The sequence below is a fragment of the Mammaliicoccus sp. J-M41 genome, from assembly GCF_022385935.1.
Taxonomy (GTDB): domain Bacteria; phylum Bacillota; class Bacilli; order Staphylococcales; family Staphylococcaceae; genus Mammaliicoccus; species Mammaliicoccus sciuri_A.
The window spans coordinates 1-56,069 of sequence record NZ_JAJNIR010000014.1 but is presented as its reverse complement, the minus strand read 5'-3'; the positions used below and the strand labels follow the sequence as shown (position 1 = coordinate 56,069).

The following is a 56,069-nucleotide window of genomic DNA, read 5'->3' as shown; positions in this document are numbered from 1 at the left end:
TAACAATGAAAGATTACATGCAGGATTAAATTATCAAACACCAACCTCTTATAAACTTATGAATTCTGTCTAAGTTTTTGTTGACATACCACCATTATTCAGAATTATGGTAGTTACAGCGTTCTTATTACCACTTTTCAGAATTATGGTAGTTAGCGCGTACCCATATAACAACTAAAGGCTGAGACAATTTCTGTCTCAGCCTTCTTACTTCTCCTATTATTTCACAACGCCTGCGTCTTTAGGGTGGACGCCGTGTTTATAGTAATCTATTTCTTCTGGTTCTAATGGTTTTTTACCACGAATGATGTCTGCTGCTTTTTCCGCTAACATCAACACCGGTGCGTGGATATTACCATTTGTTGTGCGTGGCATTGCTGATGCATCGACTACTCTCAAGTTCTCCATACCGTGTACTTTCATTGTTAATGGGTCAACTACAGCCATAGGATCTGATGCTGGTCCCATTTTTGCACTACATGATGGGTGAAGTGCTGTTTCTGCATCTTTTTTAACCCACTCTAAAATTTCTTCATCTGTTTGTACTGAAGGTCCTGGAGATATTTCTCCATCGTTATATGGTGCTAAAGCTGGTTGTTTCAAGATGTTTCTTGCAACTCTAATTGCTTCTATCCATTCTTGTTCGTCTTCTTTTGTAGATAAGTAATTAAAGACAAATTTAGGTTTTTCAAATGGATCTTTAGATTTAATCTTCAAGCTACCTCTAGAGTTAGAATACATTGGTCCGATATGTACTTGGAAACCATGTTTTGTATCTGCTTTTTGTCCATCATAACGTACTGCTAATGGTAAGAAGTGGAACATTAAGTTTGGATAATCAACTTTATCATTAGATCTTACAAATCCGCCACCTTCAAAGTGGTTACTTGCTGCTGGTCCTTTTCTACCGAAGATCCATTGTAATCCGATAAAAGGCATTTTAAATTTATTTAAACTTGGTTGCTCAGATACTGGTTTAGAAGATGCATGTTGTACATATACTTCTAAGTGGTCTTCGAAGTTTTCACCTACACCTGGCAAGTGTACACGTGTCTCTATACCTAATGAATTTAAATGTTCAGAGTCACCAATTCCAGAAAGTTGAAGTAATTGTGGAGTATTGAACGCACCACCTGATAGAATAACTTCTCCTGCAGCAACTGTATGTGTCTTACCATTTTTCTTGAATGTTACACCCGTTGCTCGTCTACCTTCATAATTGATTTCTGTAACAAAAGCTCTTGTTTGAACAGTTAAATTCTTACGTTTCATAGCTGGTCTTAAATAAGCAATTGATGCTGAAACACGTCGACCATTATGAATTTGGCTATCAAATGGTCCAAACCCTTCTTGTCTAAATCCATTTACATCAGGTGTCTTATTGTATCCAGCTTGAACGCCCGCTTCAAAGAAAGCTTGGAATAATGGATTTGTTGCTGGTCCTCTTCTTAATTTAATCGGACCATTATGACCACGATATTGATCTGATTTATCTGCTCCAAAAGTTTTTTCTAATCGTTTAAAGTATGGTAAACAATTCGCAAACTTCCATGTTTCCATGCCTTCAGGTTCTCCCCAACCTTCATAGTCCATTGGGTTTCCTCGTTGATAAATCATACCATTGATTGAACTTGAACCACCAAGTACTTTACCTCTTGTATGTGCTACTTTTCTACCGCCCATATGAGGTTCGCCATCTGTTTCATATTTCCAGTCATAGAAACGATTACCCGATGGATACATTAGTGCTGCTGGCATTTGAATTAATAAATCCCATGGATAGTCACTTCTACCCGCTTCTAATACTAATACGGTCTTATCTTTATCTTCACTTAAACGATTACCTAATACAGATCCGGCACTTCCGCCTCCAATAATTATATAATCATAAGATTGCTTCATCTCAAAATCCTCCTATATACTCGTTCTTCTTTGTTGTATTTATTTACTAAACCAATTCACTGGCTCAGGTTGAATATTTGTATAAATATGTTTAGAAATTAAATATTCTTCTAATCCTTCTTTACCTAACTCTCTACCAATACCAGATTGTTTATATCCACCCCATGGTGCTTGTGCAAAATATGGATGGAAGTCATTAATCCAAACTGTACCCATTTTCAATTTATTAGCCACACGATTAGCTTTAGCGATATCTTGTGTAAATACGCCGCCTGCGAGTCCATAAATAGAATCATTCGCTAATTCAATCGCTTCTTGTTCATTAGAGAATCCTTCAATTGTTACGACAGGTCCAAATACTTCTTCTTGTACAATTCTCATAGATGTATCACAGTTTGTAATGACAGTTGGTTCAAAGAAGAAACCATCTTGTAAGTCTGCTCTGTCTGGTCGTTTACCACCAGCAGCAATTGTCGTACCTTCTTCTTTCGCAACTTCTATATATTTTTCAACTTTATCGCGATGTTCTCCAGAAATTAATGGTCCCATCTCAGTAGTTTCATCAAAACCATTACCGATTTTAATTTTATTAACACGTTCAACTAAAGCTTTTTCAAATTTATCTTTAATATCGTTATGGACGATAATTCGTGATCCAGCTGAACAAACTTGACCGGCATGGAAATAGCCACCATTTAATGCTTGATCAATCGCTAAATCAAAATCTGCGTCATCGAAAATAATATTCGGATTCTTGCCACCTAGTTCTAATGCAATATTCGTTACATTGTCTGCTGCACGTTTCATAATATGCTTACCTGTTTGAATACCACCTGTAAATGAAACGAGATCGACTTCTTTATGAGATGCTAATACTTCACCAACTTCAGAACCTTTACCTAGTACGAGGTTGATGACACCTTTAGGAAATCCAACTTGTTCCATTAATTCAAATACACGAATTGTTGTTAATGGCGTAATTTCACTTGGTTTCATAACTAACGAACAACCTGTTACAAGAGCAGGCGCTATTTTCCATGAAGCTTGAAGTAGCGGATAATTCCACGGCGTAATTTGAGTCACAACGCCTACAGGTTCTTTTACTAATTTACTTTCTGAATGAGGTATTGGGGAATCAATAATTTCACCACCATCATGTCCTGCTAAACCTGCAAAATACATAAATACATTATGAATATCATCCATATCTGCATATGATTCTTCTAATGTCTTACCAGTATCTAATGTTTCAAGTTCCGCTAGTTCTTCTTTATGTTCTTTAATTAAATCTGCAATGGCTCTAACTTTACGACTTCTATTCTCAGTCGTTTCACCTGACCATTCACCAGCTTCAAATGACTGTCTAGCTGCTAAAATTGCTTTTTCAGCATCTTCTTCTGTACCTTCAGCTACTGAAATCACAACTTCTTGATTATATGGATTCACAATGTCGCGAGTCGCTTTATTAGAAGCTTCTACCCACTCACCATTTATAAATTGACGTCTAGATAAATGCTCTATATATCCCATTCAAAATACCTCCGTTAACTTTGTTAAATTTTTATTTAACGAACTTTACAAATTTTATGTTAGCATAGAATTATGAAAGGCGTCAAATTTCCAAAGTTCATTTATGATTTGTTTTTAATAGGTATTTCAAATAGACAAGTAATGGAAAAGCAACTACAATGTAAAAGGATTCATGGTACAATTAAGGTAACTATTGGAGGTGTATGTAGTGGTACGTTCAGATAACTACAAAAAACAACTAGACCAAGCTAAAGACATCGTGATTAACGGTATTGGAGAAACGATGGATTTATATGGTATTAATAGAAGTGTCGGAAATTTATACGGGACGATGGTATTTGAAGGTAGTATGACACTAGATGAAATGCGTGAACAACTTCAAATGAGCAAACCAAGCATGAGTGCTGGTGTTAAGAAACTACAAGAATTTGATATCGTCAAACAACAATTTACAAGAGGAAGTAGAAAACAACATTTCATCGCTGAAAAAGACTTCTTTATCTTCTTTAATAACTTTTTCTCAAGAAAATGGGATCGAGAAATTTCTATTAATATGGATTCTGTTAAAGACGCAGAAATCTTGCTACAAAAAATCATAGATGCAGATGATGTCGATGAAGAAACTAAAGAAGAAGCAATCACCATTCATACACAATTAGAAGAATCAAAAGTATATTATGAATGGTTAGCAAATATCAGTAACGCTATTAAAACTGGAGAGATATATAAATATTTCCCAATACCAAGTCAAGAAGACAAATAAGTAAAAGCGCGAGGTAGCAATGCATACCCCGCGCTTTTGTTATTTTTAGTTGGTACCAGTATTTGCACTTTTGACCAGAACTGCTAATAACGGGAGTCATATTTACAAAACTCGTAAAAATTGTAAATACTGACGCTCTTATGAACACTTCTCACCAAACTTGTTCATAACCACAATACCACAATACAAAAAGCTCACAACACTAGCTAGCGTTGTGAGCTTATTCATTATAAATATTGATTTTCTTTTAAGTATGCAACGATTTTCTCTACAGATTCTTCTACACTTTCGTTTTCTGTATCGATGACTATTTCAGGGTTTGATGGTTCTTCATATGGTGCATTAATGCCAGTGAATTCTTTGATTTCACCGCTTCTTGCTTTCTTATACAGTCCTTTTGGATCTCTTGATTCACACTCGTCTAAACTACATTTAGTGAAAACTTCGATGAATTCACCGTCTTCAAGTATATCTCTAACCGTATTACGGTCTTCTTCATATGGTGAGATGAATGCTGTCATTGTGACTACACCAGCATCTACCATTAATTTACCGACTTCACCGATACGACGGATATTTTCTTTTCGGTCTTCTGGACTGAATCCAAGGTTTTGGTTTAATCCATGACGAATGTTATCTCCATCTAAACGATATGAAGTGATATTTTGTTCAAATAATGCTTTTTCTAATGCTACAGATATTGTTGATTTACCTGATCCTGATAAACCAGTAAACCAAATCACAACACTTTTATGACCGTTACGTTCTTGTCTTTGTGCTTTTGTTACTTCAGAATCATGCCATGTAATATTTGTTGACGCGCTCATTATTCCACTCCTAAAGAAATTAATTTTGTCTTAAACCTTTAATTAATACATCTGCTACTTCTGGTCTTGAGAATTCTTTTGGTAATTGTTCACCGTTACGAAGTTTCTCTCTCACCTTTGTTCCACTTAAATGAACATGATTTGATTTGTCATGGGGACATGTCTTAGCTGTTGTCATGTTGTCACAAACTGTACAGAAGAATGCATGTTCAAATTTAAAGATTTGAATGCCAATTTCATCTTCATATTGTGAAATTAATTCTTGTGCGTCATATGTACCATAGTAGTCACCTACACCTGCATGGTCACGACCGACGATAAAGTGTGTACAGCCATAATTTTTACGTACTAATGCATGTAAAATGGCTTCACGTGGGCCAGCATATCTCATTGCTGCTGGATAAATCACAAGACGTGTTCTTTCTTCAGGGTAATAATGTTTCAAGATAACTTGATAACTTTCCATTCTTATTTCAGCTGAAATATCATCAGACTTCGTTTCACCAACTAAAGGATTTAATAATAATCCATCCACTGATTCAAGTGCTATTTTTTGAATATATTCATGCGCACGATGAACTGGGTTTCTCGTTTGGAAACCTACAACTGTTTTCCATCCTAATTCTTTAAATAATTCACGTGTTTCACTTGGATCTAAATGGAAATCACTAAATTCATCATGTTTTGGTCGATCAACTAATTGAATTGGACCAGCTAAATAAACGTTGCCTTTTTCATATACACGTTTCACACCTGGGTGATCCACATCTGTTGTTCCGTACACATTTTGAGCTTCTTTAGCTTTATCATACGTATATTTCTCTTCAAGTTTTAACACACCATATAAATGATTATCTTCTCCATATAAAGCGATGTCTGAACCTATTTCATAGTTGTTTGCTTCTTCTTCAGTAACCGGTAATGTAATTGGAATACTCCATACAAGTCCGTTTTCTAGACGTAGATTTTCAACGACACTGATATAATCTTTCTCACCTAAAAATCCTGTCAGTGGACTGAAACCACCAATTGCGATTAATTCTAAATCTGATAGACTCCAAGGATTTAATGTTAATTTAGGATATGATTGTGCCGCTTCAATAAGTTCTGCTCTTTCTTGACCTGTTACTTGGCGATTAATTAATTCTCCACCATGAGCTTCGATTGTTTCTTTAGTCTTTTGAGTTGCTGATACCATCAATATTCACTCCTATTAATTAATTTGATCTACTTCTTTTGATTTTTGATTTTGAATATTAAAAGGAAATTTATTATGTTGGTAAAGTGTGAATAGTACTAAACCTAACCAAGCAAGGATAATAACACCTTTTATAATATTGACTGTTGCTTCACTGCTAATTAAAGTACCTAATAACACGCTACTATTTGTAAATATGATCAGACCGCCGACAAGTACCGCTAAAACATACACTGGTAAAGTCTTCACTAACCATGCTGAGAACGGTGCTGCTACGACGCCACCAAATGCTAACGCAACGACAAGTAAAATGTTTATTTGACTCCAACCTAAGAAGATAATAAATCCTAATGAAGTTGAAATTGTCACAAAGAACTCACTCGCTGAAACTGTTCCGATAACATATCTTGGTTCAATTTTATTTCTTGATAGTAATAATGGCGTGTTAACTGGACCCCAGCCACCACCACCAATTGCATCTAAGAATCCTGCAATTGCACCTTGTGGAACAAGTAATAAAGCTGAAAATCTTCCATCTTTCACTTGTTGGTTTTGCTGTTTTTTAAATACAAATTGATAAATAATATATATCCCCATCGACAATAAGAATAATGCGATGAATGGTTTAATAAAATCACTGTGCAAGTTACTCAATACACCTGCACCGATAAATCCAGTTATCGCGCCTGGTAAAGCAAGCTTTAGAATGATGGACTTATCAACATTTTTAAACTTTAAATGTGAAAGTCCTGATGCTGCTGTTGTTGCCACTTCTGAAAAATGAATGGTTGCAGATGCGATTGCTGGTGCCACTCCAAAAGTTAATAGTAATGATGAAGAGGTTGCACCAAATCCCATCCCAAGAGAACCGTCTATAAGTTGTGCTAAAAAACCTACTAATGCAAATATCGTTAACTTTCGCATACGCTACTCCTCTCTGGCTTTCTATTTAAGTTGTCGTTTCAACCAATTGATGAATTTATTTTGCTCAATCGTATCGAAATATTGATGAGACAAAATATTCTCTAATAATTGGTTTTTTTCTGTTTGATCTATTTCTAGTGATTTAATGATTGTGCGACATTCATATAAAAAATCTACATATTCTGTATAATCTACTGAATATTGTTGATCTAAATCTTTCAAAATATTACGCACTAACTTTGGGCTTGCACCATTTGATGTGACGCTTATCTGCAACTTACCTCTATTTAATGTCCCAGGAAATATCACATTGCCATCTTGTGCATCACCGACCATGTTGATTAGACAATGTTTAGGGGCATTATCTTTAATGACATCGGTTATTTCTGGTGAGTTCGTGGCATTTATAATAAAATCAACATGTTCTATATCAGATATTTCAAAGTCCTTTTTGTGCCATTTCAATTTCCTTTCAATTTCATACTGCTTTAAATTGTCTGTAAGTTCTGGTGAAATAACATGAATTAACGCTTCACTATTTATCAGTGCGTTCACTCTACGTTCAGCAATTTTACCGCCACCAATAACTTTGACGATTTTATCTTGTAAATCTAAATTGATTGGAATGTATGCCACAATAAATCATCCTTTAATCTGATATTTAAACTGTTTGAGTCGTTAGTGTTTCTAACACGCGATCTTTCAATGCTTCTTGTATGGATGGATGATGACCTAAATGTTCGCATACGATGATGTCGCTTTTCGTATTATGCTCCGCTGCTGTTTGCTCTATATGACGCTCCAAGACACCTGTAAACCAAAGATATGGCGCAATGAATACTTGTGAATATTCTTCATGTAATGCATCTTGTAAAGCTTCTTCAAATGATGGCTCACAGGCAGCTAAGTAACACACTTCTACATTTTTAAATGCTGTCGTTTCGTATAAGGAATGACCTATAGCTGTTATATCTATCTTCGTTTGCGGATTGTAACTGCCTCTTCCAACAACAAGTAATTTAGCATCTTCTTGAATCGCAACTTTCGTTTCTTCAATACGTTCTTTAAGAATGGCTGTTAATCTTGGTTGAACACCTAAAGGCTCTCCATAAGTAAATGTTATTTCTGGATATTGTGTCTTAATTTCATCTATCTCTTTCGGTATATCTTTAAAATAGTGACCTGCACTTAGTAACAATACGGGTATAACGGATATCTCGGTTGCACCTTTTGCTATAAGCTTTTCGACGCCTTGCTGAATATCTGGTTGTGCTAATTCTAAGAAACAAATTTCTTGTAACGGTATATCAATAGACTGTTTCACTGATTCTATAAAAGAAATTGCCTCATCTGTCGCTTCTTTAATTCTGCTACCGTGACTGACATATAACACGGCTATCATTGTATCCCTCCAGTATTATTAAATAAGTTGTGGAACGTTCTGTTCTGATGCCACTTCTTCAAACCAGCTCATGCGTTCTCTTAGTTTGACGACTTCTCCAATAACAATCATTGCAGGGTTTGTAATTTGATGTGATTTCTCTACGATGTCTTCTAAAGTCCCTGTCACTGTGACTTGTTTCTGTGAAGTTCCACAATGAATTAATGCTACTGGTGTTTGAATATCTTTACCGTGTTTCACTAATAATTTTTGAATGTCAGGCAACTTCTTTACACCCATATAAATACAAAGTGTTTCTGGTCCTAGTGCTAAGTGTTTCCAATATTCATCTTCATCAACACTGTCTTTCATAACACCTGTTATAAAGGCAACAGATGAACTATAATCTCTATGTGTCACTGGAATACCAGCATAAGCTGGTGCTGCAACACCAGCTGTAATACCTGGAACTACTTCGAACGGAATATCATAGTTCTTTAATGTTTCTGCTTCCTCGCCACCACGACCAAAGATAAATGGATCGCCACCTTTAAGTCTTGTTACGGTGTAACCTTCTAGAGAAAGTTTTACGAGCAATTCATTAATTTCATCTTGAGTCAAAGAATGTTTATTCGGACTTTTACCGCAATAAATCATTCTCGTGTCTTCAGTTGCATAATCTAATAATGCTTTATTGACGAGTCGATCATATAATATGACATTAGACTGTTTAATGGCTTTAATACCTTTAACCGTTATTAAATCTGGATCGCCCGGTCCAGCACCAACCAAGAATACTTTCCCCATTCTTACACCCCATTTTCTGATTAACTATGGAAGTCTTGCCCTGATTGCACTTCTTTAATTATGCCTTTACGGATAACAAAGTCTCCAAAGTGTTCTCCATCATTTTTTTCTTTACCGTATTGAATCAGAATTGGTTTTAAGCTTTCTAAAATCTCATCTTCACCAATATTTTCTTTAAATAATTTATTTAAACGATTTCCAGTGAATCCGCCACCAAGGTACATATTATATTTACCTGGCGCTTTACCGATAAATGCAATTTCAGCTAATGCTGGTCTTGCACATCCATTTGGACAACCTGTCATTCGAATCGTAATTTCTTCTTCATTTAAACCTGCTTCATCTAAAAGTCCTTCAATTTTATTGATCAGTGTTGGAAGGTAACGTTCTGATTCAGCCATCGCTAAACCACACGTTGGAAATGCAACACATGCCATTGAATTTCTTCTAAGTCCTGTATAATGTTCACCGTCTGTTATGCCATATTGATCTATAATTTTTTGAATTTGTTGTTTTTTACTTTTGGCAACATTGGCAATAATTAAGTTCTGGTTAGGTGTTAGACGGAAGTCACCTGTATGAATTTCAGCTATTTCTCTCAGTGCTGTCTTCAATTTGTAATCAGAAGTATCTTTGACACGTCCATTTTGAATAAATAATGTGAAGTGCCATTTTCCGCTTCCTTCAGTCCAACCGTATCGGTCACCATTATGTTTAAATTCAAATGGTTTCGCCTCTTCAATTTCCCAACCTAAACGTTTATTCAATTCTTCACGAATAAAATCAACACCAACACGATCAACAGTATATTTAAATCGTGCATTCTTTCTGTTTTCTCTATTACCATAATCACGTTGGATAGTTAAAATCTTCTCACAAACATCTACCGCTTCTTCTTTAGGGAAGTAGCCTAATAGATGTCCTACTTGAGGGTATGTCTTCGTATCACCATGTGTCATACCCATACCGCCACCGACCGTTACATTAAATCCGACTAATTGATCATCTTCAATAACTGCAATCAATCCGATATCTTGTGAATAAACATCAATATCATTTGATGGTGGTACAGCGATACCGATTTTGAATTTTCTTGGTAAGTATGTCTTACCGTACATTGGTTCTACTTCTTCTTTCGTATCGACTATTTTTTCATCGTCTAACCAAATCTCGTGATATGCACCTGTTTGAGGTGATAAGTGATCACTTATTTTTGTAGCAAGTGTATCTACTTCTTTGTGCACGCCTGATTGATATGGATTTGGATTACACATGACGTTTCTGTTAACGTCACCACATGCTGCTAATGAATCCATGACAGCATGGTTGATACTTTGCATTGAACTTTTTAAGTTTCTTTTTAAGATGCCATGGAATTGAAACGCTTGTCTTGTTGTCAGTTTGATTGTGTTGTTAGCGTATTCTGTTGAAATATCATCCATCGCAATCCATTGATCAGCAGTAGCCGTACCACCTGGAACTCTTACTCTAATCATGAAACTATATGCTGGTTCTAACTTTTGTTTACGACGCTCATCACGAATATCCCTATCATCTTGCATATAGCTACCGTGGAATTTAAGTAATTTTGTATCGTCTTCAGCTATTGCACCAGTTATTTCATCTGCTAAACCTTCTTTAATTGTTCCTCTTAAATAATTACTTCTATTCTTAATGTGTTCCATTTCATCTAATTTGTCGGATAAATTAGTTTGAGTGCTCACAATATTGCCCCCTCTTAATAAATATCTCTTTGATATCTTCTCTCTTTTTTCAATTCAGTTAAAAATGCTTCTGCTTCTTCTTCGTTATAATGTCCTTCTTTTTGAATGACATTTAAAATGGATTGATGCACATCTTTAGCCATATGTTTTTCATCTCCACATACATAGATAGCTGCACCTTCTTGAATCCATTGATAAAATTCTTTACTGTTTTCTTCAATTCTGTGTTGTACATATACTTTTTCTTCTGAATCTCTCGAGAACGCGACACTTAATTTATCAAGCACGCCATCTTTCAACCAACCTTGCCATTCTGTTTGGTATAAAAAGTCTGTCGTAAAGTGTTGTTCGCCGAAGAATAACCAAGCTTTATTAGTAAGCTCTAATTCTTCTTTTTCTTGAATATATGATCTAAATGGTGCAACACCTGTACCTGGACCAATCATAATGACTGGCGTTTCACTTGTTTTAGGGAACTTAAAGTTCGGATTCTTCTTCAAGTAAATTGGTACTGTATCACCAGGTTGTAGTCGTTCTGCAAATTGTACTGAGCAAACACCTTTTCTATCTCTATCATGAGAATGGTAACGAACTGCTCCAATCGTTAAATGTACTTCATCAGGTGCTGCTTGATGACTACTTGCGATTGAATATTCACGAGCTGGCAATTTTCTCAATATTTGATGCAAAGCATCTGGTTGTAAATCTTCAGGTGGAAAATCGTTTAATAAATCTATAAAATCACGACCTTCAACGTATCCATAAATCCATCTATCTTTTTTAACTTTTTCAGATAACACGCCATTACCAAAGATATTCGCAGCTTTTGTGACGATTGGTTTAGTTAATTTTGTAATTTCGAAATGATTAGTTAATGCATCGCGTAAAGTTAATGTATCGCCTGAATCATTAATTGGTACGATTTCTTCTGGGTCCCAAACAAGTGTTTCAATTAACTCTGATACAATTTCAGGATCATTTTTCGGGAATATGCCGATACAATCACCTGGTTCAAATGAATCATTGAAACCTTCTAAAGAAAGTTCGATATGTCTAACTTCTTTATTTGAACCTCTACCGTTCAAGTTAATGTTTTCTAAAATTTCTGCTTCGTATGGATTAGAGCGTGAATACGTTTGAGTAGCTGATAAATCTTCAGCATCTAATTTAACGGGTTCTTCTGCTGTTTGACCTGATACTTGGCCGATTGAATTTAAAATGTCTTCCATCCATTTTTCAGCAGGTTCATCAAAGTCTAAATCACAATCTACTCTTGGATGTATTCTCTCTGCACCTAACTCTTCTAATCTCTTATCAAAATCTTTACCAGTCTGACAGAAGAATTCATACGATTCGTCTCCTAGTGCTAACACTGAGAATCTCACATCATTCAACTTAGGTGCCTTACGACTATGTAAAAACTCATGGAACGTAATTGCGTTATCTGGTGGATCTCCTTCTCCATGAGTCGCTGTGATAATAAATAAATCTTCTACTTTCTTTAAATCTTTAGTCTTAAAATCTTCCATACATGCAAGATTGACATTGAATGATTTTTCTTTTAATTTACTTTCTAACGTTTCAGCTAAACCTTGAGCATTACCTGTTTCAGAACCAAACAATACTGTAATATCTCTCTTCTTAAACTTAGGTTCACCGCTCACTGCTGTAGATTGCTCAACTACAGGTGCACTTGCTTGATCACCTTGTACGACTGACGCCGATAAGTAACCACTCAACCAAATCTTTTGTTCATTTGTAAGTGTTGCAAATACTTGATTTAACTTTTCTGACTGCTCTTGATTAAAAGGGCTATTTGTTACTGATAATTCCAAAGATGTCACCTCATCCTGTCCAATTATTTAAGTTTTAAATACTATTCTTATGGGAATAGTCTGATTTATGCTAAAAAAGATTAATAAATCTCTTAATTAGATTACTTAGGTTTATTATTTACTGTATGCAAACCACATTCAGTTTTGTTGAAATTCGTCCATCTTCCTTCACGTGAATCACCTGACGAAGATACTTGAGCTGTACAAGGAATACATCCAATACTTGGATAATTAAAGTCATGAAGTTCATTGTAGGTTAAATCGTGGCGTTCGATATATGCCCATACATCGTCCCAAGTCCAATAAATTAAAGGACAAACTTTTATAGATTTAAATCTTTCATCTTTATTAATAAAATCGGTATTTTGTCTACTTGGAGATTGTTCTCTTCTTAATCCTGAGACCCAAGCAGTAGCGCCCGATAATACTTCTTCTAACGGTTTAATCTTTCTGATATAACAACATTGATTCGGGTCACTTGTCCATAGTGCCGGTTCATATTGATCTGCTTGTTGCTCTAGCGTTAAATCTGGCTTTTTAAGTTCAATATTTAATGTTGGATATCTTTCTTTCACACGGTCAATCAAATCGTAAGTTTCTTGAAAATGTAAGTCAGTATCTAAGAATACAATTTTGGCATCTGGTTTAACTTTTGATATTAAATCTATCAAAATCATACCCTCTGCCCCAAAACTACATGAATATACGATAGAATCTCCATAATGTTCATACGCCCATTTAATTATTTGATATGCACCTTTAGTTTCATCGTCAATATCAATATCTTTAAAAGGATCAGTGTCAAAACGTTCATATGTTAACACTTCGGTCATGATATATAACGTCCTCCTTATGCTTATTTCTACAAGCTTTTTAAGTTTAAAATCAATGTTTTTATTAGAAATTATTTTAAACAGATAAGTTTACTAAGAAATAATAAATTATGTTGATTAGCATACCCGATACAGCATATGATGTCAACTGTTCTTTTTAAATTTTCAGTCAATTTAATGAAGAAATTATTCATTCAAAATGATAGTTGTTGCGAACACTTCAGTGTTAGATTGTTTTAAAAAATTAAGATATAAAAATTTCCAACAAAATCATGAGATTTTGTTGGAATTTTCTTTATAAGTTATCGTCTTCTTTTTCTGCTCGTACTTGAACGATTCTTAATGATCGTCGTTCAACTGCTTTTAATTTTTCAGCTCGTTCTTCTAATTTAATTCGATCTCCGCCTAGTGTCCGGATAAATGAAACCATCATCATCACAAATATAACAGTTAGAGGCACACTCGCTAATATGGATGCCGTCTTCAAGACGTCTAAGGCTCGTTCTCCACCTACTAACATTAATGAAAATGGTAATAAGCATAATGCAAACGCCCAGAATAAACGATTTGCTTTTAATGGTTCGTCTATGACTTCTTGTTGAGTTGCTGCTGCTAATATATATGATCCTGAATCAAATGTTGTTGCTAAGTATAAGAATGCTGAGATTAAGAATAGGACAATCATTACTTTTGGAAATGGTAATTGATGCATCACTTCTATTATAGTGGCTTCAGCGCTATGTTGATTCAAGTATTGAATGACATCAAATTGTCCTGAAATTTGTAAGAACACTGCATAGTTACCAAAGATACCAAAGAATAATACACATCCTAAAGTTCCATAAATAATTGTACCTAATACGACTTCTTTTAACGTACGACCTTTGGAAATTCTGGCAATAAATAAGCCAATAAATGGTGCATATACTAACCACCAAGACCAATAGAATATCGTCCAATCTTGTGGGAAGTTTGTTTCTTTTCTATCACCAATACCTCCAAATGGTTCTAACCATGTTGCCATTCTAAAGAAATTCTTCAACATATTTCCTAATCCTGATACAGTCGTTTCCATAATAAATATCGTTGGTCCAACAATCAGTACGATTCCTAAAATTAAGAATGTTAGCCAAACGTTAATATCGCTTAATTTTTGTATACCTTTTTTCAAGCCTGTATAAGAACTAAATGCAAAGATGACCGTAATGATGAGTAAGATAATACTTCTCATAACCATATTTTCACCGTCAAGTCCTGTGAGTCGCTCTATCCCTGCAGAAATCATTGGCACACCTAGTGCTAATGATGTCGCCGCACCTCCTAACAATCCAAAAATAAATAAAATATCTACAATTTTACCGAGTAATTTATCTGTTTGACCTTTTAAAATTGGTCTACATGCTTGGCTGATTTTATAGATTGGTTTCTTCTTAACAAATACTAAATAACCAATTGGCAAAGCAGGTAACACATAAATCGCCCAAGCTATTGGCCCCCAATGAAACATGCCATACATCGTTGCATATTCGAGTGCCTCATCCGTCATACTACCTGCACCATAAGGCGGCACTTGATAATAGTATGCCCATTCGATGACACCCCAGTATAAAATGTCTGAACCGATCCCCGCACAAAACAGCATCGAAATCCAACTAAAATTATTAAATTCAGGTTTATCACTTGCTTTACCTAAAGTGACATTCCCGTATTTCCCAAACGCTATGTATAATACAAATGCAAAAACAATCAATCCAAGTAATAGATACCATGCACCTAATGAATCCGAAATAATATCATTGATACTTGTGATGACTTCTTGACTAGCTTTAGGGAATACCATCATCGGTATAACAGCGATAAGTAATACTGCAACCGTCCCATAAAATGTCCACCAGTCCATTACTTTATGTTTCTTCACTTCTGAACACTCCTCGTTGTCGATTAATGTACATCGTTAAATAATCATTTTTAATGAACACGATGATTTAAATCACAATGAAGACGATATAGAAGTTTTAATAAAAATGCAAATTACATACAATGAAAAGCATCATTACTTATGAATAAATATATATAAACCTCATTTTATAATCATTATAAATATTGCTATAACGGTTGTGTTAAGTTAAAATTTAACGAACGTAACGAATCTAACGTTCTTTTATTATGTATTTTTATACATGTTTTACGAATATAAATTTATATAAAAAAGAAGGAAATATGACATGAATTTTGCCATATCTCCTTCTATATCTCATTAAATATAAGTGGTCATTAAATAAAGTACTGGTAACATAATCGCACTGAGTACAGCTGTTAAAATCATACCAATTGTACTAAACGCACCTGCTTCAATATTAGATTCCAAAGCTTTTGCTGTACCAAACGCATGTGAAGCATTACCATACGTTAAACCTTTTGCTAAATCACTTGTAAACTTCGCTTTACTAATATAAAAATTACCTAAAATACTACCAATTAAACCTGTCGCTATAATAAACATAACTGTTATCGTATCTGTTCCACCCATTTGGTGAGACACTTCAATACCTACTGCTGCTGTCATCGATCTAGGTAAAATTGTGACAATCGTTGAACTTGGATATCCCATTAAAAAGAGAACTCCATAAATAAGAACAAAGTTAACCATGATACCAGCTAATACACTTGAAATAATAATTTTGAAGTTCGCGACAATCAACTTTCTATATTTATATAACGGATACGCTAAACTCACAACTGAACAGTCTAAAAATTGATGAATCCATGAACCGCCTACCATGTAGTCTTTGTAATTCATACCTAATACTAATAAAATAGTGACAATCATAATTGAAGCAATCAGTGCAGGGTTGAGTATAGGATGTTTGTATTTAATTTGTAGTTTCTTAGCGATGATAAAACAAGCTAATGTTAAAAGTACCATCAATAAAGATTGTATAATCATGATGCATTCTCCTTATCCGTTTTATTAATATTTAAAAACTTCTCACAAACATAACCAGATGACAGTGCTACCAAACTTGTACTCACTATGAGTAACACGACCATAATGATATAACCTGGTCCAATCTGATCTGCAATATCCATAATGCCTACGATGGAAGGCACGAAAAATAAAATCATAACATTAATTAATTTATTAGCACCGACTTCTATCCATCGTTCAGGTAAAATACCTGTTAGAAGTAATAAAAATAATAATGCTAGTCCAACAATACTACCTGCAATTGGTATATGTAATATTTCTTGAAGCCATTTACCAATTTGAGTAATCATATATATGAGAGATACTTGAAATAGTATCTTTATAAACAATTTAATCATATGCGCTCATCCTTTTAATAAGACGTTATAGACAATATTATAGGACGGTTCAAAGTATTAATAAAATACATATTATCGATTTAACATATTCCACTTCGGAATAGTTTGATTATATTTTATTGTTCAAAGCAAAAAACAGGCTAGAACATTATGTTCCAGCCTGTTTCTTGATTAGTGATTCTTTTAGAAATAATATCCATTCTTTCGTAACTCTGTTAACATAGGCACCCTTTTTCCAAATTAATCCGAGATGCCAATATATCTTTTCACCTTCAAGTTCAATCATTGTCACATCATCACTCATTTGTTCAGCAATACTTTGTGGCACAATAGACAGACCAAGTCCTCTTTCTATCATATTGCTGATAAAGGTAAGCTGTGATATTTTAGCAACTGTCTTTGGATAGAAACCCTCTTTCCTGCAGTTCTCAATAATCATATCTCTTAAATAATAGTCATCGTGAAACAAGACAAATTCTTCATCTTTCAATTCTCTGATTGAAACTTGATGTCTCTTGGCAAGTTTATGTGACTTATTCACTACTAAAAACAATTCCTCTTTATAAAGTGACACGCTGTTATATTTAGATGAGTCTACTGGTAATGTCGTCACACCAATATCTACTTCATCTTTATTAATATAATGTTCTACCGCTTTACCGCCACCTTCAGTAACTTCGTATGTGACGTTAGAATATTTACCATGAAAATTCTCGAGACTATCTGTTATAAGATCCACTTTAATCATAGGCGACAAACCTAATCTAATATGTCCACGTTGCACTTCAAAGATATCATTCAGTTCGAGCGTCAAATGATCAAACAGCGTTAAGAATTCTACCGCTTTATCGTAAAATACTTCGCCAGTATCTGTTAGTTTAATGTGTTTTTGTGAACGATCAAAAAGCGTGACATCAAATTCGTTTTCAAGGTTTTTTACAGCTTTACTAATTGTAGATTGCGCTACAAATAAATGTTCTGCAGCTTGGGTCATACCACCATTTCTAACAATTTCCACAAAATATTTTAACTGTTTAAATTCCATTTGCTATACCTCATTTCATGGATTTCATGACAGACTTAAAGCGAACAAATAAATACGATAAGTATAATAATCGGAATGATATATCTCATTAAGAATTTCCATAATTTAAACCATTTTAAAGACAGTTGATTACCCATTTGGAATTCTCGTTTTACGATAGCTTGATCCATTCTAAACGAAATAAATATTGCGATTAGTAAACAGCCAATTGGTAATAATATGTTGCTCACTAAATAATCTGTTGCATCAAATATAGACTTTCCAAAAATCGAAACATCTGCAAGAACACCATATGATAGTGATGACGGAATACAAGCGATAAATGTCAATAAGCCTAATATCCATACTATTTTTGAACGCGATCTTTTGCCTTCTTTTTCGAAAGCTGAAATGATAATTTCAAATTGACTAAATGAAGAAGTCAATGTCGCAAATAAGAATAACAGTAAAAATAACGTTAAGAATACTGAACCAAATGCCATTTGACCAAATACATTAGGTAATACGATAAATAATAATCCAGGACCTTCAGTAGGTTCTAATGAGAATGCAAATACAACTGGGAATATCGCCATTCCTGCTAATATAGACACGATAATATTCATAATCGATACTGACATAGCTGACGTTGGTAAGCTTTCTTTTTTACTTAAATATGAACTATAAGTAACCATACATGAGAATCCAACAGCTAAAGCGAAGAATGACTGACCTAACGCATATAATACGCCTTCAGCTGAGAAATCTTTAAAGTTGAAACTAAAGAAGAAAGATAAACCTTCAGACGCACCTTCTAAAGTTACTGCTCTCACAACAAGAATAATAAAGAATATAAATAATAAAGGCATTAATACATTATTGGCACGTTCAATACCTTTTTTAATACCAAAGTTTAACACAACAACATTCATCAATATAAAGACAAACACACCGATTAATACAGTAAATGGTTCGCCTATAATTTGTTCAAAGACTTTACCGTAGTTTGTACCATCAGATATAAGATTGCCTGTTAATCCCAATGCTGTATAGATTGTAATCCAACCACCTACAACACTGTAAAAGGATAATAATAAGAAACATCCAATAACACCAAGTCTGCCCGTTATTCTCCATGGTGATTTAGGTGCTAGCGTATCATAGGCCGCAACAGCTTCTTTGTTTGTTGCACGTCCAATGATAAACTCCGAAATCAACATCGGTAATCCGATAAATAATGTAAATATAATAAATAACAATAAGAAGGCGCCACCACCGAATTGACCTGCAACATAAGGAAATTTCCATATTGCGCCAATACCGATTGCAGCACCTGCTGATGCCATAATAAATCCTATCTTAGATGACCATTGATCTCTTTGATTGACCATGTTATCACTCCATTCAGTTCTTCCTTAATTGAAGTATAACGTAAATTAATCATCTACACAGTAAGAATTTTTATGACATTTGTTCTACATCTGTAAATATACTGCCCATTTTTATAGCAGCATTATCCGAAAACATTAAATCTAAATTATCTTGAGATTCTTGCGCGTGTTCTTCAGAAGCTTTGTACATTTCATCTTCGTAAGCTGCTATCACATCTTCTAAATTGTCATGATTTTTAAATGCACGTGCTAATAAATACGCATCATATAATGCTGTATTAACACCTTCGCCAGCGAATGGGCTCATAACGTGAGCGGCATCACCTAACAATGTCACATTCGATTGTCGTTCCCATTTGAAACCAATTGGTAATTTATAAATTCTTCTAAATAAAGGTTGATCATCAGCGTATGAAATGTATTTTAAAAGCTCTTTATCCCAATCTTTAAAATCTTGTAATAAACGTGATTTTAGTTGGTCAGGTGACAAAGCTTTATACGTATCTAAATCTTTATAAGGCATGCGATAAGTGACATAAACTTTAATTGATCCATCACCGTTCAATTGCCCGAGTATAGCTTGATCACCGCCAAGCGCCATGATTTTACCATTCTTATTAAAAGTGACTTTAACTTTATGATTATCTAACGTTTCTATTGCTTTAAATTCATAATGGTAACGGATGTTTTCTGGATTAATTTCGTTAAGAATCATATCGCAAAGTTCACTACGATCAATCTCTGGTCTTCCGCCTTCACCTTCTGCATCATCTTCAAAATACAATGTGCCATCTGGTCCTAGAATTTTTGTATCTTCGCCTTCAAATCTTGCCATACTTTTAAATGTTTCAATAAGACCAGCTTCTTTAATCGGCAATTGTCCGGATTCTTCGTGAATGTCTAACGAACCACCTCTATTGCCATTAATATTGCGCTCACCTTTTTCAAATATCGTAAATGGAATCCCTTGTTTCTGTAATAACAAACCGAGCATTAAGCCACTAGGACCTCCACCTATAATTGCGACTTTATTATTTTTATTGCTTTTCAACATGTTTACCTTCTTTTTAGTTTTTATATAAGTTTTTTGCTTTTTCTTTTGTTTCATTTATAAATGATTCGAATTTCGCTTTTTTCTCATCATCTTCCATTGCTTTAATATCAACATTTTGGAATCCTTCTAATCGTTTCGTAAATTCATCTTGATCGATGTTTTCATTTAAAAATGTTTCGCCTTCATCTGTAATTGTATAAACTTTTTTATTACCATCTTTAGAAATTGATACAAAGTCTCTATCTTCTAACATTTGTAAAATTGGATAAACTGAACCTGGACTTGGTGCATAGAATCCTTTAAACCTTTCTTCTAAATCTTTAATGACTTGATAACCATGTTTCGGTTCTTCTTTTAACATTTTTAAAATAATAAATTGTAAGTTCCCTTTCTTAAAGAAACGATCTCTTCCCGGATGACCGCCAAAACCTTTACCAAAATCAAAGCCATCACGATTCATCATATGACCTCTGTGATTGTTAAATCTTCCCTCAAAATTTCTTCTAAACATATAATCACCTTTCTTCTTTTCGATATATCGGAATAAATTTTATCGACATCTTTTCACACCATATTTTTTACAATTTTATGTAATTTTCATGGAATTCCCTAATACTGAGAATGTTTCTCATATAATATAATTGAGATATATAGAAGGTAAATATTTTAAAGGAGGTCATTACATGATTACTAAAGAGCGTCATGTTGCTGATGTCGTAACAGATATTCCAAAGTCTGCTGATATTTTTCGTAAATACGGTATCGACTTTTGTTGTGGAGGTGATGTATCCATTGATGAAGCCGTTTCTAATAATAAAAAGGTCGATTTAGAAACATTGTTAAATCAACTCAATAGCATACCTGTCGATCAACAAAATGGTGGAATTGATATTAAATATTTAGATGCTTCATCACTTATTCAGTACATTCAATCTCGATATCACAAAGCTTTGAGAACTGAATTTCAAAACTTAACACCTTATGTTACAAAGTTGGCTAAAGTTCACGGTCCAAGTCATCCATATTTATTAGAACTAAAGGACTTATATACTAAATTGAAGTCTGCATTATTAGAACATATTGACGAAGAAGATCATCAGTCGTTCCCTAAACTTTTAGATGTATCAGCAGGTAAACAAGTTGATCAATTAAACGAAACGATTACATCTTTAGTTGATGAACATGATGAAGCTGGACAATTATTACGAGAAATACGTGCCATCACAAACGATTACCAACCACCTCTAGAAGCATGTGGTACTTGGAGACTTGTCTATCAACGTTTAGAACAATTAGAACGCGACACACATGAACATGTTCATTTAGAAAACCACGTATTATTTAAGAAATACAAACATCTACTTTAAAAACTTTTTAAAGGAATGATTCATTATAAAGAAAGAAGTAGGACATACATTTTTAGCAAAGTTAGGTAAGAAAAGATTAAGACCTGGTGGAAAAATTGCGACAGATTGGCTCATTAAAAAAGGGCATTTCACGAAAGATAAATATGTATTAGAAGTTGGATGCAATATGTGTACAAAAGCTATGCAAATTGCAAAAACTTACGGATGTAGAATTGAAGGTGTCGACTTAAATGCTAAAGCTCTAGAAAAAGGTATTAAAAATGTATCATCTGCAAACTTATCTCATTTAATTAATGTTCAAAAAGCTAATGCGATGAACTTACCATTTGAAGATGAACAATTTGATATAGTATTAAATGAAGCGATGCTTACAATGTTGCCAATTAAAGCGAAAGAACAAGCATTAAAAGAATATTATCGCGTCTTGAAACCAGGTGGCATCGTATTAACACATGATATCGCCATTATTAACGTTAAATCTAAAGATGAAATTATCCATCATTTAAGCGATGCCATTAACGTTAAAGTAACCCCACTACCAACAGCAGAATGGTATAAACTTTATCAAGATGCTGGTTTCAAACAAATAGAATCGCACATTGGTGCGTTAACACTTATGACACCAGCTGGTATGATACGAGACGAAGGTGTATTTGGTACACTTAAAATTTAAAAAAATGCCTTAAAAAAAGAAAATCGCTCTATGTTCTTTAATATGTTTAAAACAATGAAACGATATAAAAAAGATATGAATTATATTGTTCATGCTGTTAGGAAATAACCGTCTCAACAGATATAATAGTTATAATATAACTATTAACTGAATTGGAGATGTAAACATGAAATTAAATAAAATGGACCATGTAGGTATAATCATTGAAGATTTGGAATCTGTTAAAGAATTTTTTAGTACGTTAGGATTGGAACTAATTGGAGAACAAAATATTAACGGTGAATGGATTGGCAATATTTATGGTGTAGATGCTTTAGAAGCAAGCATTGCTATGATGAAAGTTCCTCACGATGAAACAGCTATAGAACTCATACAATTTCGTGATCAATCATCAACGACTAACAAATCTATACATTTCCCAAGAAATATAGGTGCTAGTCATTTTGCATTTTCAGTTCAAAATATTGAACAAGTTGTAGAACAATTGGCCACAACATCTTCTCATGTGATTGGAGAAATTACGCAATTCGAAGACATCTACAAATTGTGTTATATCAAAGGTCCAGAAGGCATTTATATCGAATTAGCAGAAAAACTCAAATAAGTTATGATAAAAACATTTTGGAAATCAAGATAAATGGTTTCTAAAATGTTTTTATTTGTATTTTAGTGGAATATTATATATAATAATTGTAAAAAAATAGGAGGTTGATAGATGGAACTCACACTATATAACAAGGCAATCTTTGGTCGAATAGATGCCAATCAAGACACCCAAGAAATTTATCGACAAATCCAAGGAGAAGAAGGTGAACAAATTGTACAACAAATGTTAGATAAAGAACTTAAGTTAAATTATGTACATAACATTGAATTAAATATAAAGAACCAAATTCAACTCGATTTCCTCATTGTAGATGATGATAAGATGATTAATTTAGAAGTTAAACACTATAAAGGCGACTATTATATCATCGATAATCAAATGAAAAATAGTTACGGAAATATATTCCAAACCCCTTTTTCACAAATGAAAAGAGCTGAATATGAACTCGAACTGATTAAATCACATCTCAATATTAAACGAGATATTATATCTTATCTCGTATTTACAAACCCCACATTTACACTTCACTCTGACATACCTAATCGTAAACAGGTACTGTTACCAACAGAGTTACACAAAATTCCAAGGCTATTGAATAATTTTAAAGTAGACGAAAATAGAGCCATCCTCAATAAAATCAAAACACTTAAGCAAGACTTTTCCAAGACCTATCCTAGACATATGATTCCATTCGAGCAAATCAAACCAGGCTTAAGATGTCCACATTGCCGTAAAATCAACCAAATACAATTAGATAAACGAATGAGATTCGGTCATTGTATGTATTGCTCAAGACAGATACAGAGACAGTTACTTTACTTAGAAAATTTAAAAGAATTATACGTATTAAAAAATGAGCCATTTACATTGAAAGAAGCAGAATTGTGGTGGGGATGCGCATGCTATCAGAAGAGTATGTAAAAGTCATTTTAAAAAGAAAGGAAAACATAAAAGTTATTTTTATTTATAGAATATTACCTTCTTAAGTATGAAATTTGGGCTCTTCTTGGCTTTACTCCTTCTTTAAGCCAAGACTTAGGCAATCTCTTGGCTTTACTACCTCTTTAAGCCAAGATTTGAGCCCAAATTTATAAAATGACTGTATGTTTTTGTATATTTCTAATTTTTAAAAGTGAATCTACAGACCCCATCTCCCTAGATTCACCCCCCTCAAAAATTAAAACCATGGTATCAGCACTCAAGCTGAAACCATGGTTTTATTCATGCCCACCATATATTTCCTAATGATTCGTTTATATTCACTGTTTGTAAATTATGTGCTGCTTTTTGGAATCCTTCTTCTACTGACATGATTGGGTCTTCATGTTCTATACTCACTACATAATCATATCCATTGATTCTCAATGCACTTATAATATCTCCCCATACTTGTGGGCTATGTCCATAACCGACTGTTCTGAATGTCCAAGCTCGTGTTTGAACTGAACTATACGGCTGCATATCTGTTAATCCGTACATATTGACATTTTCTTGGTCGATATAAGTATCTTTTGCATGAAAATGATGAATCGCACCAGCTTTACCTAAAATTTTAATAGCTGCTATCGGATCAATGCCTTGCCACCATAAATGACTCGGATCTAAGTTCGCACCAATCGCATCGTTTGTCGCTTCTCTAAGTTTTAAAAGTGTATGTGGTGTATGTACTGAGAATCCAGCATGTAGTTCAATACCTATTTTAACGTTGTGTTCTTTAGCAAACTGCGCCGCTTCTTTCCAATAAGGTATCAACTTCTTCTCCCATTGCCACTCTAATATTTCTGAGTAAGCTGTTGGCCACGGTGTTACTGGCCAGTTTGGATGTTTAGCGTCTTCATCTGACCCCGGTATACCTGAAAATGTATTAACAACTGGGACACCTAGAATTGAAGCTAATTTTACCGATTTAATAAATGTCTCATGTGCTTGTTTAGCATGTTCTTTATCTGGTGAAACAGGATTGTCATGACAACTAAATGCACTGATTTCTAATCCGCGTTTCTTGATAGCATCCATAAATGCTTGTCTTTTACTTTCATCTTCTAACAATTCATCTACATTACAAAAATGGTTACCCGGATTCCCACCTGTACCGATTTCGACCATTTTCAATCCTGAATCTGCAACATGATCTAACATTTCTTCAAACGTTTTATCTTGAAAAAGTACTGTAAATACACCAATTTTCATATGTAACACCCCTTATTTTAATTTAACACTCGTACCTTGTTCACTACTTTCATAAATTGCATCTATTAATGCACTCACGCGTCTTGCTTCTTCAGGTTTCACGACTAGCGACTCTAGTCCTAAACAACTGTTCACAAAGTTTAAAGTCTGACGTTCTGCAGCAATATTTTCATTATGTTCAGCATATGCTTGTTCGTTGAAAAATGTACCAAATCGAGGTTGATAAATTTCAAATGGATAAAGGTTAATGCCACCATCTACACCAGACATACTTAAGTGAATTTTATCTTCTTTAATATTCGCAGACCATGAGCATTCAAACTGCATCGTTGAACCGTCTTCAAATGTTATAAATGAAGATACATGATCATCTACTTCAAACGTTTCATGATCAAACGTTCCCCAATCATTGATTTGATTAGGTGTCTGACTTAAACGGTTGTACGTCTTGCCTAATACTTCGACTGGTTTCGCATCAGTTTGTAACCATAAAGCAAGGTCTAATAAATGGCATCCGTAATCAATTAGACTGCCGCCACCTTGAAGTTGTTTATTTGTAAACACACCCCAACCTGGCACTTTTCTTCGACGCAATGCTTGTACTCTCGTTACAAGCGAATCACCTACAACACCTTCATCAATTGCACGACGAGCTGTTATTGCAGCATCTGTAAAGCGATAATGATAGCCTATTGCGAGCACTTTACCGGATTGATTTGCCGCTTCAATCATTGCATCACATTCTTCTCGATTCATAGCCATTGGTTTCTCACAAAATACATGTACACCTGCATTTAACGCTGCAACTGTTATTTCTGCATGAAATTTATTTGGTGTACATATGACGACTGCATCTACACTTTTAAACATCTCCTCATATTCTGAAAAGACATTTGGAATTTGAAATTGTGATGATACTTTTTTAGCGAGTTCTTGATTAACATCTTGTACACCAACAATTTCAACTAAGTGATTTAATTTTTGTAAAGCTGGTATATGTCTGTTTTGTGCGATACCGCCGACACCTATAACACCTAGTTTAAGTTTATCCATAAATATAATCTCCTATTTTATTTCTTACTAATTTCTTCTAAAGGTTGTGCGTTACCATATTGATGTTTAGGTGTGCGGTCATTTTTCGCCCACTTAACAGCATTTTTAATAACTTGTTGAATTTCTTCATTATAATAAGTAGGGTAACTTTCGTGTCCCGGTCTAAAATAAAAAATCTTTCCGTTTCCGCGCTTAAATGTCGCACCACTTCTAAATACTTCTCCACCTTCAAACCAACTAATAAATACTGTTTCATCTGGTGCCGGTATATCAAAGTGTTCGCCGTACATTTCTTCTTTTTCCAATTCAATATATTGCCCTAATCCATCTGTAATTGGATGTGTTGGATCAACTACCCAAAGTCGCTCTCTATCATCTGCTTCGCGCCATTTTAAATCACATGTCGTTCCCATCAAACTTTTGAATATTTTAGAGAAATGTCCAGAATGTAACACGATAAGACCCATACCATCTAGTACACGTGCTTTTACTTTTTCGACGATTTCATCTTTCACTTCATCATGTGCTTTATGACCCCACCATAACAAGACATCAGTCTCAGCTAAGACTTCATCCGTTAATCCATGTTCCGCTTCATCTAATGTTGCTGTTTTAACGTCATGTTCTTCGCCTAAAAATTCAGCAATAACATTGTGAATACCATTAGGATAAACTGCTTTAATTTCTTCACTTTCTACTTCGTGTCTATATTCATTCCATACTGTTATGTTCATTAATAAAACCCCTTCTTAGTCAAAATATACTGCTTTACCTGTCTTAGCTGATTCATAAAGTGCTTCTAATATTTGTGTAATCACAATTGCTTGTTCTGGTTTCACAACAGGCTCTGTATCATTAAGAATACTGTCAATCCAACTACGTGCCTCTACTTCAGCTTCGTCTACTTTTTCACCTTCATAAAAGTCAACGCCTTTATTTTCAAGTTCTACTTGCGTTGTATATAAAGAACCAAAGTCTTCTCCGTGGATTCTTAAGCCATCTTTCATATCGGCACCGCCTTCAGTACCAGATAATGAACATTTTGCTTCATCTACTTCTAAAGAGTTTAACGCCCAACTTGATTCAAGCATGATTGTTGCACCATTTTTCATCTTAATAAAACCGAAAGCTGAGTCCTCTACTTTGAACTTTTCAGGATCCCATGGTCCCCATGCATTAGCTGCATTTTCTTTCTTACCTAATTTATGGAAAGTTGAACCCATTACTGATTCTGGTTCGTAATTATCCATCATCCATAATGTTAAATCGAGTGCATGTGTCCCAATATCAATTAAAGGACCGCCACCTTGTTGTTCTTCATCTAAGAAGACACCCCAAGTCGGCACTGCTCTACGACGAATAGCATGTGCTTTTCCGAAATAAATATCTCCTAAGTCACCACGCTCTGTCGCTTTATGTAAATATTGACTGTCAGGTCTAAATCTATTTTGATAACCAATCGTAAGTTTCTTGCCATTACGTTTAGCCGCTTCAATCATTTCTTGTGCTTCTTCTGTCGTCTTGGCCATAGGTTTTTCACACATAACATGTTTACCTGCATCTAATGAAGCAACCGTTAATTCCTTATGAGAACTGTTCGGTGTACATACATGAATGACATCAATAGCATCATCCTTTAAGAGTGATTGGTAATCTTCGTAAACTTTCGCATTCTCCGTACCATATTCCTTAGCTGCTGCTTGTGCTTTATCAATATCAATATCACAAAAAGCAACAATGTTCACTTCAGTTATTTTTTGCAAACTCGGTAAATGCTTACCATTCGCAATACCACCACAACCAATAATTCCTACATTCAAACTCATATGTACAACCCCTTTTATGTATTTATGCGACAGTTAATAATATTAAGCAATCGCTTACATTTTGTTTATATAACTATGTTAAAATAAAAAACAATAAACACCAACGAATAACACTTGTAAAGACACTTATATTTTACATCTGAATATATTTTCATAAGTTAAAAATATTTTCAGTATGATAAATAGAAAAACAACTGAATTATGTGAAGTAAAAGACCACAAACAAAATCGCATATTATAAAAATACCACCTCATTTCTACCTGATTTAATCAGCAAAATGAGGTGGTACTTATTTATATTTTCACTTCAGTTGTTTGTGTGTATGAATGTTCTCCGAGGTTAATCATGGATTCTGATATATTTCGTGAATGGTAACCGATTCTTTCGAGGATGGATATCATGTCGATATATACAAGGCTACCTTCTGGTGAACATTCTCCAGAGCTTAATCTCTTGATATGTTTTTTACGTAAGTCATGCTCTAGTACATATGAGTCTTGGCTTCGTTTCACAACTTCGTCTTTTTTCAGATTGTCATAAACATCAAATACTTCAAAAGTTTTTTCATATGAAATTTTTACGTGATCATATAATCGTTCGATACTTTCTTCTGCTTTTGATGAAATTTGAATATCAGCTGATTGTTTCTTCTGCAATTCTTCTAAGTATGATTCTGTTAAAGTTGATACTTTCAATATTGTTCTATTAACATCATATAAAACAGATAGCCTTTCAGCATCTTTAGCTGATAGTTTCTTCTCAGATAATTTATTTAAATATTGACGTACATTATCATACATATTATCTACTGCAAGGTGTTTATCTTTATGCTTTTTAATTGCTTTTTCATCAATATTTTCAACATTATTCAACATTGAAACAGTCATTTTACCGATATTTTGAATTTCATCTTGAGCCTCTTGAAGTGCGATACTAGGCGCTCGATTAATTAAATTATTATCAAGATATTTCGGTTTATACTTCTCATTTACATCTTCACCTGGAATGATTTTCGTTACAATCCAAGTTAATGCAAAGATGAATGGTAGTTGTATAAGTGTATTTGTTACATTGAATGTTCCGTGTGCAAATGCTATAACCATTTTTGGATTTAAATTCATAGCGTGTTGAATCCATTCCATCGCCATTTCATAAAATGGTAAAATTAATAAGAATATTGTCGCACCGATAACATTAAACATAACATGCGCCATTGCAACACGCTTAGCAGCGATAGAGCCTGCTAAACTTGCTAATACAGCTGTAATCGTCGTTCCAATATTATCACCTAATAAGATAGGTAATGCACCATGCAATGAAACTAAATCATTTGTATAGAAACCTTGTAAAATACCAATCGTTGCACTTGAACTTTGCACGATTAACGTCACAAATGTACCTGCAAGTACACCTAATATCGGCGTAGAAGACATATCTAACATAATTTGTTTAAAGCCTTCTAAATTAGCAAGTGGTTTCACCGCACCACTCATTAATTCTAGACCATAGAATAGTGATCCAAATCCGAAGAAAATCATACCGATATTTTTAACTTTTCTTTTTTGAATGAAGAAAATTAAAAACGCTCCTAATGCTAGTATTGGTAAAGCATATTCACCAATGTTAATCCCAATAATAAACGCTGTGACCGTCGTACCGATATTGGCACCCATGACAACACCTATTGCTTGTCGCATCGTCATAAATCCAGCACTTACGAGTCCGATTGTGATAACCGTTGTTCCCGAACTACTTTGTATTAAAATTGTCACGATCATACCTGCAAGTACACCCATAATAGGATTACTTGTAAATCTATTTAATATACCTCTTAATCTATCTCCTGCTGCTGCTTGTAAGCCATCGCCCATTTGTTTAATGCCGTATAGGAAGATACCTAAACCACCGATGAATGTAAAAATCATTTGTAATGCCGAGAGTTCCATAACACACCTCTTTAAAGTTATTGTAACCATTGTGAATAATAAACTATAATTGTTAAGCTAATGTAAATTTTTAATTAAATTTTATTAAAATTATGATTATCTTTCTATTTTTTATTTTTAAAGGGTTTTCATTATCGATTTCTGGCAATTATTAATTAAAAAGTTCTTCTATATTATGATGCATTTTAAAAATCATCATACGTTCACCTGTACGTGAACTTAAATCTGTATGGAAACTTTTGACGTCTTGTTGGGTAATATCAAATATCATTTGGTATAAATGTTCCATATCTGATTCTACTAATTTTGAACGTGTACGTTTTATACTCAATAAACCTTCTTGTGTTTCACATACGCTATATTCTGCAGGTGTAAGGACACCTTGTAAATCAACAATAATCATATCTCTTAAAATATCTGTCTTAACAGATAGAGAGCCTCTACCTAGATATTCTTTTTCCCATTGTGTAATGGCTTTACTAATTTTTGATTCACATGCTCCTTTAGTCATTTCCATATTTGTCTCTCCTTAATGCTAATTTTGCTTTATGTTAAATGTTCAGCAATTGTTTCAATATTATTTTGATTGATGGTCATACCGTTTATTGTAATACCAGATGGTATTAGTGGATGATTAGACACTTGATGAATGCTTTGTTTAATACTTTGATGAATATCACTTTCACCATTTAACCATTCATGAATATTGTCACTACTAAACTCAGGCTTACAATTTTCAAATAAGTAATCAAGTGTTTTAATTTTTTCTGTATGACTTTTGACACTTTCAGGTAATGCGATCACTTGTTTATCGTCTGACTTTCTAATGATATAAACATGCTCTATATCATATTCGTAAATCGCGATAATAATAGACCGCATCACATCACCATATGCATGCGCAATTTCTGCCTGAAAGCTTTGTATCGACATCACATGATTTGGGTTGAAATTTAAAGATTCTACAAGTTGGCTTTCTAGATGTGTATTTAAATCAGATAGTATGAGTATATTTTTTTCATCATTCATATTATACATCCTCTCGAGTCCTGGACATAAATTGTTTTCCTGCTCATTTATTTACCATTTATGCCATTCACCATTTTCATCTATACTTGATAGCATTAACCAATCATTTTTAACTTTCGTGTTAAGCGCAGTATTTTCTTTGAGTAGTTTACGAATGTAATCATTCGGCGCTTGTATCACAACTAATAATCGAATCGGTGCATGATAATATTCCCCATCAGCTTTCATAACTGATTGCCAAGGTAAACCTGTCAGTAAATCACTACCGTTTCCTTGCATAACACCAATGCCACTCGTCACCGTCTGGGTGATTTTATTGCCGCTTCCGTAATAGTAAGGTGCAACTGTTGAAGCATAATATTGTAAGTTAATCCATTGAGCAACTGTCGCCGGCCCACTTAAAATTGTATTTAAAATTTCACCATCATGATCTTTCGTCCAGTCATAATTATGCAAGAACGCGCGACCATTTAATTGTGATTGCTCTGTTAATGTTCTCTTACCAATTACAAATGTTGCATTTCTAGCTAATCCCCATTCTGGTCGAATTTCACTCCAGTCACTTGCCAACTGTTCTGCTTTAGTTGTCGATTGTTCGTTTGAATGTTCCATACCTGGAATATCTTTAAGTCTTAAACGATTTGCTTGATGCCCAGCTTTAGGCAAAGCTAGTTTTAATTTTTCTAATGCGCGCTCAGCTTGATTTGAAAGTTGTGGCACATATAGCCATTCTAATTGATCAGTTGTCGTGCTATGTTCAGCAGCAACAAAGATTGTATCTTCCGGAATTATAATGTGATAGCTTTTGAGACTTTCTCTAACTTCAGGCAAATTACATAAAGTAGCTAATACTTTCGCATTGAAACCACTCGCTGAACCACCACATGCACCACAATCTAATGAAGCTGCATAAGGATTGTTTGCACTATGACTACCGTGTCCGCATATGACCACTAACGGCGCAAAATCTTCCGTTAAATCCATTAATTCCAATGCTTCTCGTGCGTAAGTAAGCTGTTCTTGTTTCGTAAACCCAATAGGTAAATCACCAAACCGATTGGGTGCATGATCTATAGAAAGTTTCGTTTCCGGTTTATTCATAAGATTTTTATTAAATCGATTGACCAAATCTCCCGTACGTTTAGGCATAAAGCTTCTCGCAATCGTTTGTACACTTAGCCATGAACCTGTTAGTTCTGGAAGCAACAGACTTGGTAATACATTTTGTTTCATTTTTTTAAATGTATAAAATATTGACGAAATACTTTTTTTCTTTTCAACGTAATGATTGGATTGATGTGCATCTTCGTATTCATAAATCTTATGTTGCGGTTTATTCATTACTGGTAAAGCATTATGTGTATGTTGATGTCCGAGTTCACACTTTTCAATTGGTAATCCAAAGAATCCTGCAATGCCAATCGTTTCGAAAGGACCTTCCATTTCTAATTGTCTTCTAAAAGGTTCCGAACGCGTATCAATACAAAAAGCGAGCTGTGCCTCTACAGGTGCTTTATCATCTTCATGATGGATATGAGATTGAATTTCACTTTGTAATTGTGACGCATATGTACCTTCCCAAGCTTCAAGCAATAATTTATGTTGTGTAATACGATCAAATTGATGTGCAAATGCTATATAGTCTTCTCGTTCACCTTGAGATAATGCGAACCAATTTTCCAACGTTAAAATGCCAGTTTTAAACCAAGATAGCACTAGAGAAATGTCATGGTCAGTATGTTGTTGTTCTTGAGCATGCTCACTCATCAATGTCCATTCCAAAGCCAATCTTATAGCTAAAAAATCCGTCAGCAAGTTTAAACGTTCGTCTTTCCAAAGCATCATACCTGCCCATCCTGGTAAAGCCAACAAGTGTATTTCAAGATATGATTGTACTTGTGCTTCTGATATACCAAGTTTGTCTAAACAACTTTCTATTGTTTCAATAGATGTTGATGGTAGCATTTTTATTTTATGCCTTTCTGCCTTCGATAAAGCAGGATCCAAATGAGCTAACCTCTTCCAGTTTTTATAGAAACCTTTACCATCTTTATGGATTGCCCATCCTGATTGATTATCATCAAGATATAATTTACTCCACTTAATCACTTGTGCATTCAACTTATCTAAATACGTCTGTCCAGAATATTGTTCAATACGCGTACTTAAAATAATGTCATCATCTTGTTGTTTATTTAGTGCAACATTTTCTAATGAGGTTCTTAATTGTTGTTGATCTTGTTCAGTAAGATTTACTTTGTGAGTTCTATTAAACAATATGCTTTCAGCGTATTCTCTTAACATCACTTTGTTTAATGGCGTATTATCGTTCGATAGCCATGCCGATAATCGTTCTTCTATATATTCCTGTTTAATTTCTCCATTTTCAATTGCAGCAAATAATAAACTTTCGTTCGGATACAAATCGACATCCTGTACCTTTTGAAACCATCTCGCAACATCTTCAAAAGTACGATCTTCTAAACCTGCCCAAGGATGTCTCGCTGCAAATATATTAATAGGAGAAAGTGGTGTTATGACACGACTCGCCTCTTTAATTGAATATGTGATGTCATTTTGTAATTCAATTGTTTGCGTCATGTTGATAACCTCCTTTAAACGTATGATTTTTCAAATAGCGTGGATGTGTTTCAATATTTTGCACTTTCGATTCACCTAAATGTACAATCCATAAATATATAATCGTGACGATTTTTGATGAATGATTTCTTGCAACCCACAAGTTCAGTGCACTTCCTATTAAAAGCAATACAATCATGATAATGACTGCAAATATAGGTGTATGGTTCACATTTGTTGCGTATTGATGTAACAAATCATGGAATAAATGATGTACACCAAAGTAGGATAAACCAACAATTAATAGTGCTAATAATCCAATGATTCTACCTAACTTACCCTCACCATATGCGACCAGTTGCGTCCATGAAACAGACAATGACCAAGCTAAAATAAGCGCACTGATGATTTGGTAACTACTTGTCGGATCCATAAGCCAAAAGATAATACCAATCATAATTGATAATAATCGACCAACTAGAACCCATATATATGACACACTTTCATTCATTCTTGAAGGCATATCAAAAGTTCTTACAGCAGAACCAGAACGTAAAAATAATGTCGCTTTAAATAATCCATGTAACATAAGATGAACGATAGCTGCTGAATAAACACCTAAAGCACATTGGATAAGCATAAAGCCCATTTGTCCAATCGTTGAACCTACTAACTGCCTTTTGTAATCCACATGTACTAAACTAATGCCCGCTCCCATCAATACTGAAATCGTTGCGATAATGATAAGTAACCCAATTATCCATTCATTTGTAAAAATCGGTGCAAATCTCGTTAAAATGACGCCACCTACATTTACAATACCGGCATGCATAATCGCTGAAACTGGTGTTGGCGCCGCTACAGATTCTATTAACCATCTATGAAATGGCCACTGAGCTGCTGGAATGATGACCGATATCACTAACATCAACTGAATAACCACACCTTGCCATGAATCAAATTGGTCAAGATGACCATTACTAAAAATAGTAGACTGTTGCCATTCACCCGTTATATTGTATGTCAGCAAAATCGCGATTACTAAAGCAATCCAACTAACGATAAAGATCACGCTAGTACTTTTCGCTAAACGTTTTGTAATATGCCATTGTTTGTTTAAACCGATTAAACGCGTTAAACAAAATAACGTTAACCCCCATAATATCGCCATTAATCTTAAATCATTACTTAACCAAGCAACTGAAGCAAACACCGTCAGAAAAGTAAATAATGAAAAATATTTACGATACTGAGCATCTCCATCTAAATAGCGTACGGAAAACCTTTGAATAATAAGACCAATGCTCAAAATAAAGAGTGCGAGCAACCATGACAATTTATCTAAATGCCAAAATCCTATATATGTATTTCCGCTTGTCATACACAAGCCAATTAATGCGATAAGCACTGGTATAAATGCGATTACTAAGTGAACATTAATATATGTCTTTGCCACTTTTGGTACTAAATATATGATGCTACTTATAAGCGCTAATCCAATTGAAATAAAAAATAATACTAATAAACCTGTCATGTCGGTTGCTCCTTTTCTGTTAAAAGCAATAAAAAAAGCCGACAATTTAAAACAAACCTCTCGTGCAGATTTGCTTTAATTGTCGGCTTCAATCAAACTAACGCTTACCGTTATTTTAATTGCTTCCTTATTATTTATATGTAATCTTTTTGAAATTTTTAATCGTGAGTCATTGCACCGTTTTTACTTTTTCAATTAGCCAATATCGATTAGCCACTTGCTAAAGTTTAGATGCTATGAATTTTTTATATACTTTAATAACATATATTTATTTTTAGCAAATGTCAATAGTTTGACTATTTAAAATATTCTATAGTTTCATTTATTCGTATTAATGATTATTCACTGTTAAAATAAAACAATATATTAAACAAAATGAGGAGATTAACATGAATAGATCAGACTTAATAGCACCAGAAACATACAATATTGTTAATGAAATCGAAAGACATGCAGCAGATGAAACGAAAGAAGCCATAATATTCGAAGATGTCGATGGCAACGTACAAACAATTACGTATGCTAAACTCATCCAAAATTCAAATAAAGTGGGCAACATCTTTAAAGCACAAGGCCTTCAAAAAGGCGACAAAGTACTTATAATGATGCCACGCTCAATAAAAACATATGAAGTATACATTGCTGCACTCAAACTTGGACTTATTATCATTCCAAGTTCAGAAATGTTAAGAACTAAAGACTTACAACATCGCATTACACACGGTGAAGTCAATGCAGTCGTAGTCATTGATCAATGTACAGGCGAATTTGATAATATTCAAGAATATGATCAACTCACTAAATTTATTGTAGGCTCTAAACAACAAGATTGGATTTCTATCGATGAAGAAATACAAACTGCAAGCTCAGAACTTACAGTTGATGAAACAAAACGTGATGATATCGCAATATTATCATATACATCTGGTACAACTGGATTACCAAAAGCTGTTATACATACACATGGATGGGGATTTGCGCACATCCAAACAGCGCCAAAACATTGGTTAAGTATTACAGACCAAGATACTGTATGGGCAACTGCAGCACCAGGATGGCAAAAATGGATTTGGAGTCCATTCCTATCTATATTAGGATCTGGCGCCATCGCATTTGTCTATAACGGCAAATTTAATGCTGCTAAATATTTGGACTTACTCGAAAAACATCAAATTAACGCATTATGTTGTACACCTACTGAATACCGATTAATGGCTAAACTACCTAATCTTTCAGACTATACATTAAAAGATTTACACAGTGCTGTATCAGCTGGTGAACCATTAAATAAAGAAGTCATCGAACAATTCAATCATAACTTTAACATTAAAGTAAGAGATGGATATGGCCAAACTGAGAATACATTACTCATCGCATTTTTAAAAGATACAGAAAGTAGACCAGGCGCCATGGGTAAAGCAATACCAGGTAGTCATGTTACTGTAATAGACGAAGATGGCGACCCAATAACTAACGGTGCGACAGGAGACATTGCCGTATCATTAGATTCACCATCATTATTCCAAGGCTACTTTAAAGACGAAGAACGTACCGAAAAATCAAAACGCGGAAACTATTATGTAACTGGAGACCGCGCAAGTTTAGACGAAGATGGCTACTTCTGGTTTAAAGGTAGAGAAGATGACATTATCATTAGTTCAGGATATACAATCGGACCGTTTGAAGTAGAAGATTCACTCACAAAACATCCGAAAGTACAAGAATGCGCAGTTGTCGCAAGCCCAGATGAAATCAGAGGTAATATTGTCAAAGCATTTGTCATCTTACAAAATGATATCGTAGGCGACGACGCACTCGTCAAAGAATTACAAACTTACGTAAAAAGTGACGTCGCACCATATAAATATCCAAGAGCAATCGAATTTGTATCCGAGCTACCTAAAACAAACTCAGGCAAAATACGCCGCGTTGAATTAAGAGAAGCTGAAAAAGAAAAATATCATCAACAATCATAGGAAAAGCAGTGATTGGAGGACGAGACAAAATGTATGTCTCGTCTTTTTTGTTTGAGGTGAGATATGAAGAGATGTGAGTTTACTACGCCTTTAACTAACATCTTCAGCAATCTCGTGTGTTTATTGCCTCTTTAACTCACATGTTTCACAATCTCGTGTGTTTATTACAACTTTAACTAACATCTTCGCCGATTTCACATATTTTACTCACCCCTCACACCAACAAAAAAGCATTCGACCGTATGATCGAATGCTTTACATATATTATCTTACGTATTCAAATATGCCTGCTGCTCCCATTCCTACGCCGATACACATTGTTACCATACCGTATTTGGAGTCTGGGCGTTTACTCATTTCTGACAACAGTTTACCTGTTAACATAGCACCTGTTGCACCGAGTGGGTGTCCGAGTGCTATTGCACCACCGTTAACGTTTGTCTTATTAATATCTAATCTTGCTTCGTTAATAGATGCTACTGTTTGTGATGCGAATGCTTCATTGAGTTCTACTAAATCGATATCATCTACTGATAAATTCGTTAATTCTAATACTTCTGGTATTGCATAAGCTGGTCCTATGCCCATTAATTTAGGATCTACACCTACTGCTTTAAATCCTACAAATTTAGCAATTGGTTTAACGCTTAATTCTTTTACTTTGTCACCTGACATCAATACAACAAATCCTGCTCCGTCTGTAAGTGGAGCCGATGTACCTGCTGTAACTGTACCGTCAGCCTTAAATACTGTTCTTAATTTAGATAAAGTCTCTAAATCTGTTTCTGGACGAATGAGTTCATCTTGTTTAAATGTTTCTTTCGTTACATTTGGACCGTTCTCATCGTATTTAACTTTATGCACTTCGATTGGTATAATTTCATCTTCAAACTTACCTGATTTTTGTGCTTCTGATGCTCTTTTATGACTTTCAACTGCATAAGCATCTTGTTCTTCTCTTGAAACTTTATATTCTTCAGCAACCATTTCTGCAGTTAGTCCCATAGGGTAAGAAACACCTGTATCCGCTTCTTGTAACTCTGGATTATTTGTTGGCTCATTACCACCCATTGGTACGGCACTCATTAATTCAACGCCACCTGCTACAAGCACATCTGCCTGCTCAGACATAATTTCATTCGCTGCTATCGCAATGGTTTGCAAGCCTGAAGAACAATAACGATTAACAGTTTGTCCAGGCACTTCATTTGGTAATCCAGCAAGTAATGCTATTGAACGCGCGATATTTTGACCTTGTAATCCTTCAGGAAAAGAGTTCCCCACGATAACATCTTGAACCATACTACCATCAAATGTACCACCTACACGATTGAGTACACCTTTTAATACTTGAGCTGCAACTTCATCAGGTCTTTCATGAAATAATGCACCACCTGGTTTAGCTTTACCTGCTGCAGAACGTCCGTATGCTACTATATATGCCTCTTGCATTGATATCCATCCTCTCTTATTCAACACTTCATTAGTTACGTAATGGTTTACCTTTTTCTAACATATGCGTAATACGATCATATGTTTTTTCATTTTTGAGTAGAGATAAAAAGCCTTCTCGTTCAAGCTTTTGAATATATCGTTGATTAATATACGTATTACGAGGTAAATCTCCACCTGCAAGTATATGTGCAACTTTTAAAGTAATTTCGTAGTCATAATCACTAATGAAGTGACCAATTCTTTGCGCATCTAGTTCAGCTTGTGCTAAAGCTTTAAAATCTCTGCCTAGCGCTGGATATTGAGCTTTAGGTTTAGGAATATAGTTTGCTTCAGATTCATATCTCGCTTTATTTAAAGCAACTTCAACACGTCTTTCTTTGTTGAAAATGATTGTATCGATATCTCTTAAATAACCATATCTCTTAGCTTCGTATGCATTTGTAGATACTTTAGCTAAACCTACATTCATTAATACTTTCGTAATCGATGCTTGTTTATCATCATTTTTATGATTTGTTCTAAGTACTCTATCTGCAAACTCTGCTAATCCACCACCTGAAGGTAATAGACCTACACCAGTTTCAACTAATCCAATGTATGTTTCACTCGCAGCAACGATAAATGGTGAATGTAAGACAACTTCACAACCGCCACCTAAAGCTCTACCATGAACTGCAGTTACGATAGGTTTAAGTGAATATTTCATTCTGCCGAAACTTTCATGTAATTTATCAATTGCCGGACCTACTAATTCATCTACTTTCTGACTTTCATGTGCTTGTTTCATTAAGAACAAGTTTGCACCGACACTAAAATTATTACCATCTGCATATATAACCATGCTTGTATAGTCTTCTTGTTCTAATAAATCAATCGATTCTATTAAGTCGTTCGCAAAGCCATCAGATATAATATTATTTTTACTTTGAATTTTGAGTAATAATTGATCTTTGTTTGCTACTGATAAATTAGAATCTTCTCTATTCCAAACTTCACGGTCAATAAAAGCTGATGTCGGTGTAACACGTTCTATTGATTCACCTTCTTTATAGAAGCCACCGCTTTGTTGTTCGATCCATTCAGGTAATTCACCGAGTTCTTGTTTCATTCTATCTTTAACACGGTCAAAGCCCATTAAGTCCCAAAGTTGGAACGGTCCTTTTTTCCAGTTAAATCCCCATACAAGCGCACGGTCTACATCTTTAAAGTCAGATGCAGCTTTAGGCACATTAATCGCTGAATAGTAGAAATTATTTCTTAATGTTTCCCATAAGAATTTACCTGCATCATCTTCAGCATTAAAAATAACATCTAAATTAGATTTTAAGTCTTTACTAAATTTAGTAAGAATTTCGAATTTAGGCGGTTCAGGTTGTACGTACGTATCGCTTTCTATATCGTAAACGAGTCTTGTCTTTTTATCTTTTTTATAGAAACCTTGTTTCGTTTTTCTACCTAACGAGCCATTTTTAACAAGTGTATCGGCAACTTTAGTATCTTTGAAATAAGGTTGCTCTTCAGGCACTTGTTGGAGTCCTCTCGTAACGGTAACGGCTATATCTAAACCAACTAAGTCAGATAAACCATATGTTCCGGTACTCGGTCTACCAATTGCTCTACCTGTTAAAGCATCTACTTCAATAATTGAAAACCCTTGTTCTTCGCCACGATACATAATGTCATTCATCGTTTGTGTACCAACTCTGTTCGCTACAAATCCAGGCACGTCATTCGCAACGACAACCCCTTTACCAAGTACTTCTTCAGCGAATACTTGTGTTCTTTCAACGATCGCATCTGACGTATTACGATTCGGAATGACCTCTACAAGTTTCATAATGCGAGGTGGATTAAAGAAATGTAATCCTAAAAATCTTTCTTTATCTTGATCGTTAAATGCTTTAGATATTGCTTCAATTGGAATACCTGAAGTATTCGTCGCGAATATCGCATTATCTTTCGCAACTTGAGTAACTTGCTTCCAAACTTGATGTTTAATATCTAATTCTTCTTTAACCGCTTCAATATAAATATCTGCATCATCTTCACCTGTTAAATCATCTTGGAAATTACCGTAAGATAAATTAGATGCAAATTCTAAATCGAATAATAAAGGTCTTTTAGCATCTGTAATCACATCATATGCTTTTTTAGAAATTTTATTCGGGTCTTTTTCATCGATTACTATATCTAATAATTTTACTTTTAAACCTGCATTCACTAATAGTGCAGCAATTTGGCTACCCATTGTACCTGCACCTAGAACGGTCGCTTTACTTATCGTCATAAAAAGTCCTCCAAATTCATATATTCTGAGTGTGTTTCATCTTGCTCAGTTAGCTTAAATAAATGCTGAATCTCCAGTTAATGCACGTCCAATTAACAGTGCATTGATTTCGTGTGTACCTTCGTATGTGTATACTGCTTCTGCATCTGAGAAGAATCTCGCAATATCATATTCAGCTAAAATACCGTTACCACCTGTGATACCTCGACCCATTGCGACAGATTCTCTTAATCTAAGCGAGTTCATCATCTTAGCAGTTGAAGTGGCAACTTCGTCATATTCACCATTTTCTTGCATTCTAGCAAGTTGAGCACATATAGACATTGAGTGTGCTAAATTCCCTTGCATCATTGCTAATTTCTCTTGGATTAGTTGATATTTACTAATTTCTTTACCGAACTGTTTACGTTCTGTTACATAATCAAGTGTTGCGCGTAAAGCACCTGCTAAAGCACCCGTTGCCATATAAGCAACACCTGCACGTGTAGAATAAAGTACTTTCGCAATATCTTTAAAACCATTTATATTTTGAAGTCTTTGATCTTCTTCAACTTCTACATTGTCTAATTTAATAATTGTATTTGGGATGATTCTTAAAGCAATTTTATTTTCAATCACTTCAATATCTACACCTGCTTGTTCTGGTCTAACAATAAAGCCTTTAGGTTTACCTGTTTCAACATCAACAGCATATACTGGAATAACATCCGCTAAATTTGCGCCGCCTATCCATTTCTTTTCACCATTTAAAATCCATTTATCTCCTTCACGTTTTGCAGTTGTTTCAAGACCACCTGCAACATCTGATCCATGTTCTGGTTCAGTTAACGCAAAGCATGTTCTTAGTTCATGTGATTGTAATTTAGGGATATAGTATGCAACTTGTTCTTTACTACCACCGAATAAGAATGAATTATGTCCTAATCCTTGATGGACACCTAATAATGTCACTAAAGATACATCGAATCGTGCTACGACATAAGACATGAAAAATTGGAATAATTGACTGGGTGTCTTAGCACCTTCACGCCCTTCAAATAATAATGGATTTTGGAAATAGTTGAGTTTACCCATATCATCGAAGAAGTCTTCTGGCACTGTCGCATTCACCCAATGTTCGTTGATCGTTGGACGATATTTTTCTTCTAATAAATCATCAAGTTGCTTTAAGAACTTGACTTCACCATCTGTTAATTGTTTCGAAATATTCAATACATCCTCTGGGAATAATGCTTTTAACGTTTCTAATTTTGTTGACATATAAATGACCTCCAAATATTATTAAAGCGCTTACATATTTCTCTAAAAAAATTTAGTATTCATGTTAGCGTCATCTTTGTTTATTGTTGAAACTTTCTCTTCATCATTTCTTTCACTTCTAACTTGTCTGGTTTAGCAGTTGAAGTTAATGGCATTTTCGTCACGGATAGATAATTTTTAGGTACTTTATAACTCGCTAAGTTCTCACGCATATAAGCATCTAATTTCTCTACGAAATCTGGGTCTTGTTCATTCAGTAACACAGCAGCCGCTACAGTTTCTCCGAATTTTTCATTTTCATAACCTACGACGACACATTGTGCGACGAGTGGATGACCAGCTAGAACGATTTCAACTTCAGATGGCAAGACGTTCTCTCCACCTGTAATAATCAGTTCTTTTTTTCTATCTACGATAAATATATCGCCATCTTCATCTATACGTGCTAAATCACCTGTTAAGAAATAGCCATCATGGAAAGATTTATCCGTTTCTTCTTGTTTTTGCCAATAACCTGGTGTAACTTGTTTACCTTTAATCGCTAATTCACCAATTTCACCTACAGGTACGTCATTGAAATCTTCATCAAATAATCTTGATTCTACGTACATGACAGGCTTCCCTATACTCATTGGCTTTTTAAGTGAATTAGTAGGTGTATTTATCATCGCTAATGGTGCTTCTGTTAAGCCATAACCATTAATAATATTTAACCCCATGCTTGCAAATTTTTTCTGAACACCAGGTAACGGTGCTGAACCACCTTGAATAAGAAAATCAATATTGTCAAAGTTCTTCACATCAAAGTTAGGTGCTACTAACATGGCGTAATACATTGTTGGAATAAGCGATAAGTAATTCGGTTTGTATTTAGCCATTAAATCATTGAGTTGTTCACCTTCGAAGTAACGATGTAATACGAGTGAACCACCTGCCATCAATAACGGAATGACTAAATCATTAAACCCAAATACATGGAACATCGGTAACGAAATAATAGATGAAAATCCTGAATTCACTTTATAAGTGAGTATCGTATTAATCGCATTCGATGTGAATGAATCATAAGTGAACATGACACCCTTTGGTAATCCTGTTGTACCACTTGTGTACATTAATGCCGCTAAATCATCACGACCTACATCTACTGTCTTGAATGGTTTATGATTTTTAGGATTTACAAGTTCATCATATTCAGGTGAATCGATATCCATGTGTAAATAGTCATCTGCAATCCCTTGTAAACTACTTAAATGACGATTTGCATAGAATATAAACTTCACACCTGAATCTTCAATAACACTTTCAATTTCGTTCGGTTTGAGTCTCCAGTTCATTGGGAAGTATACTGCGCCAATCTTAAATGAAGCGAATAGTAAGTCAATCACCGCTACATCATTAGGTGCAAATATCCCAACGACATCTCCCTTTTTTATGCCTTGTTCTTCAAGATGGTTGGCCAAGTTCTCAGCACGAATATTTAAATCTTGATAAGTCCATTCTGTTCCTTTTAGTGGATCGGTAACTGCTGCCTTTTCTTCGTCATATTGCGCTCTCGTTTTAATCCAATCGTAATTCATATTAAACTACCCCCTTAATAGTTTGAACCATTGTCTTTAATACGTTGTTGCAATCCTCCCCAATTTTCTTGATAAATTTGCTGATCCGTTACTTTAAGTTCTTCAGCAATTATCGGTTGAAATGCTATATTGGATAGAATATCTTTCTCTAAATCTAATCCAGCTGCAATTTCAATTAATTTGACACCTTCATCGGTTAATTGGAATACAGCGCGTTCCGTTACATAATAGACTTCTTGATTTAACGTTTTAGCATATGATGCATTGAAGTCCATATTATGTACTTGTTCAACAAATTTCTGAGCATGACCTTCTTTTTCAATTACTAAACCTTTATCATTCCAAGTAGCCTTACTTCCTACTACCATTGTTCCTGAGAAAATAATTTTTTGGACCGTTTGACTAATATCTATGAATCCTCCACAACCATTCATTCTATCGCCATATTTTGAAACATTGACATTACCAAACTGATCCACTTCAGCAAAGCTTAAATAAGCTACATCTATGCCTCCGCTATAAATAAAGTCCCATGTCATTTCATGTCGCATCTTCGCATCTAAATTGTAATTTAATCCGAAGTTTTGACCACTTCCTATCATTCCACCAAATACACCCGTATCTATATTCAGCTGAACTAAATCTTCAGCTTTTTCCTCAACCAATAAATTCGATAATTCATTGTTAATGCCAAACCCTATACTCACAACATTACCTACATTTAAAAATTGGGCAGCACGTCGTAAAATCACTTTACGTGTACTCAATTCATTAATTGGTTCAGGCATACTAAGTACTTTATATTCACCCGAAATAGCTGGGTCATAATAATTTTGAATGGTTTGTCTATGATGTTTTGGGTCATCATTTACACATACATAATCCACAAGCTCTCCAGGAATAAAGACTTCTGTTGGCTTAAAGCTACCATGTTGTACAATTTCTTTAACTTGTACAATAACTTTTCCACCATTTTGATGCGCCGCTAAAGCAGCACCATAGCCTTCTCCCAAATGTGCTTCATGATGCATATAAATGTTCCCCTCGCTATCAGCGTATGTACCACGAAGCAATGCAATATCAACTTTAGGAAATTTATATTGTAAATATTCCTCATTATTAATTTCTAATAAAGAAACGATATCTTCCTTAGTCACATCATTGACTTTTCCGCCTTCAAATCTAGGATCCACGGAAGTGTGTAAACCTATTTTAGAAATCATATCTGGAAATTTGGCTAACGAATTACGATAATGTGTAGCTAACAATCCTTGCGGTACAAAATATGCTTCTACATCATTATTCTTTATCGCTTCTATCGTTTTAGGTGAACCAATGATAATACTCATAATGAGCCTTTTAACCATACCTCTACTCACAAATGAATCTAAATCATAACCATCACCACGATAATCACTAATATCATTCGCAACCATAAAAGTTAAATCATTAAGATTTCCATATTCATCATGAGCTTTAACCAAATGTTTTAAGACACTCACTGGTAAATTACTCACTGATAATGCTGCCAGTGAAATAACATCTCCACTTTTGACAATGTCTTTCAAATCTTCGAACGAAATAATTTGCATACGATTATCCCCTATCATTCATAATTACAATCATTCCATAAAAGACCTCCCCAATAAAATGTAAGCCCTTACATTAGTAAATATAACATAGTGTAAATATGAAAGAAAAGTAAAAAGGTATACGACAATATCTTTTTAATTACAAATTCGAAATAATTACAACTAACACTTAGTACCTCCTCACATACTGTAGTTGTAATATTTTTTAAAATAATTATCGCTCGTTCAGAACATACGTATACCCTGAAAATCATTACGTATACAAAAAACTTCATTATATCAATAAAATATTATGGTCATTAAATTACTCATGCATCGTATATACAACAACATTGAAATACCAATCACCAAGGGAAAATATCACATCTCACACTAAAATAATTTGAAATATTATTGTTTGATAAATGAAACAATAATACACAAGCAAATAATTAGAAGGAAGATGATGAATGAATCACACTACAAAAAGAAAACATAAAAAAAGCCATTCCGACTTAACGGAATGGCTTCTGTGGTTCAACACTATTTATTTAATTCTAAAGCTTCTGCTGTTTGTTTACGAGTTTTCTTCAATAAAGCAGTATCTTCGATTAAAGATTCACCATATGAAGGGATGATTTCTTTAATTTTAGATTCCCATTTATCCATATATTGAGGGAAGTTCTTCTCGATTACTTCTAAAGCTACAGATACTGATGTTGATGCTCCTGGTGATTCACCTAATAAAGCAATTACAGTATGGTCTTCTGAATTTACAACTTCTGTACCGAATTGAATAAATCCACGGCCATGTTCTTCTGTATCTTTAATAACTTGTACACGTTTACCAGCGATATGAATATCCCAATCTTCGTCTTTTGCATCTGGTACAAATCGACGCAATTCTTTCATACGATCTTCTTTACGTTGTAATACTTGTTGAATTGAATATTTTACAAGTGATAAGTTTTTAACACCTGAAGATAACATTGTCACAACATTACTTGTATTAATAGATTTAAATAAATCTAAGTTAGATCCGTTTTTCAAGAATTTCGGACCGATTGCTGCGAATGGACCAAATAGTAAACTTTCTTTTCCTTGAATATAACGTCTGTCTAAGTGAGGTACAGTCATTGGTGGTGTGCCAGGTGGCTCTTTACCATAAACTTTGGCATTATGTTCACTTACAACTTTAGGGTTGTTACATACTAAGAATGCACCACTAATTGGGAATCCTCCAAGATGTCTACTTTCAGGAATTTTTGTTTTTTGTAGTAATGGAATGGCATGTCCGCCTGCACCGATAAAGATATAATCAGCAACATGCGTTTCTACTTTACCAGTTTCTAAATTACGAACTTTAACTTCCCATTTACTATTAGAAAGTTGTTTAAAGTCTACTACTTCATGACGGAAATGAACTTGTGCATTTTCGTGTTTTTCGATATTTTTAACTAATTTACGTGTTAATTCACCGAAGTTAACATCTGTACCTTCGTCAATTTTACTTGCTGCAAGTGGTTCGTTTGAATTACGACCTTTCATCATTAAAGGCATCCACTCAGCTAATACTTTATGATCTTCTGTATAAGTTAAGCCTTCAAACATTGGTAGAGATTTTAATGCATCATAACGACGTTTTAAGAAATCTACATTTCGAATACCCATTACGAAACTGATGTGTGGTAATGGTCTAATGAATTCTTGAGGATTCTCGATAGCTTTACTCTTAACTAAGTATGACCAAAATTGCTTAGAAATTTCGAATTGCTCGTTAATTTCTTTCGCTCTTTCAACATCAATTGAACCGTCCTCTTGCTCAACTGTGTAGTTTAATTCGCATAGCGCAGCATGACCTGTACCAGCATTATTTTTTTCATTTGAACTTTCAATTGCTGGTTGTTCTAATCTTTCGAATAACTTAATATTCCAATCTGGTTCAATATTTTTCAAAAAAGAACCAAATGTCGTACTTAAAATACCAGCACCAATGAGAATAACGTCTTTTGGTTGGTTATTATCCATTTTGATCACCTTTCTAAAATTTAAGATGTATTATATTCATGAATTGGGTATACATAAATATAAAGGTCTGAAAGAATTGCAACTTTCTTTAAGAGATATCTTAATTCTTTATATACCAATTCTAAATTAATATTGTGTAAAAGTAAATCATAAGGTGTTCTGGTCATACTATGTGTTGTAATAATACATTAAAAATTTTTATTTGAGCTTTCTAGTTGTAATTTCTCTTGTGTAATAATACACTAATGTTAAATAGGTATTTGTCTCTTGCTTTGAATTTTGGATATTCATTATGAGTAATCAAGGAGGTTTTTCAAATGACTGTTGAAGGTAAAAATCTTATAAAAGTGAACCGACAGAATGAACAAAGATCTTCAGAGATTTCAGTTATGATTGAAGAAGGTGGATTAGGCGCTGATAATTACTATCAAATTATTAAGCCAAACGCGAGCCATAGGGAAACAGAGGAAAACATTTTCCAATTCGAAGATGAAGTTAGTCAAAAAAGTGATTCTGAATTAATCGACTTACTTATTGTCAATGCACAGGAACATACTGCAGAGAATTACAAAGAAGCACAAAATATTATTAAAACTGAGTTATTGAAACGAATGTGTTAAGTGGATTTATAATATAAGACTGGACCATGATTGATATGGTCCAGTTTTTTATTTATTTTGCCGGCTAACGATCTTGTTTTCGACTCTTGATCGTTAGCCTCCTTCTATCTACTATCCTTTTTTGTATATCTTTGGTAAATTATGGTACAATATTTCTTATTGGAAATTTTTACAATTTATTGAGGAGTCAATGTGAAATGAATGGTCAAATGAAAGAGATAAAGTCACACTCAATTCGTTATTTATATGGTTTAGATGGCTTACGTGCAATTGCGGTTATAGCTATCATCATTTATCACCTTAATCCTAAGTGGTTATCGGGTGGTTTTTTAGGTGTGGATACTTTTTTTATCATTTCTGGCTATTTAATCACGAGCTTATTAATCCATGAATATCAACATACAGGCACGATTGACCTCTTACATTTTTGGAAGAAACGTATTAAAAGGTTACTGCCGGCAGTCTTATTTTTATTAAGTATTGTACTCATATATACGCTATTATTTGAACCGAGTATTATTAAAAATGTGAAACAAGATACGTTTGCTGCTTTATTTTATGTATCCAATTGGTGGTATATTTTTCATCATGTTAGTTACTTTGATAGCTTTAAAGTGATGCCACTTAAACATTTATGGAGTTTAGCAATTGAGGAACAATTTTACGTATTTTGGCCAATTTTATTAATGATTTTACTTCGCATTAAAAAGTTGAAAAGACATTTCGTTTTAGTTGTATTTATATCTTCTCTTATTTCATTATTGTTAATGATTTTAATTGCTGAACCGAATGTTGATAATTCAAGAGTGTATTTTGGAACAGACACTAGATTACAAACTTTGTTATTAGGTGTATTACTAGCATACATATGGCCGCCTTTTAGATTGAAACAGCAAATTATAACGCCGTTAAAGATTGGAATCGAAACGATAGGTTGTATTTCAATTGCGCTATTAATTTATTTTATGTTGACTGTTTCATCCAATGACAATTGGTTATACTTTGGTGGTATTCATCTTATATCTTTAAGTTCTTTACCTGCCATTGCGAGTGCCGTTCATCCTAGTACGTTATTATCTAAAGCATTAGGTAATCGATTATTGTTATGGATTGGACAGAGATCCTATAGTTTATATTTATGGCATTATCCTGTCATAACATTTACCAATAAGCATTTCGTTCAAGGGCAAATCCCCTTTTACATGATATTGATTGAAATCATATTAACGTTACTGTTAGCTGAATGTTCATATCGCTATGTTGAAGTACCCATTAGAGTACGAGGGTTAGCCTATTTTAAACCTGGAAAAGCTCAATTAAAATCACTCATTGCTAAAAGTAGCATTACTTTAGTATTAGTTGGTCTTACGTTAACAATACTTTCAGGACATTTTGATTATTTACAACAAACGCAACATCATCATGCCAAGACGACGTTTAAAGTTTCAAATCACGATGATAGGAATAGTTTGATATTACCTATTCCTAAAATTAATGTTAATAGCGAACAAACCATTAATCATAAAGGGAAACATCAAGAAAAGATGTTATTTATCGGTGATTCCGTCATGGTTGATATCGGCGAAGAAATACATAAAGCATATCCAGATGCAATAATAGATTGTAAAGTCGGCCGTAATTTAAATGATGCTATTCCACTCGTTCAAGAGAAATACAGTACATTTAACAAAGCTAATCAACAAGTAGTACTTGAACTTGGAACGAATGGCGATTTTTCATATGATGATTTGACGAAGCTCATTAAAATGTTCGGTAATGCCCATGTTTACGTCGTTAACACACACGTACCAAGAGATTGGGAACAAAGTGTCAACGAAAAACTTTCGAAAGCAGCAGATTCACATAAGAATGTTCAATTAGTCAATTGGTATCAAAAAGCAAAAGACCATTCAGAATACTTCGCATATGACGGCGTGCATTTAGAATATAAAGGCGTACAAGCACTCGTATCCGAAATAAATAAACATGTGAAATCATGATATTTGAAATTAACAAAAAACAGTCTAGAACCCTATTTCGTTCTAGACTGTTTTTTTCGTTTAGCTCTTATTGTTTCTTCTATAATTGAACCGACTATGAGACCGACTGAGATGATGATTTTTCCTATTAATAAAATCATACGAAATCACCCTTTAATAACATATTTGAGTTCTGAAACAAGTAATTATATTTGTGCTAATAATCCATAAGATTGCATTCTATCCTCATGCGTTATTGTATTTGTACTAACCATGATTTCATCACATTGATATTCTGCTTGAATCGCTTGAAGTCTTGATTGAACGGTTTCGACATCACCTATGATCATATTGTCTTTCATATCATAAAGCATTTCTTTTTCTCGGTCACTTAACGCATCAAATGTTTGTACTTTTTCCTTTTTATCTTCACCTTGCGCTTTAGGTATTAAACTTTCTATCGCAAGTGTTTCAGCTTCTTGATTAGTCTCTGCACATATAACAGATACCGTAACAATCACTTTAGGCGTTTCTTGATTTCTTTGTTCAAAGTGTTCACGGTAACGATCAACAATTGCACGACCATCTTGATCACTCATAAAAGCACCGAACACATATGGCATGCCATTTTTAGCAGCAAGTAAAGCACTTTTCTCACTTGTTCCTAATAACCAAGGTATTGGTGGTACATCAGGTTGAGGTAACACGTTTACTTTATGATATTCGTGATTTAAAGGAAATTGCCCTTCCAAGAACATCAATAATTCTTCTAACAGTTCTGGTAAAGCCCACACTTGCTTTAAAAACTGCGTCGATAATGCATTAGTTGCTTCCGCTGAGCCACCGGGTGCTCTACCTATACCTAAATCTACTCTATTTGGAAATAACGTAGCCAGAGTATTAAACTGTTCTGCAACTTTATAAGGTCTATAGTGTGGTAATAATATGGCACCTGCGCCAATTCTTATATGGTTTGTATGCGCACCAATATAAGAAAGTAATACTTCTGGTGCTGAGCTTGCAAGGTTAGACAAACCGTGATGTTCAGTTAGCCAATACCTTTCATAACCTAAAGCCTCTCCTAATTGTGCTAATGCCAACGAATCTTTAAAAGCATCATGTGCTGTTTGACCAGGTGCAATCGGTGATTGATCAAGTATACTTAACTTCATATTGTTCATCCTTTTTGTTCCTCAGGTATTTCTATAAGGACAAGACGGTACACCGCAACTTGATTTTCCTCATATAAATTTGTTAAAGACGTTGAATAATTGTAGATTTCACCTTTAAATTGCTTATTTTTAGCCGGAACTTCAACATCAAAATGCCCTCTATATAACAAAACAGCAATATCGTGATACGCTTCGCTCGTTACATTAAATTCAATCGTTACTTTATATAACCCATCTACAGTTTCGTCTTCAAAATGTGTTAATGGAATATCCGTTTCATCTAAATATATATGTTCAACCATTTATGTCACCTTCAAAATTTATATTTAATATCTAAGTTCAGTATAATATGTCGAAAGATATAATACATGCATTCTGTTTATAGCGCATGAATACTTGAGTGAGTATCTAATCATTTATTTGTCACGCATTCATTAAACGCTTACAATATAATATGAATCTAAATGTGGACTTGAAATGTGGTGGGATTATTGTTAGAAAGACATGTGAAATTAATGAAACTATTACTTTTAAATCGTGATAGTTATTTAAACGGGACTGAAATAGCTGACTATTTGAATGTTTCAAATAGAACTGTAAGAAGCGATATTAAATATATTAATAGTGAAATTAAAGATGTCATTATCAGTATTAAAGGGCGTGGTTATCAATTAAATCACGAGTTGTATCAAACTGAAGAGATAGAAACCATTCTGAATCAATATACGGAAAAGAACGGTCAAACGCTCATCAAGATGGCTTATCAATTATTAATGTATAAACAATCTGTTACGCTTGAGCAATTATCTGATGACTATGCTTTAACGAAGAATGAACTCATCGATCATTTAAATCAAATTCAAGCTTGGTGTGAGTCTTATGACGTTGCAATTAACCTTGTTAAAAGAAAAGGCGTAACGGTAAGTGGCAATGAAATGGATATTCGCAATGCTATTCTTCATTTAAACCAGCTCTCTACAAACAATGTTAAAGTAGAGGACTTTATTTTGAATGAAATTCCAAAAGCGCATAGCGAATTAATGATGCATATTATGGAACAACACTTAGAGCATTACCATATTCAAACTTCAAAAGTGCATATTAAACAGTTGCTCGTACACCTGATCATTATTTTCAAAAGAATCCACGATACAACTGAACAATGGGATATTAATCAAGAGGCATTGGCCATTTCTCGGGCAATTATAGAAGATATTAATAGACAGCTTAAATACACTTTAAGCGATGAAACAGCGAAGCTATTTTCATTTTTTATTAGCTATTATTTTGACAAATATGACCTAGGCTTCAAACAAATATTTATTCAAAGTTATATTGAACGTTTAATTTATCAAATGAATGCCAAAGTCGGTATAGATTTTATGCAAGATGCTGTACTTCGTGAAAATGTTTATTCACATTTCAGCAGAACATATTTGCGCATTGTTAAGAACGTTTATATTAACAATCCGCTTACAGAGGATATTAAACAGCAATACCCGTTTGTGTTCAACGCTTTATATGAAACGGTTCATTTACTTGAAGAAGATGCACAACTCAATTTAAGTGAAGATGAGATAGCATTTTTAGCATTGCATTTTCAATCATCAATAGATCGTAATGTACAAGATCAATTTAATGTTGTCATTACTTGTTATTACGGACTTGGGATTTCAAGCTTATTAGAAGCAAAAATTCAAAAATTAAACCATAAAATTAATATTACGGATACGATTAAACTTGAAGATGTTTCAACATACCCATTCACTAACACAGATATACTTGTTACAACACACGACATTGACTTGACACATCTACCTAGTAATGTACAAGTTGTTCAAGTATCGCCGTTATTTTCAGAAGAAGATGCACATAAATTTCAAACCATTTTAAATCAGAAGCAAAACCCTGTTTTAAACAACGATGCATTATTGCCTATCGACTTTCTATCAGTACCGATCGAAACAGACATACATTCTACTGTTGATATATTCCAACATGCAGAACATTTGCTTAATCAACAACATGCAATATCAAGTGGGTATATTGAAAGTGCGTTAGAAAGGGAGAAGTTCTCATCAACTTATATTGGAAATGGCATTGCTATTCCACATGGCGACCCTACTAAAGTATTTAAGTCACATGTATTAATGTTTAGACTCCGACAAGATATATCATGGAAACAGCATAAAGTTCATTTAGTATTTTTCTTATCTATTGCAGACAAAGATAAACAAGTAATGAAGAAAATCATACACAGTGTTGCTACATTAACAGAACAAAATGTTACGCATTTACTAAAACTAGAAGATGAACCATTCAAACAATATATCATTGAACGTTTTAAAGAATAATTGCCACTACTAACGGCAATTATTCTTTTTTATGCTTTAGTGAATGCGTTTACAATTGAATTAAGAAGGAGCTGACGTTATGAAAATATTAGCAATTACATCTTGTCCAAACGGGATTGCACATACTTATATGGCTCAAGAAAAATTAGAACAAGCCGCAAAAGAAATGGGCATAGATATTAAAGTAGAAACACAAGGTGGTGTCGGTGCAGAAAATGTTCTGACATCAAAAGAAATTAGAGAAGCAGACGGTATTATTATCGCTGCTGACAGACAAGTTGATTTATCAAGATTTGACGGGAAACGATTAATTAACGAAAGTGTTAGAGAAGGTATTCACAACCCTAAATTATTAATTCAACGCATCATCGATCAAGATGCGCATATCCATCATGAAAAAGGTGGCAATAAACAAACAGATGATGACGAAGATCAAAAAAGCGGTCTACAAATGGTCTACCAACATTTAATGAATGGTGTTTCATTCATGGTGCCATTTATCGTAGTCGGTGGTTTATTAATGGCCATTGCTTTAACTTTAGGTGGGCATACAACACCTGAAGGCCTTAAAATTCCTGATGATTCATTCTGGAAATCTATTGAAAATATCGGTAGTTTAGCATTTAGCTTTATGGTCCCAATTCTAGCTGGTTACATTGCAGTTAGTATTGCTGATAAACCAGGTTTAGTACCAGGTATGATTGGTGGCGCAATTGCTGCTGATGGTAGCTTTTACGGAAGTGAAGCTGGTGCAGGATTCTTAGGTGGTATTGTCGCTGGTTTCTTAGCAGGTTATATTGCAAAATGGATTAAAAACATTAAAATTCCTAAAGCAATGGCACCGATTATGCCAATTATCATTATTCCTATTATTTCTTCAATTATTGTAGGACTTATTTTCATATTTGTTATTGGTGCACCGATTGCGAGTATTTTTGAAGGCTTAACAACATGGTTAAAAGGTATGCAAGGTACAAATAGTATTATCTTAGCGCTTATTATCGGAGCTATGATTGCATTCGATATGGGTGGTCCAGTAAACAAAGTTGCTTTCTTATTCGGATCAGCTTTAATTGCTGAAGGAAACTATGCCGTTATGGGTATGGTTGCAGTAGCTGTATGTACACCACCAATTGGTTTAGGTCTTGCTACTTTTATCAATAGACGTAAATTTAATAAAGGTGAAATTGAAATGGGTAAAGCATCATTTACGATGGGCTTATTTGGTATTACTGAAGGTGCTATTCCATTCGCCGCACAAGACCCATTACGTATTATTCCTGCAAATATGATTGGTGCAATGGTTGCAGCAGCGATCGCAGCTATAGGTGGCGTTGGCGATAGAGTTGCACATGGTGGTCCGATTGTAGCTGTACTTGGTGGTATCGATAAAATACTATGGTTCTTTATTGCTGTCATCATCGGAAGTAGTGTTACAATGCTTGTTACACTTTTATTAAAGAAAAAAGAAGCAACAGTTGCAACACCTGAAATGGAATCATCTAATAGCGGTATCACAACATCATTTATGGGATTAGATGAAGATGATAACGATCAAAAAGAAACATCAAGTTCAAATGATGAAACTCAGACAGAATCAGAACAAGTCTTTCATGAAAAAGTCATTACGATAGAAGACGCTGAGATGTCTCGAGATGACGCAATAGATAAACTGATTCACAATTTAAAACATCACAACTTTATAGACGATGAAGAAATGTTAAAAGAAGCTGTATTGAAACGCGAATCAGAATCAACAACAGCAATCGGTATGAATGTAGCCATCCCGCATGCTAAATCAAATGTTGTCAAACAGCCTGTCGTAGCTGTTCTGAAAAACAAACATGGTGTTGAATGGGAAAGCTTAGATGAAACACAACCTAAAATCATCTTCTTAATTGCTGTACCAAATGATAGTAGTGATACACACTTGAAGCTATTACAAAGACTGTCACGTACACTTATGGATGATGAAACAAGAGAAAAATTAATCAACGCTGAAAGCACAGAAGCTATTTATAACATTTTGAAAGAAATTTAATTTAAAAAGCCTGGAACGAAGGGAGTGTAAAATAAACTGTGTAAGTAGAGAACGTACGACTCTACTTCACAGTTTATTTTTTATATAATCTAGCGCGCTATCGCTTACTATATCCGTAAAAAGTGTTGGTTAAAAATCAAACCAACTACTTGTTACGGATGCCGAGCTAAATACTATGCATAGTGTTAAAATACACTTATTAAAACTTGGAGGTTAGTTATGGCTAGAAAAAAACGAGATCCTAAATCTGTCGAACTTGCTAATAGAATTATTGCTGAGTATGCACCTGAATCTGTTGAAGATATGGAAAATGGTTCTGTTGCAAAGTAAAAAAAATATAGCTAACCACTAATTTATCATGTCAGTGTTCGCTTAACTTGCTAGCATGATGCTAATTTCGTGGCATGGCGAAAATCCGTA

The 56,069-nt window shown here is 34.2% G+C and carries 44 protein-coding genes and 1 pseudogene; 10 read left to right on the top strand and 35 right to left on the bottom strand.

What is annotated here, in order from left to right; genetic code table 11:
• Positions 1-219: 219 nt before the first annotated feature.
• Positions 220-1,902 carry a choline dehydrogenase gene (betA, locus tag LQ686_RS07315; protein ID WP_025907285.1) on the bottom strand — a complete coding sequence of 561 codons (1,683 nt, stop codon included), beginning with the start codon at positions 1,900-1,902 and terminating at the stop codon, positions 220-222.
• Between the two features lie 39 nt (positions 1,903-1,941).
• On the bottom strand, positions 1,942-3,432 hold the full coding sequence (gene betB, locus LQ686_RS07310; protein ID WP_107565382.1) for a betaine-aldehyde dehydrogenase: 1,491 nt from the start codon (positions 3,430-3,432) through the stop codon (positions 1,942-1,944).
• Between the two features lie 208 nt (positions 3,433-3,640).
• On the opposite strand from betB, the gene cudC reads away from it, so the two are divergent.
• Positions 3,641-4,195 (top strand): choline uptake/conversion transcriptional regulator CudC, encoded by a 555-nt coding sequence (cudC, locus tag LQ686_RS07305; protein ID WP_107565381.1) that lies wholly within the window; start codon positions 3,641-3,643, stop codon positions 4,193-4,195.
• A gap of 227 nt (positions 4,196-4,422) precedes the next feature.
• On the opposite strand, the gene cysC is transcribed toward cudC, so the two are convergent.
• From cysC to LQ686_RS07225, 16 genes are all read right to left on the bottom strand, one after another.
• On the bottom strand, positions 4,423-5,022 hold the full coding sequence (gene cysC / locus LQ686_RS07300) for an adenylyl-sulfate kinase (RefSeq protein WP_048540525.1): 600 nt from the start codon (positions 5,020-5,022) through the stop codon (positions 4,423-4,425).
• A gap of 19 nt (positions 5,023-5,041) precedes the next feature.
• A complete protein-coding gene (gene sat / locus LQ686_RS07295) occupies positions 5,042-6,220 on the bottom strand; it encodes a sulfate adenylyltransferase (RefSeq protein ID WP_107577344.1) in 1,179 nt (392 codons plus the stop codon).
• A 15-nt stretch (positions 6,221-6,235) separates the two neighbouring features.
• Positions 6,236-7,144, bottom strand: a complete 909-nt coding sequence (locus LQ686_RS07290; protein ID WP_025907279.1) for a sulfite exporter TauE/SafE family protein — start codon at positions 7,142-7,144, stop codon at positions 6,236-6,238.
• Positions 7,145-7,165: 21 nt separating this feature from the next.
• Positions 7,166-7,780, bottom strand: a complete 615-nt coding sequence (locus LQ686_RS07285) for an NAD(P)-binding protein (protein WP_107565379.1) — start codon at positions 7,778-7,780, stop codon at positions 7,166-7,168.
• A 25-nt stretch (positions 7,781-7,805) separates the two neighbouring features.
• On the bottom strand, positions 7,806-8,546 hold the full coding sequence (locus LQ686_RS07280; protein WP_107633860.1) for a sirohydrochlorin chelatase: 741 nt from the start codon (positions 8,544-8,546) through the stop codon (positions 7,806-7,808).
• Positions 8,547-8,564: 18 nt separating this feature from the next.
• The gene (gene cobA, locus LQ686_RS07275; protein ID WP_107633859.1) at positions 8,565-9,332 is read right to left on the bottom strand and encodes a uroporphyrinogen-III C-methyltransferase; all 768 of its coding nucleotides are present in this window, start codon (positions 9,330-9,332) and stop codon (positions 8,565-8,567) included.
• 20 nt (positions 9,333-9,352) lie between these two features.
• The gene (gene cysI, locus LQ686_RS07270) at positions 9,353-11,056 is read right to left on the bottom strand and encodes an assimilatory sulfite reductase (NADPH) hemoprotein subunit (RefSeq protein ID WP_394882836.1); all 1,704 of its coding nucleotides are present in this window, start codon (positions 11,054-11,056) and stop codon (positions 9,353-9,355) included.
• Positions 11,057-11,070: 14 nt separating this feature from the next.
• Positions 11,071-12,891, bottom strand: a complete 1,821-nt coding sequence (locus LQ686_RS07265; protein WP_119475091.1) for an assimilatory sulfite reductase (NADPH) flavoprotein subunit — start codon at positions 12,889-12,891, stop codon at positions 11,071-11,073.
• A 101-nt stretch (positions 12,892-12,992) separates the two neighbouring features.
• Entirely contained in the window at positions 12,993-13,724 is a 732-nt protein-coding gene (locus LQ686_RS07260) for a phosphoadenylyl-sulfate reductase (RefSeq protein WP_037590199.1), read from the bottom strand.
• 295 nt (positions 13,725-14,019) lie between these two features.
• Positions 14,020-15,642, bottom strand: coding sequence for a BCCT family transporter (locus tag LQ686_RS07255; protein WP_107590457.1), 1,623 nt, complete (start codon positions 15,640-15,642; stop codon positions 14,020-14,022).
• Positions 15,643-15,981: 339 nt separating this feature from the next.
• Entirely contained in the window at positions 15,982-16,671 is a 690-nt protein-coding gene (locus tag LQ686_RS07250; RefSeq protein WP_037560312.1) for an LrgB family protein, read from the bottom strand.
• Positions 16,668-17,051, bottom strand: coding sequence for a CidA/LrgA family protein (locus LQ686_RS07245; RefSeq protein WP_048540515.1), 384 nt, complete (start codon positions 17,049-17,051; stop codon positions 16,668-16,670). The genes LQ686_RS07250 and LQ686_RS07245 overlap by 4 nt, the downstream gene beginning before the upstream one ends.
• A 148-nt stretch (positions 17,052-17,199) precedes the next feature.
• The gene (gene cidR / locus LQ686_RS07240) at positions 17,200-18,096 is read right to left on the bottom strand and encodes a cidABC operon transcriptional activator CidR (RefSeq protein ID WP_107565373.1); all 897 of its coding nucleotides are present in this window, start codon (positions 18,094-18,096) and stop codon (positions 17,200-17,202) included.
• Between the two features lie 35 nt (positions 18,097-18,131).
• Entirely contained in the window at positions 18,132-19,466 is a 1,335-nt protein-coding gene (locus LQ686_RS07235; RefSeq protein WP_025907258.1) for a sodium-dependent transporter, read from the bottom strand.
• 70 nt (positions 19,467-19,536) lie between these two features.
• Positions 19,537-20,517 carry an FAD-dependent oxidoreductase gene (locus LQ686_RS07230; RefSeq protein WP_432760107.1) on the bottom strand — a complete coding sequence of 327 codons (981 nt, stop codon included), beginning with the start codon at positions 20,515-20,517 and terminating at the stop codon, positions 19,537-19,539.
• A 16-nt stretch (positions 20,518-20,533) separates the two neighbouring features.
• The gene (locus LQ686_RS07225) at positions 20,534-21,031 is read right to left on the bottom strand and encodes a PadR family transcriptional regulator (protein ID WP_204166964.1); all 498 of its coding nucleotides are present in this window, start codon (positions 21,029-21,031) and stop codon (positions 20,534-20,536) included.
• A 172-nt stretch (positions 21,032-21,203) separates the two neighbouring features.
• On the opposite strand from LQ686_RS07225, the gene scdA reads away from it, so the two are divergent.
• The 4 genes and pseudogenes from scdA (at position 21,204) to LQ686_RS07205 (ending at position 24,088) form a co-directional block, all read left to right on the top strand.
• A complete protein-coding gene (gene scdA / locus LQ686_RS07220; protein ID WP_025907252.1) occupies positions 21,204-21,887 on the top strand; it encodes an iron-sulfur cluster repair di-iron protein ScdA in 684 nt (227 codons plus the stop codon).
• Positions 21,888-21,912: 25 nt separating this feature from the next.
• A pseudogene (locus LQ686_RS07215) lies at positions 21,913-22,668 on the top strand (class I SAM-dependent methyltransferase).
• Between the two features lie 58 nt (positions 22,669-22,726).
• Entirely contained in the window at positions 22,727-23,164 is a 438-nt protein-coding gene (locus tag LQ686_RS07210) for a VOC family protein (RefSeq protein WP_107565369.1), read from the top strand.
• A gap of 111 nt (positions 23,165-23,275) precedes the next feature.
• Positions 23,276-24,088 (top strand): nuclease-related domain-containing protein, encoded by an 813-nt coding sequence (locus tag LQ686_RS07205; RefSeq protein WP_239733240.1) that lies wholly within the window; start codon positions 23,276-23,278, stop codon positions 24,086-24,088.
• A 300-nt stretch (positions 24,089-24,388) separates the two neighbouring features.
• Here LQ686_RS07205 and LQ686_RS07200 read toward each other — a convergent pair whose 3' ends face one another.
• The 9 genes from LQ686_RS07200 to LQ686_RS07160 form a co-directional block, all read right to left on the bottom strand.
• Positions 24,389-25,357 (bottom strand): sugar phosphate isomerase/epimerase family protein, encoded by a 969-nt coding sequence (locus tag LQ686_RS07200; RefSeq protein ID WP_025907246.1) that lies wholly within the window; start codon positions 25,355-25,357, stop codon positions 24,389-24,391.
• Between the two features lie 12 nt (positions 25,358-25,369).
• Positions 25,370-26,410, bottom strand: a complete 1,041-nt coding sequence (locus LQ686_RS07195; RefSeq protein ID WP_182476214.1) for a Gfo/Idh/MocA family protein — start codon at positions 26,408-26,410, stop codon at positions 25,370-25,372.
• Between the two features lie 17 nt (positions 26,411-26,427).
• Positions 26,428-27,144 (bottom strand): ThuA domain-containing protein, encoded by a 717-nt coding sequence (locus tag LQ686_RS07190; RefSeq protein WP_025907242.1) that lies wholly within the window; start codon positions 27,142-27,144, stop codon positions 26,428-26,430.
• A 15-nt stretch (positions 27,145-27,159) separates the two neighbouring features.
• The gene (locus LQ686_RS07185) at positions 27,160-28,236 is read right to left on the bottom strand and encodes a Gfo/Idh/MocA family protein (protein WP_107565367.1); all 1,077 of its coding nucleotides are present in this window, start codon (positions 28,234-28,236) and stop codon (positions 27,160-27,162) included.
• Between the two features lie 294 nt (positions 28,237-28,530).
• Positions 28,531-30,183: a Na/Pi cotransporter family protein gene (locus LQ686_RS07180; protein WP_107565366.1), complete on the bottom strand. Its 1,653-nt coding sequence runs from the start codon at positions 30,181-30,183 to the stop codon at positions 28,531-28,533.
• Between the two features lie 151 nt (positions 30,184-30,334).
• Positions 30,335-30,700, bottom strand: coding sequence for a Na-translocating system protein MpsC family protein (locus tag LQ686_RS07175; RefSeq protein ID WP_025907236.1), 366 nt, complete (start codon positions 30,698-30,700; stop codon positions 30,335-30,337).
• Positions 30,701-30,729: 29 nt separating this feature from the next.
• Positions 30,730-31,212 (bottom strand): carbonic anhydrase, encoded by a 483-nt coding sequence (locus LQ686_RS07170; RefSeq protein WP_107590451.1) that lies wholly within the window; start codon positions 31,210-31,212, stop codon positions 30,730-30,732.
• A gap of 51 nt (positions 31,213-31,263) precedes the next feature.
• Positions 31,264-33,813, bottom strand: a complete 2,550-nt coding sequence (locus LQ686_RS07165; RefSeq protein ID WP_107596377.1) for a DUF2309 domain-containing protein — start codon at positions 33,811-33,813, stop codon at positions 31,264-31,266.
• Entirely contained in the window at positions 33,797-35,326 is a 1,530-nt protein-coding gene (locus LQ686_RS07160; RefSeq protein ID WP_025907231.1) for an NADH dehydrogenase subunit 5, read from the bottom strand. Before LQ686_RS07160 ends, LQ686_RS07165 begins: the two co-directional genes overlap by 17 nt.
• Before the next feature lie 389 nt (positions 35,327-35,715).
• On the opposite strand from LQ686_RS07160, the gene mbcS reads away from it, so the two are divergent.
• Positions 35,716-37,302, top strand: a complete 1,587-nt coding sequence (mbcS, locus tag LQ686_RS07155) for an acyl-CoA synthetase MbcS (RefSeq protein ID WP_107572884.1) — start codon at positions 35,716-35,718, stop codon at positions 37,300-37,302.
• Between the two features lie 264 nt (positions 37,303-37,566).
• On the opposite strand, the gene LQ686_RS07150 is transcribed toward mbcS, so the two are convergent.
• The 6 genes from LQ686_RS07150 to mqo all read right to left on the bottom strand — a co-directional run bounded on the left by LQ686_RS07150 (position 37,567) and on the right by mqo (position 47,483).
• Positions 37,567-38,754: a thiolase family protein gene (locus tag LQ686_RS07150; RefSeq protein WP_239733239.1), complete on the bottom strand. Its 1,188-nt coding sequence runs from the start codon at positions 38,752-38,754 to the stop codon at positions 37,567-37,569.
• A gap of 31 nt (positions 38,755-38,785) precedes the next feature.
• A complete protein-coding gene (fadB, locus tag LQ686_RS07145) occupies positions 38,786-41,044 on the bottom strand; it encodes a 3-hydroxyacyl-CoA dehydrogenase/crotonase FadB (protein WP_107596376.1) in 2,259 nt (752 codons plus the stop codon).
• Between the two features lie 54 nt (positions 41,045-41,098).
• Entirely contained in the window at positions 41,099-42,304 is a 1,206-nt protein-coding gene (gene fadE, locus LQ686_RS07140; protein ID WP_025907634.1) for an acyl-CoA dehydrogenase FadE, read from the bottom strand.
• Between the two features lie 80 nt (positions 42,305-42,384).
• Entirely contained in the window at positions 42,385-43,884 is a 1,500-nt protein-coding gene (gene fadD / locus LQ686_RS07135; RefSeq protein ID WP_107509281.1) for a long-chain-fatty-acid--CoA ligase FadD, read from the bottom strand.
• A 14-nt stretch (positions 43,885-43,898) separates the two neighbouring features.
• Positions 43,899-45,476 (bottom strand): fatty acid degradation protein FadX, encoded by a 1,578-nt coding sequence (fadX, locus tag LQ686_RS07130; protein ID WP_107565362.1) that lies wholly within the window; start codon positions 45,474-45,476, stop codon positions 43,899-43,901.
• 522 nt (positions 45,477-45,998) lie between these two features.
• A complete protein-coding gene (mqo, locus tag LQ686_RS07125; RefSeq protein WP_025907630.1) occupies positions 45,999-47,483 on the bottom strand; it encodes a malate dehydrogenase (quinone) in 1,485 nt (494 codons plus the stop codon).
• A 317-nt stretch (positions 47,484-47,800) separates the two neighbouring features.
• Here mqo and LQ686_RS07120 point away from each other — a divergent pair, with 317 nt between their 5' ends.
• Both LQ686_RS07120 and LQ686_RS07115 read left to right on the top strand, forming a co-directional pair.
• The gene (locus LQ686_RS07120) at positions 47,801-48,103 is read left to right on the top strand and encodes a hypothetical protein (protein ID WP_025907628.1); all 303 of its coding nucleotides are present in this window, start codon (positions 47,801-47,803) and stop codon (positions 48,101-48,103) included.
• 197 nt (positions 48,104-48,300) lie between these two features.
• A complete protein-coding gene (locus LQ686_RS07115) occupies positions 48,301-50,103 on the top strand; it encodes an acyltransferase family protein (RefSeq protein WP_107617791.1) in 1,803 nt (600 codons plus the stop codon).
• 185 nt (positions 50,104-50,288) lie between these two features.
• Here LQ686_RS07115 and LQ686_RS07110 read toward each other — a convergent pair whose 3' ends face one another.
• Both LQ686_RS07110 and LQ686_RS07105 read right to left on the bottom strand, forming a co-directional pair.
• Complete coding sequence (locus tag LQ686_RS07110; protein WP_103361684.1) at positions 50,289-51,254, bottom strand: LLM class flavin-dependent oxidoreductase; 966 nt, start codon at positions 51,252-51,254, stop codon at positions 50,289-50,291.
• Between the two features lie 5 nt (positions 51,255-51,259).
• Complete coding sequence (locus LQ686_RS07105) at positions 51,260-51,556, bottom strand: DUF3219 family protein (protein ID WP_025907599.1); 297 nt, start codon at positions 51,554-51,556, stop codon at positions 51,260-51,262.
• Positions 51,557-51,745: 189 nt separating this feature from the next.
• On the opposite strand from LQ686_RS07105, the gene LQ686_RS07100 reads away from it, so the two are divergent.
• Together LQ686_RS07100 and LQ686_RS07095 are read left to right on the top strand one after the other, a co-directional pair.
• A complete protein-coding gene (locus tag LQ686_RS07100) occupies positions 51,746-53,608 on the top strand; it encodes a BglG family transcription antiterminator (protein ID WP_239733238.1) in 1,863 nt (620 codons plus the stop codon).
• Between the two features lie 79 nt (positions 53,609-53,687).
• Positions 53,688-55,649 carry a fructose-specific PTS transporter subunit EIIC gene (locus LQ686_RS07095; protein ID WP_070369348.1) on the top strand — a complete coding sequence of 654 codons (1,962 nt, stop codon included), beginning with the start codon at positions 53,688-53,690 and terminating at the stop codon, positions 55,647-55,649.
• Positions 55,650-56,069 lie beyond the last annotated feature (420 nt).

Coding starts and splice junctions, on each gene's coding strand:
- betA (WP_025907285.1), bottom strand. CDS start 1,902: ATGAAGCAATCTTATGATTATATAATTATTGGAGGCGGAAGTGCCGGA.
- betB (WP_107565382.1), bottom strand. CDS start 3,432: ATGGGATATATAGAGCATTTATCTAGACGTCAATTTATAAATGGTGAG.
- cysC (WP_048540525.1), bottom strand. CDS start 5,022: ATGAGCGCGTCAACAAATATTACATGGCATGATTCTGAAGTAACAAAA.
- sat (WP_107577344.1), bottom strand. CDS start 6,220: ATGGTATCAGCAACTCAAAAGACTAAAGAAACAATCGAAGCTCATGGT.
- LQ686_RS07290 (WP_025907279.1), bottom strand. CDS start 7,144: ATGCGAAAGTTAACGATATTTGCATTAGTAGGTTTTTTAGCACAACTT.
- LQ686_RS07280 (WP_107633860.1), bottom strand. CDS start 8,546: ATGATAGCCGTGTTATATGTCAGTCACGGTAGCAGAATTAAAGAAGCG.
- cobA (WP_107633859.1), bottom strand. CDS start 9,332: ATGGGGAAAGTATTCTTGGTTGGTGCTGGACCGGGCGATCCAGATTTA.
- LQ686_RS07260 (WP_037590199.1), bottom strand. CDS start 13,724: ATGACCGAAGTGTTAACATATGAACGTTTTGACACTGATCCTTTTAAA.
- LQ686_RS07250 (WP_037560312.1), bottom strand. CDS start 16,671: ATGATTATACAATCTTTATTGATGGTACTTTTAACATTAGCTTGTTTT.
- LQ686_RS07245 (WP_048540515.1), bottom strand. CDS start 17,051: ATGATTAAATTGTTTATAAAGATACTATTTCAAGTATCTCTCATATAT.
- cidR (WP_107565373.1), bottom strand. CDS start 18,096: ATGGAATTTAAACAGTTAAAATATTTTGTGGAAATTGTTAGAAATGGT.
- LQ686_RS07235 (WP_025907258.1), bottom strand. CDS start 19,466: ATGGTCAATCAAAGAGATCAATGGTCATCTAAGATAGGATTTATTATG.
- LQ686_RS07225 (WP_204166964.1), bottom strand. CDS start 21,031: ATGTTTAGAAGAAATTTTGAGGGAAGATTTAACAATCACAGAGGTCAT.
- scdA (WP_025907252.1), top strand. CDS start 21,204: ATGATTACTAAAGAGCGTCATGTTGCTGATGTCGTAACAGATATTCCA.
- LQ686_RS07210 (WP_107565369.1), top strand. CDS start 22,727: ATGAAATTAAATAAAATGGACCATGTAGGTATAATCATTGAAGATTTG.
- LQ686_RS07205 (WP_239733240.1), top strand. CDS start 23,276: ATGGAACTCACACTATATAACAAGGCAATCTTTGGTCGAATAGATGCC.
- LQ686_RS07200 (WP_025907246.1), bottom strand. CDS start 25,357: ATGAAAATTGGTGTATTTACAGTACTTTTTCAAGATAAAACGTTTGAA.
- LQ686_RS07195 (WP_182476214.1), bottom strand. CDS start 26,410: ATGGATAAACTTAAACTAGGTGTTATAGGTGTCGGCGGTATCGCACAA.
- LQ686_RS07190 (WP_025907242.1), bottom strand. CDS start 27,144: ATGAACATAACAGTATGGAATGAATATAGACACGAAGTAGAAAGTGAA.
- LQ686_RS07185 (WP_107565367.1), bottom strand. CDS start 28,236: ATGAGTTTGAATGTAGGAATTATTGGTTGTGGTGGTATTGCGAATGGT.
- LQ686_RS07180 (WP_107565366.1), bottom strand. CDS start 30,183: ATGGAACTCTCGGCATTACAAATGATTTTTACATTCATCGGTGGTTTA.
- LQ686_RS07175 (WP_025907236.1), bottom strand. CDS start 30,700: ATGGAAATGACTAAAGGAGCATGTGAATCAAAAATTAGTAAAGCCATT.
- LQ686_RS07170 (WP_107590451.1), bottom strand. CDS start 31,212: ATGAATGATGAAAAAAATATACTCATACTATCTGATTTAAATACACAT.
- LQ686_RS07165 (WP_107596377.1), bottom strand. CDS start 33,813: ATGACGCAAACAATTGAATTACAAAATGACATCACATATTCAATTAAA.
- LQ686_RS07160 (WP_025907231.1), bottom strand. CDS start 35,326: ATGACAGGTTTATTAGTATTATTTTTTATTTCAATTGGATTAGCGCTT.
- mbcS (WP_107572884.1), top strand. CDS start 35,716: ATGAATAGATCAGACTTAATAGCACCAGAAACATACAATATTGTTAAT.
- LQ686_RS07150 (WP_239733239.1), bottom strand. CDS start 38,754: ATGCAAGAGGCATATATAGTAGCATACGGACGTTCTGCAGCAGGTAAA.
- fadB (WP_107596376.1), bottom strand. CDS start 41,044: ATGACGATAAGTAAAGCGACCGTTCTAGGTGCAGGTACAATGGGTAGC.
- fadE (WP_025907634.1), bottom strand. CDS start 42,304: ATGTCAACAAAATTAGAAACGTTAAAAGCATTATTCCCAGAGGATGTA.
- fadD (WP_107509281.1), bottom strand. CDS start 43,884: ATGAATTACGATTGGATTAAAACGAGAGCGCAATATGACGAAGAAAAG.
- fadX (WP_107565362.1), bottom strand. CDS start 45,476: ATGCAAATTATTTCGTTCGAAGATTTGAAAGACATTGTCAAAAGTGGA.
- mqo (WP_025907630.1), bottom strand. CDS start 47,483: ATGGATAATAACCAACCAAAAGACGTTATTCTCATTGGTGCTGGTATT.
- LQ686_RS07120 (WP_025907628.1), top strand. CDS start 47,801: ATGACTGTTGAAGGTAAAAATCTTATAAAAGTGAACCGACAGAATGAA.
- LQ686_RS07115 (WP_107617791.1), top strand. CDS start 48,301: ATGAATGGTCAAATGAAAGAGATAAAGTCACACTCAATTCGTTATTTA.
- LQ686_RS07110 (WP_103361684.1), bottom strand. CDS start 51,254: ATGAAGTTAAGTATACTTGATCAATCACCGATTGCACCTGGTCAAACA.
- LQ686_RS07105 (WP_025907599.1), bottom strand. CDS start 51,556: ATGGTTGAACATATATATTTAGATGAAACGGATATTCCATTAACACAT.
- LQ686_RS07095 (WP_070369348.1), top strand. CDS start 53,688: ATGAAAATATTAGCAATTACATCTTGTCCAAACGGGATTGCACATACT.